The sequence below is a fragment of the Sorangium sp. So ce367 genome (assembly GCF_051520455.1).
Classification (GTDB): Bacteria; Myxococcota_A; Polyangia; order Polyangiales; family Polyangiaceae; genus Sorangium; species Sorangium cellulosum_B.
On sequence record NZ_CP150334.1, the window covers coordinates 11,342,744 to 11,400,414 of the forward strand.

The following is a 57,671-nucleotide window of genomic DNA, read 5'->3' on the forward strand; positions in this document are numbered from 1 at the left end:
CCCGCGCGGCGAGCGCGGGCGGTGCAACACCGGCAAACCCCACCTCCTGCGGGAGGTCTTCGGCGAGCACCCGCCGGGCGGGTGGAGCTACGAACGACACTTCAACAGCCCCGACCTCGACCAGAAACCAGGCTTCCTCGCGAGGAGCGGCGAACACACCGGCTGCGCCAGCGAGCTCGGCGTCCACGACATGGTCGGGAACCTGCACGAGTGGGTCGGCGACATGGTCGATGGCGAGCTCGTCATGCGGATGAGCACCGAAGGCGTCGAGCGCCGCGATCAGCCGTGGCACGAGGGAAACGGCGTGTTCATGGGCGGCTTCTTCAGCACGACAAGCGAGCTCGGCCCCGGCTGCTACTTCACCACCATCGCCCACGAGCCGACCTATCACGACTACTCCACGGGATTCCGCTGCTGCGACAGCGTCGAGCCGCCCGCCGCTCCGGGGGCGATCAACGCGAGCCAGCGAGACGGCGGCGGCTGACAGCGCGGCCGGCCGCGACGCGCGGCTCGGCGCCGAGATCCCCGGCGCCCGCAGGCCCCGGCGAGCTCGCCCGCGGCGCGATCCCAGCGACGCTGCGCCCAGGGACGGCCGCGGCGTGCTCATCGCGGTCGGCCGTCTCGGAGGATCGCCCGTCGATTCCTGCCCGCGCCAGGAACAGAGCACCTCCGCCAGATGTCCTGCCCTCTCGATGACCACGAGCGCAGCGACGACCCTGGAAGACGCTCGCGCGATCACAAGGCTTCGCCCCCGCTACGGCCGGTGGGCCACGGCCGCCGCGGCGCTGCTCCTCTCCGGCCTCGCGGCCATCGGAGCCTGCGTCAGCCAGCCCCTCGTGGCGGCGCTCCCGCCGCCAGCTCCGGCGCTCTTCGCGGACTCCGCTCGCGTGGAGCGCGACGTTCGGATGCTCGTGGAGGAGTTCCGCCCGCGGGGCTACCGGCAGATCGCTCAGCTGGATCGCGCGGCGGCGTACCTCCGCGACGAGCTCAGGGCCGCCGGAGGACGCGTGACCGAGCAGCTGTACGATGTCGAGGGGCGGACGTACCGCAACGTGCTCGCCCGGTTCGGCCCGGACTCGTCGACGCGCGTCGTGGTCGGAGCCCACTACGACGCGGCGGACGACTTGCCCGGCGCCGACGACAACGCGAGCGGCGTGGCAGGGCTGCTCGAGCTGGGGCGGATGCTCGGCCGGGCGCCCCTCCGCGGCGACGTCGAGCTCGTGGCGTTCACGCTGGAGGAGCCGCCCTATTTCCGGTCTGCGCACATGGGCAGCGCCCAGCACGCGAATGCGATGCAAGCAGCAGGCGTGAAGGTCCGGGCGATGATCAGCCTGGAGATGATCGGGTATTTCACCGACCAGGAAGATAGCCAGGCGTTCCCGCTGGCGCCGCTATCCATGCTCTATCCCACGAAGGGGAACTTCGTGGCCGTGATCGGCAACCTGGAAGGGCTCTCGCTCGTTCGCACCGTCAAGGGAGCGATGCGCGGCGCGACCGATCTGCCCGCCTATTCCCTGAGCGCTCCGGCGCTCGTTCAGGGCGTGGACTGGTCCGACCACCGGAGCTACTGGGAAGCGGGTTATCCAGCGGTCATGATCACGGACACAGCGTTTCTGCGCAACCGGCGTTACCACACCGACAAGGACACGCCGGATACGCTCGACTACACGCGCGCTGCCAAGGTCGTCACCGGCGTGGCCCAGGCCGTCCTCGCGCTCGCGAACGAGTGAGCGCGCTGCCGTCGCCATGCCTCACGCCGCGAACATCCGATCGAGCACCGCCCTCGGCGCGCCGCCCTTCAGGGTCGCCTCGAGCGCCTCGAACACCCCCGCATCCACCTTCCGAGCCTTCGCGAACGCCACGACGCGCGGGATCAGCGGGATCGCCTCCACCCGCAGCCTGGCCTCCGCGACCGCCTCGTCGAGCGTCCGCCCGCGCGCGAGCGCCTTGCCGAGCACCACCTCGGGGCGGCCCTCGAGCCGGATCGAGGCGAGCAGGTCGCCGTAGCCGCCGAGCCCCAGCATCGTCCGCTCCTCCGCGCCCGCCGCGGCGGCGACGCGGGCCGCGCTGTCGACCGCCCTCGAGATCAGCGCGGCGAGCAACCCCGGCCCCGCGCCCGCCTGCTCGGCGAAGCCGACGCCGACGGCGAGGCAGCCGACCAGCGCCGACGCCCACTCCAGGCCCTGGAGATCCGGCGTCGTGTAGACGTGGAGCGCCTGGGACTGGAACGCCGCGGTCACCGCGGCGTGGACCTCCGGGAAGCGCGAGCCGCACACCATCGCCGAGGGGCGGCCCTCCCGGAGCTCGTCCTCCTGCACGGGGCCGCCCAGCGCGCCCACCCGGCGCGCCGGGGTCTCCTCGCGCACCAGGTCCGAGACGGTCTTCAGCGCCTCACCCTCGAGGCCGCGCACGCCGTGGATCACGAGGTGCGAGCCGTCCATGTGATCGCCGAGCGCGCGCAGCGCCGTCCGCGCCGCGTTCGACGGCACAGCGATCACGAGCAGCCGCGCCCGGGCGACCTCCGCGTGGTCCCGCACGATCCGCGGGCCGCCTTTGATCTGCGGCTGCTCGCGGCGGGAGTACAGGAGGACCTCCGCGCCGGTGCGGCTGGCCGCGAGCGCCAGCGCCACGCCCCAGAAACCGCCGCCGATGACCCCCACCGAAGGCGCCGGAAGCGCGCTCCCCGGGGCGCTCACTGGCCACCCCCGGCGCCGTTCATCGAGCCCACGTGCGCGTCCGCCTCGCCCGCGCGGGACGACGACGACGAAGCGGACGAGGCCGAGCCCCGCGGCTCCTCCAAGGGCGGCGGCGACGAGACGGGCTCGAGCGGCGGGAGCGGCGGCTGGACCTGCAGGCCGGAAGGGACGCCGGGCGGGGCGATGACGTCCCACGCCATCCCGTGGGCGGCGAGGCGGTTCTGGTAGTAGAAGAGCAGGTTGGTGTCGCAGATCGCGATGCCGTCGGGCCGCGAGTCGAGCACCGGCGACGAGTGGTAGCCCGCGAAGGAGCGCAGCGCGCGCTCGACGATGTCCCCGCCCGAGCCGAGCCGGACGTCCTCCCCCAGCACGATGCACCCCCGCTGCTCGAGCGCGCGCAGCCGATCGCAGAGCGCCACCACGTCGGCCGCGAGGTCGTCGCGCGGCACCGTGAGCACGTCGCGCTGCCGGAGCACCGTGAAGAGATCCGCGGCGGGCGCCTGGCTGCGGAGCCGGGCGAAGCTCGCCGCCGCGACGACGTGGGTCGCCATCACGACCGTGTCGCGCGCGTACGCCCGGCAGATCTCCTCGCCGAGCTCGCGCGCGTACTGGGCGTCGCGCGCCGCGTCGATGACCGCCTTGCCGCGCTGATCCTTCACGTAGCTCGCCGGATCGACCTCGCGACCGCGGGCGTCGAACGAGCGGCCCAGCTCGTCGACCCGGTTGCCGAACGGGTCGAGCGGCTCGGAGAAGCGGATGACCACCGCGGCGTTCATCGCGAGGAGCTTGCGCAGGAACGAGGCGATCCGGCCGATGCGGCTCGACTCGTCGTCCTCGATGATGAAGCGGCCCTTGCCGGCCTCGGAGAGGAAATCGGCGATCAGCGTCTCGGCCTCGAGCGTGATGAGGTAATTGATCGTGGCCGGGACGAAGAAGACGCGGCGCTCGCGGCCGCTCTGCAGCGTCCGCGTGTAGGCCTCGAACGCGCTGCCGACCAGGCCCAGCTTGAGCTTCCGCTCCACGCCGCCCGAGCGGGACCGCGTGCCCCCCGGGAAGAACAGCGAGTGGTAGCCGCGCTCCAGGAGCACGCCCGAGTACGTCTTCAGCACGTCCTTGTAGAGGTTGTGCCGGATGCGCCGGTCGACGCGGTAGGCGCCGAGGTTGTGCATGAAGAACGAGAGGACCGGGTTCGTGAACAGGTTCTTGCCGGCGCCGTACGTGGCGGGCGGCAGGCCGGCGCGCTCGAGGGCATAGCCGAACACGATCGAGTCCATGTTCGACATGTGGGTCGGGACGTAGACGGCCGTGCCGCGCTGCACGAGCGAGCGGAGCTTCGCGAGCGGACCCTCCACGAGCACCCGGTCGGCCAGGAGCTCGAGGCTGACGAGCTTGAGCGGGTCGCGGACCACGGTCATGAGCTTCCGCGGCGCGAGCAGCGCGCTCACGACCGGCGGCAGGAGCCGCGACGACAGCTGGTAGACGCGCCGGTCGAAGTTCCCCGCGATGTCCCACGCGTACTCCTCCGACAGCTCCCGCAGGCGGCGGCGGCGCTCGGCGTCGTGCATGCGGCCGAGCGAGCGGGCGAGCCGCTGCCACTCGGCGAGCTCGCGGATGTCCTGCGGCTTCCGCGACCCCTCGAGCCGCTTCGACTCCTGATACGCCGCCTCGTTCATGGCGAGCAGCGGATCCCTCGTGGAGCCGACGACCCGGTCGACCACGGTGCGCACGATCTCGTCGCGCGCGTCGTTGAACCCGAAGATGGGAGCGCGGGAGTCCATGGGCCTAGTCGTATAGAAATCGGACGGCGGGCGCGAGCGGAATACGGCCGCGCGCGACGCCGAAAGTCAGCGGTAATCGTCCTTCGCGCGACGCACGGCGGCGAACACGTCGGACGGCGCGGCCCCCGGGAAGCGCGCCCTCAAACTCGGCTCGCCACAGCGCAGGAAGGGGTTCGTCGCGAGCTCGTCGGCCATCGTGCTCCCGACCGTGGGCTCGCCGCGCTCCCGGGCCGCGCGGGCGGCCGCGAGCTTCTTGCGGACAGCCTCGTTCTCGGGCTCGACCGCCTCGGCGAAACGCAGGTTGTTCACGGTGTACTCGTGACCGCAGAAGACGCGCGTGTGCGCCGGGAGCGCGGCGAGCTTGGAGAGCGAGGCGTGCATCACCTCCGGCGTCCCCTCGAACATGCGGCCACATCCGGCGATGAAGAGCGTGTCTCCGGTGAACACAACGTCCTCGACGCAATACGAGACGGCGCCGAGCGTGTGGCCGGGGACGTGCAACGGCTGGAGCGTGAGGCCGGCGACCTGGACCGGCGTGCCCTCCTCGACCCGCTCCGTCTGCGCCGGAACGCGCCCGACGTCGCTCGAGTGCGCATAGACCGGGAGGTCGCCGTAACGCTCGCGGAGCGCCTCGTTGCCACCGACGTGATCGTGGTGGTGGTGGGTGTTGACGATGGCGACCAGACTGAGCTTCTCGCGCTCGAGCGCCGCGATGATCGGCTGGGCCTCCGAGGGATCGATGACGATCGCCTCGCGCCGCCCGTCCGCGGCCACGAGGTACGCGTAGTTGTCGCTGAGGCAGGGCACGGGGAGGATGCGCATGAGGCGTCGACTATAGCGGCGCCCCCGGTGAGAGCCGGGGAAAAGGTGCGCGCGGCGCGCGTGGATCGCGCATGAGCTCGCGAAAGTTTGAGAATTTTGCGACCGAACCGGCAAGTGATCCCGAGCGGGACGGCGGGCGGCCTGTCGGAGATCCTCGCGATGACGCGGGCGCCATGGTGTGGCAGAGGGGCCGGCATGACGTCCGCCGAGCCCTCCGTCCGCTACCGCATCGGCGTCGATGAGAACGGGCTGGGCCCGCGGCTCGGCCCGATGGTGGTGACGGCGGTCCTCGCGCGCGTCACGGAGGCGGGCTGGCAGGTCGCCGGCCGCGCCCCTCGCGGCGCCCTCGCCCAGCGGCTCGGCGACTCGAAGCAGCTCGTGGCGCACGGGGATGTCTCGCTCGGCGAGGCCTGGGCTCGCGCGCTGGTCGCGCGCGGCTGCGGCCGCGCGGGGACGGCCAGCGGCGCGTCGTCGGTGGACGAGCTGCTCCACGCCGTCGCGCTCGAGGATCGCCCCGCGCTCCGCGCGCTCTGCCCGGGCCACGTCGAGGAGCAGTGCTGGTCGGCGGAGGGCGAGGCGTTCACCGCGTCCGACGAGCTGCTCGGCGCGATCGGCAAGGACCTCGACAAGCTCTCGGAGAAGGGGGTCGAGGTCGTCGCCGTGCGCTCGGTGCTGCTCTGCGCGAAGCGGATGAACGACGGAGCGCGCGCCGGGAAGAACAGGTTCGTGCTCGATCTCCACGCGATGGAGCGCCTCGTCCTGGAGCTCCGCGGCCTCGCTGGCGCCGAGGTCTTCGCGGTGTGCGGAAAGGTCGGCGGCTTCGGCAAGTACGGCTCCGTGTTCGGCCCGCTCGCGGGGAGGATGCACGCCGTGCTCGAGGAGGGCCGCGCCCGCAGCGCCTACCGCTTCCCTGGCCTCGGCGAGATCGCGTTCGTCCGCGATAGCGACGCCTCGGATCTGTGCGTCGCGATGGCGTCGATGGTGGGCAAGTACGTCCGCGAGGCGCTCATGGAGCGGGTCGCGCGCCATTACCAGCGCGCGGTCCCGGGCCTGCACGGGGCGAGCGGCTACTACGATCCGGTCACGTCGGCGTTCATCGGGGCGACCCGCCTCGTCCGCCGCGCGCGCGAGATCCCCGCCGAGTGCTTCGAGCGGGGCGCCGGCGAGAGCGCCGGCGAGAGCGACGCCTCGCTCGAGAGCGGCGGCCCGTAGCGCCGAGGCCGGCGCCGAGCGGGCCGCGCTCGCCGGGCGAAACCAGCGGCGCCGCGGGGCGTAGGAGGGTTAGGTGCGCTACCCTCGACAGGCCAGGTGGATGATGAAACGGCTCCGCGCTGCTGGTCTTCTCTTCGCGCTCGTCCTCATTGCGTGCGCCGCCGTGTTCGCGTGCTTTCGCGCCGGCGATGCAGGGAGGGCGAGCAAGGTGATTCCGGGGTCCAAGGAGGCTGTGACGATGTCGGACAGAAGCTATCGCAAACCGTCGGATGAGGAGCTGCGCAAGCAGCTCACGCCGCTCGCATACGAGGTCACCCAGCGCGACGCGACCGAGCCGCCGTTCCGCAACGCCTTCTGGGACAACCACGAGGCGGGCCTCTACGTGGATGTCGCGAGCGGCGAGCCGCTCTTCACGTCGCTCGACAAGTTCGACTCGGGCACCGGCTGGCCGAGCTTCACGCGCCCCGTCGAGCCGGAGCGGGTCGTGGAGCGCTCGGACAGGGGCCACGGGATGGTCCGAACGGAGGTGCGCTCCAAGGCCGGCAACTCGCACCTCGGGCACGTCTTCGAGGACGGGCCCGGGCCCGACGGGCTGCGCTATTGCATCAACTCGGCGTCCCTCCGGTTCATCCCGCTGGCTCGCCTCGAGGCGGAGGGTTACGGCGCCTATCGGGCGCTGTTCGAGGGCCGCGGCGGCGCGCCTCGGCAGCAAGCGAGCGCGAACGCCTGCGCCGTCCCGGCGCCGGGAGAGGCGCCTGGGTGCCAGACGACGCTGGAGACGGCCGTCCTGGCGGGCGGCTGCTTCTGGGGGATGGAAGAGCTCCTCCGGCAGATCCCCGGTGTCCTCGAGACGGAGGTCGGTTATGCCGGCGGCCGGACGAAGGCGCCGACCTATCAGGACGTGAAGACCGGATCGACGGGCCACGCCGAGTCGGTGCGCATCGTCTTCGATCCCGCGAAGCTGTCCTATGCCGAGCTGCTCGAGAGGTGGTTCTTCCGCATGCACGATCCGACGACGCCGAACCGCCAGGGCAACGACGTCGGGACGCAGTACCGCTCAGCGATCTTCGTCACGACGCCCGAGCAGCGCCGCATCGCCGAGGAGGTGAAGGCGCGCGTCGACAAGAGCGGCAAGTGGCGCGCCCCGCTCGTCACCGAGATCGTGGAGGCCGGGCCGTTCACGCGGGCCGAGGAGTACCACCAGAAGTACCTGGAAAAATACCCGGCCGGGTACACGTGCCATTTCATGCGCGATTGATGAGGGCGGTGGCCCGCGCCGTCGACTCGATGGTTTCGTCGACGGCGCAGGCTGGTGATGATCGAGAGCGGGCGGGTCAGCGATTGGCGATGTGGATCGCCGCGCCCATGGCGTGGGCGGCGGCTTCCATCAGCGACTCGCCGAGGGTCGGGTGGGGGTGGATCGTGAGCGAGAGATCCTCGAGGAAGGCCGCCATCTCGAGCGAGAGGGACGCCTCGCTGATCATGGTGCTGGCCTCCGGCCCGACGATGTGGACGCCGAGCACCTGCTTCGTCTTCTTGTCGGCGACGATCTTCACGAAGCCCTCGGTCTCGTTCATGGCCATGGCCTTGCCGAGCACCGAGAACGGGAACTTGCCGATGCTGACCTCGAGGCCCTTCGCCTTCGCCTCCGCCTCGGTGAGCCCCACCGTGGCGATCTCCGGATCGGTGAAGATCGCGCCCGGAATCGCGACCCAGTCCTTCTCGGCCTTGTGCCCCGCGATGACCTCGGCGGCGATCTCGCCCTCCTTCGTCGCCTTGTGCGCGAGCAGGGGCGGCCCGCTGACGTCGCCGATGGCGTAGATCGACGGCACGTTGGTCCGGCAGAACTTGTCCGTGGGGACGAACCCGCGCTGATCGACCGTCACGCCGACCTTCTCGAGGCCGAGCCCCTTGCTGCTCGGCCGCATGCCGACGGCGACGAGCACGGTGTCGACGACGATCGTCTGCTCCTTGCCGTCGGTCTGGATCTTCACCCCGACCGAGCCGTCCTTCTGCTTCTCGTACCCGAGCGCCTTGGCGTTCTTGTGGATCGTTCCTCCGCGCTTCAGGATCTTGCGCTCGACGATCTTGGTGCAGTCGGGGTCGACGCCCGTGAGCAGCTCCGGCAGCGCCTCGACGACGATGAGCTCGGCGCCGAACGCCTGGTAGACCATGCCGAGCTCGAGGCCGATGACGCCGCCGCCGATCACCATCAGCCGCTTCGGGACGCGGCGCAGGCTGACCGCCTCCTTCGCGCCGATGATCGTGTCGCCGTCGAACTTGAACGTCGGGATCTCGATGGTCGTCGAGCCGGTCGCGATCACGATCGCCTTGGTCGCCTCGAACTGCTCCACCGAGCCGTCCGCCCGCGTCACGTCCACGCGCTTCGGCCCCACGACCGTGGCGGTGCCGTTCACGACGTCGGCGCCGTTGCCCTTGAGCAGCGATCCGACGCCGCCGGTGAGCTTCTTGACGATGCCTTCCTTCCAGTCCTGCATCTTGTTGGCGTCGAGCTCGACGCCGCTGACCTTGATGCCCATCGCGGCGCCGGCCTGCGACTTCTCGTAGAGGTGGGCGGCGGAGATCAACGCCTTGGAGGGGATACACCCCCAGTTGAGGCAGACGCCGCCGACGTTCTCCTTCTCGATGCAGAGCACCTTCAGCTTGAGCTGAGCGAGCCGGATGGCGCAGGGGTAACCGCCGGGGCCGGCTCCGATCACGATTGCGTCGTAGGTCTTCATCCTTGTCCTTTTGTGCGCTTCGGAGACTGGAACTAGGGGCGCCGGGGTTCGTCAGGCAAGCCCCTCGCCGACAGCCCTGAGGCCGCGCCCGCAAACGCGAGCCGTCCCTGGGTGCCCGGGGCTTACACGACCTCGCAGCGAGGGGAAATCCCTCCCCGAGGTCAGCGCCCGCCGCCGTGCGGCGGCGCTTTCGGGGAGCGCAGGAGCTCTGCGCGCTGGTCGCGCAGGTGCCAGGGCAGCTCCGCGTAGACGTCGTCGAACAGCGTCTCTCGGGCAGGCGGGCCCATCGCCTCGACCTCGGCGACGGCGGCGGCGATCTCGGCGTTGAGCTCCGCCTCGAGGGAGGACTCCGCCGCGTCGTCGAGGAGCCCGCGGCCGGCGAGGTGGCGCCCGAGGCGCAGCAGCGGGTCGCGCTGCGTCCAGCGATCGACCTCCTCCTGCGACCGGTAGCGGCTCGGGTCGTCGCTCGAGGAGTGCGCGCCGACGCGGTAGGTGAGCGCCTCGATGAAGCTGGGGCCGCCGCCGCCACGAGCCCGCGCGACCGCCTCGGAGACGGCGCGGTAGACGGCGATGACGTCGTTGCCGTCGACCCGCACCGACGGCACGCCGTAGGCGCGCCCCTTGACGGCGATCGTCCTCGAGGCCGTCTGCCGGTCCGTGGGCACGCTGATGGCCCAGTGGTTGTTCTGGCAGATCATGACGCACGGCGCCTTGAAGACGGCCGCGAAGTTCATCGCGCTGTGGAAATCGGGCTCGCTCGTCGCGCCGTCGCCCATGAACCCCACGACCACGGTGCTGTCGCGCCGCAGCTTGGCGGCCCACGCGGCGCCGACCGCCTGCGGGAGCTGCGGGCCGATGCAGCTCGACCAGGACACCTGGTTCACCTGCCGCCCGCTCATGTGCGACGGCATCTGGCGCCCTTGGAGGAGGTCGCCCGAGTTGCCGAACACCTGCGCCACATAGGTGCGGAGCGGGAAGCCGCGCACCAGCATCATCACGCTCTCGCGCAGCGCGGGGAAGATCCAGTCCGTGGGCTCGACCGCGAGCGCCGTGGCGATCGGCGTCGCCTCCTGGCCGGTGCACGCGCCGTAGAAGCCGACCCGCCCCTGCCGCTGGAGCAGGAGCATGCGCGCGTCGAGCAGCCTGAGGCGCTTGATTTCGCGGTACGCGCGCAGCAGCAGCGCGTCGCTCAGGCAGGGGTCGGTCGCGGGATCCAGGGATCCATCGTCCCGGAGGACGCTGAGCAAGCCCTCGTCGGCCCCCTCCCCTGGTCGGGACGTGGGCGCGTGAGGTGGAGGGGCGTCGGCGGCGGACCTCGCGGAGGCGCCGGGCGGCGTGGCTTCCAGCTCGCTCATGACCGGACCATACCGCGAAATGACGGCGCTCGCGGCCCCTTCGGCCCGCGGAGACGCCCCTCCCGCCCCCGCGGCGCGCCGGAGCGAAGCGGCTCACGTCGCTCGCGCACGAGCTCAGCCGAGCAGGACGCGGAACATCCGCTTGCTGTCCGAGAGGTAGTAGTAAGCGGCGCGGTCCGCGTCGCCCATCAGATCGAGGATGGCGCGCTCCATCTGATCGGGGCTCAGCGTGTTGGACACTTCCCACGTGTCGGGCGTGACCTCGTCGCCCTGCCACGGTCCGGCGCAGAGCGCGACGAGGCGCGACCGGTTCGCCTCGTCGGCGATCGAGAAGGTGAGGATGTAATCGTGGTTGACGAAGCCGCTATAGAGCTTGTTGTCACGCGGCATCGGATCCCTCCGTGTCGTGGGCGCGATGCGCGGCGTCCTCACCGCGGGCCGGGCGGCAGCGGGGCGGCCGCTTCCTCGTCGTCGTCCTGCTCGGGGCGGCGCGCGCCGAGCGTGAAGACGTGCAAGAGGACCAGGCTCGCCCCGAGGAACACCTCCGACTTGCTCACGAGCTCGGCGCGGCGGTGGACGCGCTCGAGCTCCATGCCGAGATCCCCCTCGCCGCGCCGGACGCCCTCGCGGTGGAGCGCCGCGATGCGGGGGGTGAGCGCCAGACCGACGTACGCGGCGCACCCGGCCAGCACCATGGCGACGACCCGGCGCACGCGCGCCGCGCGGCCGGCGCCCAGGCGGTACGCGGCCCAGGTGCGCGCCACCTCGGCGCCGAGGAGGATCACCGCGGCGCCGAGCGCGAATTGATCGAAGCGCGCGAACGCCGCGCTCATCGCGTCACCGGAGAAGGGGGCCGGGGCGAGTCGGAAGACGAACGGGGCAGCGCAGGCGCCCAGCGCCACGATGCCGCCGACCCAGGCCCCCGCCGCGAGCGCGGCCACGCTCGCCGCCACGCGATCGATGAGGGAGCGGCGCGACGCGGCGCGCTCTTCGGGGCTCGGGGCGAGGTCCGCCTCGCTGAACTGGGCTTCATCGTTCATGCATCCACCTCGGCAGCGAGGACGGCGAGCGCCTCCTCGACGGCCCCCTGATCGGCCTTCCTCTCGTCTCCCCGCATCGCCGCGATCGCGGGGCGGGCGGCCGAGAGGCGGGCGCGACCGGCGGCCGCGACGGCGAGCGTGCGCTTGTGGCGGTCCCACGCGCCGAGCTCGCTGAGGATGTCGCGGATGGCCCGCTCGTGGCCCATCCGCGCGAGCGCGACGCGCGCGTGCCAGCGCAGCGGATCGCGGCCGAAGCCGAGCCTGAGCCCGAACGCGCGCCGCTCCAGGGCGCTCCGCGAAGCAGCGAGGCCGAGCTCGCCGCAGAGCTCGATGGCCGCGGCCTCGTCCTCGTGATCGACGCCGTGGAGCTTTCCTCCCACGATCTCGGCGAGCACGGGGTGGCCCACCGGATCGCCGAAGCGCGCGGTGACGACCGCCGCCGCTGCCCGGACGAGCGGGGACGCGTGGCCGAGCAGCGCGCGGGCCCGCTCCATGCCCAGCGGAGGCAGCTCGCCGCTGGACTCCCCCAGCTCCTCGAACATCCGCAGCGCGATGTGGCAGACGAGCGGATCGTCGTCGTGGGTGGCCTGCATGATGGCCTCGATCGCGTCGGCCTGCTGGGCGCAGACGCGCGGGAACGCGATCACCGCCTGGAACCGCACCTCGGGCCGCTCGTCCGAGAGGGCGCGCCGGAGCCGGCCCGTGGCCCGCATGTCGCCGATTTCACCGAGCGCCGTGATCGCCATCTGCCGGACGTAGGGATCCACGTCCTCGACGGCGAGGAGCAGGGCCGGGAGCGCCTCGACGGCCTTCGTGTCGGCGAGGGCGATGGCCGCCGCCGCGCGGACCGCCGCGTGCTCATCGACGCGGAGCGCGCCCTCGATGGCGCGCACGACCTGCTCCCGTGCCGTCGCGGCATACGGGACGAGGTCGCTCACGGCCTCCGCGCGCACGGCGGGCTTCTGCGAAGCGACGTCGCGCAGCGCAGCCTCGAGCGTTCTCTTCGCGGGGGCCGGTCCGAACACGCGGCCAACGCTAGCACGGTCGATGCGCAAAGCCGGGCCGCACCGAGCGGCGCTCAGCCGCCGCCCGAGCCGCCAGCGCCACCCGAACCGCCACCTTCGCCGCCAGCGCCGCCCGAGCCGCCTTCGCCGCCCGAGCCGCCTTCGCCTCCCGAGCCGCCGGCGCCTCCCGCACCACCCGACCCTCCAGCGCCGCCAGCGCCTCCTGCGCCCGAGGCATCCGGAGTGTAGGGGGGCCATTCCTCCGTCTGTTCAGGAGCAGCCCTGCACACCCCGGGCTCGCTCTCGATGCCGCCCGGCGGCTCGCTGGCGACGCTCGACGCAGACGGCGGGTTCGGCAGGCACGCCCTCGAGCCGTCCGGCCTGGCGTCGACGATCGCGGCGTTGCGCTCGCCCGGCGCTATCGCTGCAGCACCCTGGATGTTGCCCAGCGCGACGCACGAGTAGCCGCTGCGGCAGTCGTCGTCCTCATCGCAGGTGGCCATGCAGAACGTGCGCTCGAAGCGCGGCCAGCGGACGTTCTCGAGCTCGCTGCACGCCGGATCGATCACCGGGTTGAACGCGACACAGACGCTGCTCCCGGAGCAGCTGTCCGGCTCGCAGTTGAAGACCGTGCAGTAGCCGCCAGGCTGCGTCCCATCGCAGAGGAGCTGCTGCTCTGCCTGCACGCAATCGAGCGACGAGGTGCACGGATCGCCGATCTGGGGGCCACATCCGGCGAGCAGCGAGGATGCGCCAAGGAAGGCGAGCAGGAGGGCGGGCTCGGTGAGGCGGAGCATCGAGGAGGCCGCTTAGTACCGGCAGGGGCGCCCGCGCGCAAGCGCAGGCCCACGACGCCCACGACGCCGTCCCGGAACCGGCGCTGGCTTCCGCCCGAATTGACACCTTGCGGTCAGGCCTCTACAAACGAGCGGACCGGGGTGACCCCGGAGAACGAAGCGAAGGCCATGGCGACTTACATCACCGAAGACTGCATCAACTGCGGCGCCTGCGAGCCGGAATGCCCGAACGAAGCCATCAGCGAGGGCGACGAGATCTATGTGATCGATCCGGAGCTCTGCACCGAGTGCGTCGGCTTCTATGATCACGAAGCGTGCCAGGCCGTGTGCCCGGTCGAGTGCTGCCTGCCCAACCCGCAGATCGTGGAGACCGAGGAAGTCCTCATCGCGCGCGCCGTCCGGCTGCACCCCGACGACGGGGAGCTGAAGAAGCGGGCCGCTGCCAACGATTACCCCTCGCGCTTCCGCAAGTAGCGCGCCTCTTCGCGCACCATCGCGTCGCCTCTCCGGCCGCGCTTCCCATGCCTCCGCCGGCATCGTCGGTTCAATGCGGCGCCCGGGTCACACCGTGATCCGGCGCTGGGCCGCAGTGGTCCTCGCGGGTGCCTGCGCGGGCTGCCATGGCAGCGGTCCGCTGCTCCACCCGGCCCACGTCCTCCGTCCCGGCGCCGTGCGCCTCGGCGGCGGCCTGTCGGGTGACATGGTCGTCGCCGGAGCGGCGGACGAAGGGGCGAGCGCCACAGGCCCGGCGGCGGCGGCGGAGGGCGCCGCGCGGCGAAAGCTCTCCGAGATCACCGTGTCGCCGGGCGTCGCGCCCTGGGCCAGCGCCCGCGTCGGGATCGAGGGCGAGAACGAAGCGGGGCTGACGTACACGGGGCGAGCCATCCGGCTCGACGGGCGCCACGCATTCCCGCTCGGCGACGCGGCCCTGTCGATCGGCCTCGGCGCCTCGGCCCTGCTCGCGGGCGGGCCGGGCCCCAGCGCAGAGGGGATCGACGTCCACGGCGCAGGGCTCGACGTCCCTCTCCTGCTCGGCTTCCGGTCGGACGCGGATCTCTACGCGCTCTGGTTCGGTCCCCGGCTCGGCTTCGAGCTCCTCGGCGGCGCGGTGCGGCTGCCCGCCGCCGGAGCGGCGCTCCGAGGACCGCTCGTCGATGCGTCGGGCCAGCATCTCCAGCTCGGGTTCGTGCTGGGCGTCCGCGCGGGGTTCCGCCATGTGCACGTCGCGATCGAGGCCACCGCGACCTACCACCACGCCGAGGGCGAGATCGCCGGCGATCCGGTCGCGATCGATCAGGGCACCATCGCCCCGGGCGGCGGCCTCACGGTCACTTTCTGACACGGTCGAAACAAACGCAACGACGTTGCAACGTCGGCGAACGCCGCGTTCAGAGCGTTCCCAGACGTAACCAAACGTAACGAAGCGCGAGAAGCCGCGGCAAAGCGCAACAAAACGTAGCAAAACGTAATTAGACGGATTCCCTGCCATTTTCGGTGGCAAGCACAGGCGCTTGCCCGGCCGGAGGACCCGTCTTAGACTCGGATCTATGCGTCCCCACGGCGCCCTCGCCACTTCATGCCTGCTCGCAGGTGCGGCTCTCGTCGGCTGTTCGGCGCCTGTTGCGGGCGACGCGACGGAGGCCAACGGCGTGGTCACCCAGGGGGTCGTGCGCGTCGAGCGCGCGATCAACCTGAGCCGGGACGCCGCCGCGACCGCAGCCCCCGGTGAGCTCGACGAGGCCGCGCTTCCGAGCGCGGGCGCCGAGGGTACGGGGGCGGTCACGAACGTGCTGGCGAAGTTCATGCGGCTCTCGTCCGCGATGGATCCCGAGCTCGCCGAGGGGGCCGTCGGGAAGCCGTTCGTCCTCCCCTCCGCCGGCAGCTGCATGGTCCTCTCGCCCGCCGCCGACGACGAGGCGAGCAGCTTCAGCTCGCTCAGCCCCATCGAGCTCCTCGACGCGGGCGACGTGACGATGAAGACCGAGAGCACCGAGATGCCGCTCGCCGCCCGCGCGTTCCCGGACGTGGGCGCCCTGGTCTTCGGCGTGTTCTACACGTCGCGCGACGCCACCAGCGATCTGCCTGCGCCAGCGCGGTACGTGTTCGAGAGCTCCGGCTCGGGGCAGCTCGACCGGTTCGCGTTCGAGGCCGATGCCCCCGCGGGTCCCGAGGAGGTGCGCATCGGCGACGCCGAGCTGGCCGACGGCGTCGATCTCGACGCAGGGGTCGGCGCGGTCGTGCAGTGGCGCGCAGGCGAGAGCGGCGAGGCCGGCCGGGCGCGGGACGTCATCTACGTCGACGTGACCTCGGCGCACGGCGCGACCGTGCGGTGCGCGTTCAAGGACACCGGGCGGGGCGTGATCCCGGGCTCCTTGCTGGATCCCTCGACGCTCGGGCCTCTGCCGGCGAACGCGACGCTCGCCGTGCACCGGACGCGGCAGGTGCCGATCAACACCTCGGGGATCGACCTCGGCGAGGTGCGCTTCGACCTCTCCGTGAACGGCCGAGCGCGCATCGCCGCGCGCTGACGGCGCTCCGACCGACATCGGCGTGGCGTACGAGGATCTGCGACGTCGCGCGGCCGAGCTCGCCGCGATCGGGCAGCGCGATCGCGGCGCCGCGCTCCTGGCGGCGGCCGGCGATCACGCGGGCGCCTCCGAGCTGCTCGAGCGCGTCTGCGACTTCGCCGGCGCGGCCCGGGAGGCGCTGGCAGCCGAGGACCCGGCCCGCGCGGCGCTGATGGCCGCGCTCGGCGGCGACGAGGCGCTCGCGCGCGAGGCGCTCGAGCGGATCGCCGCCACGTCGCCCCGGGACACCGCGCTGCGCGCCGCCGCCGACCTAGCGGCGCGCGGGTTCTCGCGCCACGCGGGCGCGCTGTTCGCGGCGCTCGGCGCTCACGCGGCGGCCGCGGAGGCGTTCACCGCGGCCCACGACGCGTGCCGCGCCGCCGAGAGCTTCGAGCTCGCCGGCCGCCCCGCCGACGGCGCGCGGGTGCTCGAGGCCGCGCTCCGCCGCCGCCCGGGCGACGCGGCGGCGTGGCTCGCGCTGGGCGAGCTGCTCGCGCGCCACGGCCGCACCGAGGCCGCCGTGCGGGCGCTCCAGCAGCTGCCGCCCGCCGCCGCCGAGCGGGCGCGCGCGCTGCCGTTGCTCGGCCGCTGCCTGAGCGAGCTCGGGCTCGAGGACGCCGCGCGGACCGTCCGCGAGGAGCTCGCCCGGCTCGATCCGCCAGGCCAGGAGGCGCTCTCGTCGCGAGGCGCCGCTCCCGGCAGCGCCGCCGCGGGACCTCCCCCCGCGGGCCCCGCGCCCGTCGGGCCGCTCCTCTTCGGGCGCTACGAGACCCTGCGCGAGGTCACGGCCACGCCCCACGCGCGCGTGGTGGAGGCGCGCGACCGGATCACGGCGGAGCGCGTCGCCGTGAAGATCTTCGCGGGCGCGGCGTTCGGAGCGGGCCGCGACGCGCTCCTCCGGTTCGAGCGCGAGGCGCGCGCCCTCGCCCAGCTCCGGCACCCGAACGTCGTCGCGCTCCGCGCGTACCACCCCGAAGGGCCGGCGATGGTGCTCGCCTGGATGACGGGCGGGTCCCTGATCGAGCGGCTGCGGGGGGATCCGGTCACGCCCGCGCGCGCCGTCGAGATCGCGGGCGCGCTCCTGTCCGCGCTCGGCGAGGCGCACCGCCTCGGCATCCTCCACCGCGACGTGAAGCCGAGCAACGTGCTCTTCGACGAGATCGGGACGGCTCACCTCGCGGATTTCGGCGCGGCGCACCTCGGGGATCTCTCGTCCACCGCCACGGCGGGCGCGATCGGGACGTTCGCGTACATGTCGCCTGAGCAGCGGATGGGCCGACCGGCGACGCTGGCGAGCGATCTGTACGGCGTCGGCGCGGTGCTCGCCGAGCTGCTCACCGGAGAGCCGCCCGCCCCCGCCGTGCGCGGGCAGCTCGATCCCGCGCCGAGCGAGGTCCATCCGGACCTCACGGCGGCCCACGACGCGGCCGTGGCGGCGCTGCTCGCGGAGGACCCCGCCGCGCGGCCGGCCGACGCGTTCGAGGCGCGGCGCGCGATCACCGCGATGGCCTGGCCAGAGCGCCCGCGACCGCGGCGGTCACGCGGGAGCGGCCGGCCCCGATCGAGCGACGCGCCGCCCGCGACGGCGGCCCGGCTCGCGGCGACCCTGGAGGTCGGCGACGGCCGGGACACGGAGGGGCGCTGGCACGACGCCTGGCTCGATCGCGACGTCCTCGTGCTGCAGCTCGACGACGCGACCTTCGCCCGGGCCCGAGCCTTCGCGCGCGCCGGCCACGCGGCCTTGACGTCCGTCCTCCGGGTCGATCTCGCGAACGGCGAGGTCTGGGTGGCGCTGCCCCAGGGCCGCGCGCTCGCCGACGAGGCACGCGCGCTGACCAAGGCTCAGCGTGCGCGCCTCGGCGAGGCCATCGCGGCGCTCCACGCGGCCGGAGGCGCGCACGGGTGCATCGACAGCCAGCACCTTTACGTCCACGACGGCGAGCTCACGCTGGCCTACCCGCGCGAGGCTCCCGGCGATGTGGAGGAGCTTGCAGCGCGGGATCTCGCGGCGCTCCAGGAGCTCGACAGGAACGCGCTGGACGAGCTCTAGAGGAGCTCGACAGGAACGCGCTGGACGAGCTCTGGCTCGATGAACCAGGGCGGAGGCGGCGCCCTACGCGAGGCCCGCGATGCGCAGGCGCGGGGTGTCCGGCGCGCCGGCTCAGTTCGGCGGAGACGGGGCGGGCGGCGGCGGCGAGATGCGCCCGCCAGGCGAGGTGCAGGTGCCCCCGTACTCGTCGCGCTTTGTGATGTCGTAGCAGCAGTAATCGCCGTCGTACTCGGCCTCGCTGTCGACCGACTCGACCTCGCCGCCGCACGAGTCGCTTCCGAAATAGGCGAGCGCCTCGTCCTGGGAGGGGCATTGCCCTTCGATCTCGGTCCACTCGAAGCACCCGACCTTGTCGCACCCCGTGGTCGCGAGGGTGAGCGCCAGGGCTGCGAGCTGGAGGGCCCGGACCGGACAACGCGCAAGGGCCGAACGGATCGTCGAGATCATGGATTCTCCCGGACACACGGGCGCTGCGCGCGCCCCGAGCAAGCATACTCCGGTTCGGACGAAGCCGGCTGCCCCGGAGAGGATCGAGCAGGCTCGCGTCGCGCGGCGGCGTGCGCCTCGCCTCGCCGCGCGGCGCGGCGGACGGCGCGCCTTCTGGTCGATCCGGACCGGGTGGAGTACACGACAGCATGACGACCGGAGAGCAGGGGGCCCGGGTGGTGCGCGCGCCGCGGGGAAGCGAGCGGAGCTGCAAGGGGTGGATCCAGGAGGCCGCGCTCCGGATGCTCCACAACAACCTCGATCCGGACGTCGCGGAGCGCCCCGACGATCTCGTCGTTTACGGCGGCACCGGGAAGGCGGCGCGATCGTGGGAGGCGTTCGACGTGATCGTCCGCGAGCTCCGGGAGCTCGCGGACGACGAGACGCTCCTCGTGCAGTCGGGCAAGGCGGTGGGCCGCTTCCGCACGCACCCGGACGCCCCCCGCGTGCTCCTCGCGAACTCGAACCTCGTGGGCCGGTGGGCGACGTGGGACGAGTTCCGCCGGCTCGAGGCGCTCGGCCTGACCATGTACGGGCAGATGACCGCGGGCTCCTGGATCTACATCGGCTCGCAGGGGATCGTTCAGGGCACCTACGAGACGTTCGTCGCCGCGCGCAAGGCGCACGCGGCGCGCGCCCCGGGCGGCGGGCGCTGGGTGCTCACCGCGGGGCTCGGCGGCATGGGCGGCGCGCAGCCGCTCGCCGCGACCATGGCGGGCATGGCCTGCCTCGGCGTCGAGATCGACCCGGCGCGCATCGAGAAGCGGCTCCGCACCCGCTACGTCGACGAGCGCATCGACGATCTCGACCGCGCCCTCGACGCCGTCCTCGAGAGCGTCCAGCGCGGAACGCCGCGCTCGATCGCCCTCTGCGGCAACGCCGCCGACGTCTACCCGGAGCTCGTGCGCCGCGGCGTCACCCCTGACCTCGTCACCGAGCAGACCGCGGCGCACGATCCGCTCGTCGGCTACGTCCCGCCGGGGCTCTCGCTCGAGCAGGCGGCGGAGCTCCGCGCCCGCGATCCCGGGGAGTACGTCGCGCGCGCGAAGGCGGGGATGCGCATGGAGGTCGAGGCGATGCTCGCGATGCAGCGGCGCGGGGCCGAGGTCTTCGACTACGGCAACAACATCCGCACCTGCGCGATGGAGGCAGGCGCCGAGGACGCGTTCGCGATCCCCGGCTTCGTGCCGGCGTACGTGCGCGAGCTGTTCTGCCAGGGCAAGGGCCCGTTCCGGTGGGTCGCGCTCTCGGGCGATCCCGAGGACATCCTCGCCACCGACCGCGCGGTGCTCGAGGCGGTCCCGGGCGACGCCGATCTCCGCCGCTGGATCGAGCTCGCGGAGCAGAAGATCGCGTTCCAGGGGCTCCCGTCGCGGATCTGCTGGCTCGGCTACGGCGATCGCGCGAAGGTCGGGCTCGCCTTCAACGAGCTCGTCCGCGCCGGCCGGGTGAAGGCGCCGATCGTGATCGGGCGCGACCACCTCGACTGCGGGTCGGTCGCGTCGCCGTTCCGGGAGACGGAGGCGATGAAGGACGGCTCCGACGCGATCGCCGACTGGGCGATCCTCAACGCGCTCGCGAACACCGCGGGCGGCGCGTCGTGGGTGAGCTTCCACCACGGCGGCGGCGTCGGGATCGGCAACTCGCTGCACGCCGGGATGGTGATCGTCGCCGACGGCACCGAGGCCGCTCGGCAGAGGCTCGAGCGGGTGCTCACCATCGATCCGGGGATGGGGATCATCCGGCACGCCGACGCGGGCTACGAGACGGCGTGCCGCGTGGCGGAGGAGAAGGGCGTCCGGGTGCCGCACCGGGCGGGGTGACCGGCTCCGCCGCGCCCTCGAGGGCGCGCAGCCGCGCGATCTCCTCCAGGTAGCCGCGCCGGTCCTTCGCGAGCGGCGGCAGCTCGATCACCGCCGGCACGCGCGCGAGGCGCGCGTCGTTCGCGAGGCGCCAGAACGGCGCGAGCCCCATCTCCCCGTCGCCGACGCGCTCGTGCCGATCGACCCGCTGGCCGAGCCCCGCCTTCGAGTCGTTCACGTGCATGCACCGCAGCCGATCCAGCCCGAGTAGCCGGCCGAAGTCGCTCCAGAACCGCTCGTAGCCGGCCTCGCTCCGGAGGTCGTGCCCCGCCGCGAAGGCGTGCTGCGTGTCGATGCAGACCCCGAGCCGCGACCCCTCCGGCCCGGCGCGCTCGATCATCGCGGCGATCTGATCGACACGGTCGCCGAGGGTCGACCCCTGCCCGGCCGTGTTCTCGATGCACAGCTGCGCGCGGAGCCCCTTCCCGCGAGAGAGCACGATCGACAGGCTCTCGCCGATGCGGTCGAGGCCGGCCTCCTCGCCGAGGCTGCGGTGCGCGCCCGGATGGAACACCACGAAGTCGATCCCGAGCGCGTCGCACCGCGCGAGCTCCTGGAACAGCGCTTCCCGCGAGCGCTCGAGGATCGCGGCGTCGTCAGCGCACAGGTTGATGAGGTAGCTCGCGTGGGCGAGCGTCCGGCCCGCGCCGGCCCAGGCCGCGCGCGCGGCGCGAAACGCGGCGATCTGCTCCGCGCTCAGCGCCGGCTCCCGCCACTGGCCCGAGACCTTGGTGAAGATCTGCACCGCCTCACAGCGGTCCTCCCCCGCCAGCGCGATCGCGCGGTGAAGGCCGCCAGCAACGGGCTCGTGCGCGCCGAAGATCATGGGCCGCACTGCTTGGGGCGCTTCCCCGCCGCCGGCAAGGCATTGCTCCGAGCCCACCGGATCTGCCACGGCCCCCGCACGTCCGCGCGCACCCGCGCGCCCCCACGCGCTCTCACGCAGGAGAGCAACGCCCGGGCCACCTCGTCCGTCCTCGGCGATGACCCCGATTTCACGAGCAAATCGAGCAAACCGCATGCCGGGAGGGCGCGAACCCCGGTTCGCGGCACCTCACCCTTGACGCGTTCCTGCCCAGGCGCGAATTGAGCGGCCTTCCTGGAGTCTCGATGAGCCATATGGGTGTTACGAACGGGGCCGGCGCCGGAGAGGCAGTGCCGGGGTCGCCGGGTGGGGCCAAGGGCGACGAAACCGCGGCGGCCCCGCCGCTGGTGCCGTCGCACGTGCTCTCGGGCAAGCGGCTCGTGGTGGTCGGAGGGACCGGCTTCCTCGGCAAGGTCTGGCTGGCCATGCTGCTCGCGAGGTTCCCGGAGATCGCCCACATCTACCTGCTCGTCCGGGCCAAGGAGAACCAGTCGCCGGAGGAGCGCTTCTGGTCGCAGATCGTGACCTCGCCGGTCTTCGACCCGATCCGCGAGCAGTACCCCGGGCCCGCCTTCGAGGAGTACCTGCGGCAGAAGATCACGCCCATGAACGGCAACGTCGGCCTGCCGCTGCTCGGGCTGGGCGACCGCGTCGGGGAGCTCACGGGCAACATCGCCGCGGTCGTGAACGTGGCCGGCGTCGTCGACTTCAACCCGCCGCTCGACGAGGCGCTCGAGGTCAACGCGTTCGGCATCAGCAACCTCGTCGAGCTCGCGCGGACCCTCGGGGCCAAGGTGATGCACACGAGCACCTGCTTCGTCGCGGGCTACCGCTCCGGGCTCATCGAGGAGAACCACCCGGCCGAGATCCCCTTCCCCCGCGCCGCGGGCGAGACGTGGTTCGGCGCCGCCTGCCCGAAGCGGACCCTCGATCGATCGCACTGGGATCCGCAGCGCGAGATCAGCGAGTGCCTCGACCTCGTGCAGCAGGCGCGCCAGCGGTGCGAGGACGCCTTCCGGCAGAGCGCCTTCCTCGACGAGGCCAAGGCCAACCTGGCCTCGCGCAGCGAGCCGTGCCGGGGCAGCGCGCTCGAGAACGAGCTCGCCAGGGTGAAGCGCAAGTTCATCAAGGACCGGCTCATCGAGGCCGGCAAGGAGCGCGCGCTCTTCTGGGGGTGGACCAACATCTACACCTACACGAAGAGCATCGGCGAGCAGGTCCTCGCGAGCTCCGGGCTGCCCTTCACCATCGTCCGCCCCGCCGTCGTGGAGACCGCGGTCGAGTTCCCGTTCACCGGCTGGAACGAGGGGATCAACACCTCGGCGCCGTACCTCTACCTCGCCTCGAAGGGGCAGGTGCAGTTCCCGGGCGACCACGACGTGCGGCTCGACCTCATCCCGGTCGACATGACCGCGAGCGGCATGATCGCCTCGCTCTGCGAGCTCATCGAGGGCCGCGCGCCCGCGGTGTACCAGTACGGATCGACCGACACGAACGGCTGCCGCGTGACGCGCTACCTGGAGCTCGCCGGGCTCTACAAGCGGCGGCAGGTGTTCGAGGGGAAGAAGACCTCGCTCTTCGACGTCGTGTCGTCCCGCTTCGAGCCGCGCGGGCTGACCCGGCAGCAGTACGGCGCGCACGGCGCGCGCGCCATCGAGGGCGCCCTCCGCGGCCTGGGCGGCCTGCTCAAGACGGCGAGCGTCGGCCCCGCCGCGGCCCTCCTCAAGCCGGCGGCGGCCGCGCTCGAGAACGCCGCCAGGACCGAGCAGAAGACGGCCACGCTCCTCGAGGTCTTCATGCCGTTCGTCGCGGAGGGCGACTGGGTCTACTCCTGCGCCAACACGCGCGCGGCGATGGCCCGCATGCCCCCCGAGGAGCGGGCGCGCTTCGTCTGGGCGCCCGAGAAGATCGACTGGCGCGACTACATCTGGAACGTGCACCTCCCCGGCCTGGAGAAGTGGGCCTTCCCGCTCATGGAGGAGATGCTCCGCCGGGAGATCAAGCCGCTCCGGCCCTACGACAGCCTGGTCGACCTGCTCGACGAGGTCGCCGAGCGCTTCGATCACGCGCTCTCGGTGCAGCGGTTCGAGCAGGACGGGCTCTCGCGCACGAGCTACCGCGAGCTGCGCGACGCGGCCTGCATGACCGCCGCGCGCCTCGCCGCGCTCGGCGTCCGCCGCGGCGATCGCGTGGCGCTCTCCGGCGCGAACCAGCCGGCGTGGCCCGTCGCCTACTTCGGCATCCTCCGCGCGGGCGCCGTCGCCGTCCCGATCGATCCCGGGCTCGACGCGAAGGCGTTCGCGGACGTCCTCCGCTCGTCGACGGCGAAGGTCGTCCTCTGGGACGGCGGCGTGGCGGAGAAGCTCGGCGCCGACGTGCGCGCGGCGCTGCCGAACCTTGTCGCCTTCGACATGGTCGGGTTCGCCGAGGGCCAGGTGCCCGACCTGGGCCCGGCGTCCGGCGACGGGCTCGCGCCCCCGGACGTGCGCGTGGGCAGCCAGGACGTCGCGAGCGTCGTCTACACGAGCGGCACGACCGGGGAGCCGAAGGGCGTGCTGCTCACGCACGGCAACTTCACGGCGCTGCTGGCCTCGCTGGCGCCGCTGTTCCCGCTCAAGGCGAGCGACCGCGTGCTCAGCGTGCTGCCGCTCCACCAGACCTTCGAGGTCACCTGCGGCCTGCTCCTGCCGCTGTCGCAGGGCGCGCGGATCATCTACCTCGACGAGGTCTCGGCCGATCGGGTGAGCGACGGGCTGAAGAAGGCGCGCGTCACGGCGATGGTCGGCGTGCCCGCGCTCTGGCAGATGCTGGAGCGCCAGATCGTCGCCAGGGTGAAGGAGCAGGGGCCCGCCGCGGCCACCGCGTTCAGCTGGGCCATGGAGCTGAACCGCATGCTCGGTAAGAGCCTGGGCCTGAACGCGGGGCGCCTCTTCTTCGGCAGCGTCCACGACGCGCTCGGCGGCAACGTCCGCTTCCTCATCTCGGGCGGCGCGGCGCTCCCCAGGGACACGGCCGCCGTGTTCAAGGGGCTCGGCCTGCCGCTCGCCGAGGGCTACGGCCTGACCGAGGCGGCGCCGCTCCTGACCGTCACCAAGCCCTCGCCGGCGGCGAGCCCGGGGAACGTCGGCAAGCCGATCCCCGGGGTGAAGATCAAGATCGCGAACCCGGACGCGAACGGCGTCGGCGAGGTGCTCGCGCGCGGCCCCAACGTGATGAAGGGCTATGCCGACGACCCGGACGCGACCCAGGCGGCCCTCGACGCGGACGGGTGGCTCCGGACGGGCGATCTCGGCAAGCTCGACAAGCAAGGGCGGCTCGTCCTCGTCGGCCGGCAGAGCGAGGTCATCAGCGCGGCGAAGGGCGAGAACCTGTACCCGGCCGACATCGAGCGAATGCTCGGCAAGGTCGAGCACGTCAAGGAGCTCGCCATCGTCGGGATCGACAACGGCCGCGGCGGCGAGCAGGTCGCCTGCCTCGCCGTCCCCACGGCGCCGGGCGCGAAGGACGGCGAGGACGACGAGGCGCTCGCGCGGGCCAAGCAGCACGAGCGCGCGCTCGACGCGCTCCGGACGGCGATCCAGGCGCTGCCCAAGCCGTGCCACCCCATGGCCATCCACCTCGACGACGCCGACCTGCCCCGCACCGCGTCCGGTCAGGTGAAGCGCTCCGAGGTGAAGGCGATCGTCACGCGCCTCGCCGCCGAGGCCGCCGCGGCCGGCGCGGGCGCGGCGGCCGTCGCGCAGGACGCCGGCGCGGCGACCACGGAGCCGAACGCGCACGGCGTGGGCGAGGAGCCGATCCACATCCCCCGCCCGGTGGCCGACTTCGCCAAGCACTGGATGAACAAGGTCCAGTCCGGCTTCTACGGGAACGTCATGCGCCCGAAGGTCTACGGGCGCGCGTTCATCCCGCACAACCGCAACACGATCGTCGTCTCGAACCACGCGAGCCACCTCGACATGGGCCTCGTGAAGTTCGCGCTCGGCAGCTACGGGGACGGCCTCGTCTCGCTGGCCGCGCAGGACTACTTCTTCGAGGGCAACCGCTGGCGGCGCGCCTACTTCGAGAACCTCACGAACCTCGCGCCCTTCGACCGCAAGGGCGGCCTCCGCACGGCGCTGCGCCAGACCGGCGAGATCCTGGACCGCGGGCGGACCGTGCTCCTCTTCCCGGAGGGCACGCGCAGCCCGGACGGCGGCATCCTCGAGTTCAAGCCGGCGATCGGGCACCTCGCGCTCACCCACAACGTCGACATCCTGCCCCTCTACCTGGGCGGCACCTTCGAGGCGCTCCCCAAGGGGCGCACCGTCCCGATCCGCCGCGACCTCGTCGCGCGCATCGGGCCGCCGCTCGCGATCGGCGACCTCCGGCGGCTCACCGCCGGGATGAAGTACGCGGTGGCCTGCCGCAAGGTCGCGGAGCTCACGCAGCTCGCCGTCATCAAGCTCAAGGACGGCGGCGCCCTCGATCTGAGCCGGGTCGAGAGCATCGATCAGGCCGCCACCACCACCAAGGAGCACCCGCTCACGCTCCTGTTCCGCGAGCTCGAGTCGAAATACGTGGCGGGGCGGGTCACCCAGCCGATCACCTACTACGTGACGCTCGGCACGGAGGACGAGGCGAAGTGGACGCTGCGGATCGACGCGGCCAGCTGCGAGGCGCGGATCGGTAAGCCAAGCCAGCAAGCGGACTGTGTCCTCAAGACCACGCCCGAGATATTCACCAAGATCGTCCGCGAGGCCTACACACCGAGCCCGATGGAGTTCATGACGGGCCTCGTGAAATCGAACGACATCTCCCTCCTGCAGACCTTCCAGAAGGTGTTCGACCTCGCATGAGCCGCTATCTCGTCACCGGCGCGACCGGTTTCCTGGGATCGCACCTCGTCACGGCGCTCCGTGGGGGTGGCCATGACGTGGTGGCGCTCTGCCGGGCAGAGGCGCCCGCGCTCGCCGCGCAGGGCGTGGAGCTCCGCCGCGGAGACATCCTCGACGCGGCGTCGGTGCGCGGCGCCGCCGAGGGCTGCGACGGGGTGTTCCACTGCGCCGGGCGCGTCTCGCGGCGGCGCGAGGACGCCGAGGCGCTCTACCGGACGCACGTCGAGGGGACCAAGATCACCCTCGACGCCTGCCGCGACGCGGGGGTGAAGCGCGCGGTGATCGCGAGCACGAGCGGCGTCGTCGCGGTCAGCAAGGACCCGAACGACGTCCGCGACGAGACGGCGGCGACGCCGATCGACCTCATCGCCGGCTGGCCCTACTACCGCTCGAAGCTGTACGCCGAGCGCGCGGCGTTCGATCGCAGCGGGCCCGGCTTCGAGGTCCTCGCCGTCAACCCGAGCATCCTGCTCGGCCCGGGCGACGTCCACGGCGCCTCGACCGGGGACATCGTGAGCTTCCTCGAGCGCCGGCTCCCCTTCACCCCCGCGGGCGGCCTCTCCTTCGTCGACGCCCGCGACGCGGCCCAGGGCATGGCGCTGGCGATGGACAAGGGCCGCCCGGGCGAGCGCTACCTGCTCGGCGCCGCCAACATGAGCCTGGAGGTCTTCTTCCGCCGCCTCGCGCGCATCTCGGGCGTCCCGGCCCCCGCCCTGCGGCTGCCGCGGAGCATCGCGCTCGCGAAGGCGGGCGCGCACCTCATCGAGCAGGCGCGGAAGCGGCTGCCGTTCGATCTGCCGGTCGATCCGGTGTCGGCCGAGATGGGCCAGCACTTCTGGTACCTCGACGCGACCAAGGCCCGGCGCGAGCTCGGCTGGACGCCGCGCGACCCGCTCGAGACCCTCGCGGACACGGTCGCCGATCTGCGCGCCCGCGGCGTGGTCTGGCCGCAAGCGTAGGTGGAGCGCGGCGCGCGGCCTCGTCGCGCCGAGCCGATCCCCGCTCAGACGGCCCGGCGGAGCGGGGTCGGCGGGAACAGGTCCTTCATGTCGAGCGGGAGCTGACCGCGGAACCCCTCGATCTCCCCCGCGGACACGCTGTCCGCGACGGCCTCGCAGATCGCCTGCAGCACGAAGCCGGCGGCCTCGCGGTCCATGCGCAGCTCGCGCGCGACGTCGGCCTCGATGGTCGCCGTCGTGATGCGCTTGTCCGGCCCGTCGAGGAACGGCTCGAGCGACGGGTGGAGCTTCGAGGGCAGCTGCGCGACGAGGTGGCGCGCCTCCTGGGGCGTCACCCTGCGGCAGAGGCAGCCGAGGACGATCTGGAGCGCGAGCTCGGCGCGGTCGCGCTGCTGGAGGCCGCTGTGGCGCTCGACGGCGTGGATCAGCCGGCCATAGGCGCTGTCGGCGCGCGCCTTGCGCCGGGTGAGGGCGCGCACGCGGCCGTGCGAGCGCTCCGGGCGCGCGGTCCCCTCGGGGTGCAGCGCGCCTTCCGGCTTGAAGCGGGCGGCCACCTCGAGCTGCGCCTTCACGACGGAGCCGGCGGCCTCCGCGTCGATGATCCCATCGGCGAGCAGATCGTCGAGGGTCACGAGGCCGACGGGCCGGCCTTGCTCGGTCACCGGCACGCGCCGACACGCATGATCGCGCATGGTGCGCACGGCGTCGTCGATCGACGCGTCGAGCTCGAGCGTCGCGATCTCGTCCGACATGATGTCGCGCAGCATCGTGCTGCGCGCGTCGAGGTCGCCTGCCACGATCTCCAGCGCGATATCGCGGTCGGTCACGATGCCGGCGAGGCGCTGGCCGTCGTGGACCAGGACCGCGCCGACGTGGTTGTCCATCATCGCCCTCACGGCGTCATAAGCGGTCGAGCGCGGGCTAAGAACGATCATTCGCGGGCGTCGGTACTCTTCGAGCGACATGGCGAGTCCCTCCCCTGGGCAGCGCGTTCGGGGTTGTGCGTGCGTACGCCAGGGCACGGCTAGCCAGAACGGTACCAACCGCGATGGCGCGCGTGGCCGGCGGGTGGACGCGGCGCCCCGGATCGCCGCCGCGAGCGGACGAGCAAGAGCCTTACGCGCCGTCGGCGCGAGGAGCGAAGCCGCTCGTCAGCGGATCGCGCCGCGCGCCTGCGGCGCCGCGTTGGCGCCGCCGCCCGCCTCGGTGCCCAGCGCGCTGCGCGCCTGCTTGGTCGCGGGCGCGACAGGCGCGAGCCGCACCATCCGGTGCAGGAGCCCGTCGACCCGCTGCAGCCAGCCGCGCCAGGCGGCGTACTGCGCCACCGGGATGGTCGACTGATCGAGGATCACGCGCTCCTTCACCACGACCGCGTTCTTGCCGGGCACCTTCGCGAAGGAGATCGTCGCCCGCCCGAACGCGCCGCCGTTCTCGTCGCCGCCCGGCGGGAGCTCGGCGAACGCGTAGCCGGGCGGGGCGGTGATCGTGATCGTCCGGCTGTGGTGCCGCGGCGCGAAGCTCGGCGGCAGGACCACCGGCAGCGTGCGCTTCACGAGCGGCGCGAGCTGCGACGTCATCGTGGACGCCCCCGAGAGCGGCACCGAGAGCTCCGCGCCTTCGCGGCGGGCGAGCCCCTCGGAGCGCGCCTCGTACTCGAGCGTCGCCGCCCCGTGCGGGAGATCGGCCTGGAAAGCCACCTTGGGCTTCACGTCGACCGTCGGGAACCAGCCGTACGCGAGGTACTGCTCGACCCACTGCGCGCGCGCGTCGGCCTCCGCCAGGTTCGACCGGAGCTCGAACGCCGCGTCGCCGATGTGCCGCTCCTTCGCCGCGAGCTCGCCCGCGCCGGAGGGGAGCAGCGCGATCGTCCACTCGGCGTCGACGCCGTGATCGGCGGGCGAGCTCGCCGGCGTCTCCACGATCTTCGGCGGCCCCTCGTCGACGAACAGCGCCAGCGTGCGCGCGTCCATCGCGGGCAGCGGCCCAAGGCGGCTCTGCGGGCTCGTCGCGTCGAGCCACAGGCCCGGCGCGCCGCCCGCGCCCGGGAGGTAGGCGATGCCGTGATCGAACACCGGGATCGCCGCCACCTCGCTCCGGAGCAGCGAGGGCTGGCCCGTGTAGCGCGTCTGCACCAGCACCTCCGTCGCCTCGATGCCGATCGACTTGAGCAGCGTGATGAGCAGCATCGCCTTGTCGTCGCAGTCGCCCTGGCGCCGCGCCAGGAGCTCCTGCGGGCGGTTCGGCAGCCACCACTCGCCCGACACGAAGTTCACGTACCGGATGTCGTCCGCCACGAAGTCGAAGAGCGCCCGCAGCTTTGCCTCGCGCGTGGCCTTGCCCTTGGTGAGCTCCGCGGCGAGCCGGCGGACCTGATCGTCGGGCTCCATGAAGCCGGCGACCGCGCCCCGGTACCACTCCCGGAAGTCGTGCCAGCCGTGGAACGTCGAGCCCACGACGACCGGCAGCACCTCCGCGAGGTGCGGGGCGAGCGGCTCCTCGGGCACCTCGGGCGGGTCGTCCCAGATGTACCGCGTCACCTGGCGGCCGTCATTCTCGGACCTGAGCACCCGCTCGGCCTTGCCGTTCAGCACGTCGATCGCCAGGGGATCGCTCGCCGGCGAGTCGACGACGACCTCGTTGTAGAGGATCGGCCGCGTGTCGGTCGAGCCGACGTAGTCGATGAAGTAGAACGGCGCGTCGCCCCGGCGGCCGACGGGGCCCCGGGTCCACGAGCGCACCGCGACCTCCACCACGTCCCCCGCCTTGAGCTCGGGCCAGCGCACGAACGGCTTCTGCCCGCCTGCGCCCTGCTCGTCCGGCTGCGCCACCGTGCCGTCCTTGCGGTGGACCCGCGCGAGCAGGAGCTCCGTGTCCTCCCCCTCGGCGGGGATGTCGCGCTCGTAGAGATCCTGATCGGTGCGCGGCTCGATGACGATCTCGCGCGCGTAGTGCATGAGCTGCGAGACGCGCTTGTCCGGGTGGTACGTCACGACGCGCACCCAGTGGAGCTGCCGGTCGGCCACCTCCCCCTTCTTCGCCGGGGTCTGCCGCCCGCGCGCGAGGAAGACGCCGGGCGCGACGAGGTGCTGCTCGTCGCGCATGCGCTGCCGGCCCGGCGCGCCGGCCGAGCCCTCGCCGAGGCGGAGCGCGAGCTCGGCCTTGAGGTATGGATCGCCGGGCGTGAGGTCGCGCGCCCGCGCGAGCGCGGCCGTGGCCACGCGCGACGCGGCGGCGTTGGCCTGGGGCCGCGCGCCCGCGCCGCCCGCGCCATCCTCTCGCACCGCGGCGAGCGCCTGGAACGCGGCGGGCTGGTTCGGCGCGACCTGCGTCGCGTACGACAGCACCTCGCGCGCCCACGCGACGCGGCCCGCGTCGTGGAGCGCGCGGCCGATCCGGATGACGTCCTCGGCCGACGTCTGCTGCGCGAGCGCCCCGGCGGCCGCCACCTCCAGCGCGGCGCCGCCGTCGGGCTCGAACGCGAGCACGTAGGGCGCGCCCCGCGACTCGGGCGCGATCTCGGCGAGCCTGCGCGCGGCCCGCAGCTCGAGCGCCGGGTCCAGCCGGGCCGCGGCCGCGATCTCCTGCCAGACGACGACCGGCGTCCGGTCCTTCTGCTCGCGCTCGACCGCGAGCAGCTCCTCGAGCCCGGCCCGCGTGAGCCCCGCCGTCGCGAGCTTCTTCTTGACGAGCGCCCTGAGGACGCGCGCCTCGGGATCGCGCGCCGAGCGCAGCGGCTCCTCGCGCAGCGCGGCCGCGGCCCAGTCGACCCGCTCCGAGGCGAGGTGGGCGGCGACCAGCCGGCGCTGCGCGAACGCCGCGGTGGCCCGGTCCTTCTCGGCGAGGCCCCGGGCGCGCGCGGCCTCGAGCCAGCCGCTGCGGTTCGCGCCGAACGGCGACACCCACCCCGCCAGCGCGAGCGCGTCAGCGGAGATCCCGGGCGACCGCGTCACGCGGTCGAGCAGCCCGGGCGCGCGGGGCGACCGCTGGTCGTCGGCGCCCCCGAGCGTGCGCGCCACGACGGCCGTGAGGGTCTGATCGAGCGACTGCGACGCGCCCGCGTCGAGCGCCCTGTCGAGCGCCGTCGCGACGGCGGTCGCGGCCCGCGCGCCCGGGGGCGGGGCCGGCGGCGGCTTGAGCGGCGTGAGGTCCGACGAGGTCGCGAGCGCCACGGGCCGGCGGTCCTCGTCGGTGAAGCGCACGCGGACGCGCCCCTCGTCGGCGATGGCCCCGGTGCACACCTTGAGGGCGAGCAGGTGATCGCCGGCGGGCGCCTCGATGCGCGCGGCGATGCGGTCGAGCACGAGGCGCTCGTGCGCCGCCTCGCTCGCGGCGACGTCGGCGCCGTCCCACAGGAGCCGCACGGCGCCGGTCGCGGCGACGTGGGCGAGGATCGGCTTGCGATCGAGCGCGGCCGGGACGGTCACGCGCGAGGCGAGGTACGTGCAGGCCTCCGTGCGCGGATGGATGTAAAGATCGAGCGGCACGCCGCGCGCCGTCGACGCGGCGGGCAGCACCCTGCGCCACGCGACGTCGTACACCCCCCAGGCGTAGCGGGCGCTCATGTCCGAGAAGCGCTGGCCTTCGGCCTCGGGCCCCTCGCGGAGCGCGAGCCCGCCGCCCGAGTTGTCCTGGAACGGGCCGAGGACGGCGAACGCCTTGACGAGCCCGGACGGGTCCGGGGGCGCATCGTACGAGACGGCGCGCGCGCCCGGCCAGGTCGCCGCCGGCGGCTCCGGGGCGAGCGAGGCGGCGAGCCAGCGCGCCTCATCGGCGAGCGGCGAGGAGGACGCCCCGATCTGCGCGAGGCCCTCCCGTGCGCGGCCCTGCGCGGCGCGGTCCGCGAGCGCCGCCGCGATCACGAGCCCGGCGAACGCGTCGTCTCCGCCCCGCCGCGCCCGGACCAGCGCCGCGCCGAGCATCTCGTCGGGCGTCGCGGCGGTCCACCGCCGCGGCAGCACGATGGGCGACCGCTTTTCGGACGCCGGCGCGCTGCCCGCCGCGGGAGCACCCGCGCCTGCCTTCGCGCCCCCCGGAGGCGGCGCCGGCGCGCTGCCCGCCGCGGGCGCGCTCGCGCCTCCCGGACGCGGCGACTGTGCGTTGCCCGCCGCGGGCGCGGCGGCGATCGCGAGCAGCGCAACGAGCCACCCGCCCCCGCGGAGCGCGCGGGCGCGCGCGCGTCGATCTCGTCCTCGTCGATCCCGTCGATCTCCCCCCGGCGAGCTGCGCTCCATCGAACCTCGCTTCCCGGCCACGGCATAGCGCGGGCCCGATCGCGGCGCGAGCGCGGCGATCACGCGCGGGTGCGGCCGCGGATCACGCGCAGGTGCGGCCGCGCCGCACCCGCGCGCCGTGCGCCGTGCGCGAACTTGGCCGGCGAGCCCGCGGCCCCCTACCCTGCTCGCATGCGCCGCGCGTCACGATGGCTGCTCTCGGCGGTGATGGCCCTGACCACGCTCACGGTCTCGCCAGCATCGACCTTCGCCCGCGACACCAAGGTCGAATGGAAGAGCGTCGACGTCCCCGCGGGCGAGGGCCAGGCCCAGCGGGCCCGCGCGCTGCGCGGCATGCTCTCCAGCGCCGCGAAGAAAGCGGACTTCGGCAAGGCGAAATCGGTCGTGCTGAGCGCGCGCGTCGTCGAGTTCACCTCGTCCACGCGGGGCGACGTCCACCGCGTGAGCTGCACCGTCGTCGGCCGCGTCGTCGGCGGCCCCACCGCCCGCTCGCGCATCTCGTTCGGCGGCAGGCCGAGCGAGCGGCAGGCGCTGGAGAAGCAGGTGCTCGCCATGGTCGCGAACGGCGTCGTCGGCCGGCTCGCCGCGATCGTCCGCGCCCGCGCGCACGACTGACGCGCACGACGGAGTCGACCTGCTCCGCCGCGGGATCGCGCCGCGCCCCGCTCGACCCTCCACGGGATCTGGACTACGACGGCCCGCACCTCATGGAACTGGACCGGATGGTGAGCGAGCTCTTCCAGGAGGAAGAGCTCGCTCGCGACACGGCGAAGAAGCTGATCGAGCTGGCGCAGCGCTCCGCGGACGAGGCGCGCGCCGAGCGCGCGAGCCTGCTCGCGTTCCTGCGTGGGCCGATGGAGCGACACATGCGCTACGAAGAGACCGCCATCTTCCCGCATTTCCAGGTGCGCGGGCTCGCCGAGGAGGTCCAGGTGGCGCTGAAGCAGCACGCCGCCGTGCGTGAAGCGACCGACGCCCTGGCGGCCGTTGCGCAGGGCGGCGACGTCGCGGAGGCCATCGTCGATGTCGCCCGGTTGCTCCTGCACCATACAAATTTCGAGGGCGACTACATTTATCCAGAGCTCACCCACGACGAATGGCGCGAGCTGATGAAGGAAACCGTTCCGCAGGGCATCTGAGGTGGTACGCATGAACTCGACACGGATGTTGTCCTCGACGTAGGCTTTTGCCGCCGTGTCTATTGCAGCTGGTCAGGTGCTGAGCGAGCGCTACCGCCTCATCCGACCCGTGGGGCAGGGCGCGCAAGCCGCGGTGTGGGTCGCCGAGCACCTGGCGCTCGGCACCCATGTCGCGGTCAAGCTCATCGATTTGGAGCTCGCGAAGCAGGAGGACGCGCGCGAGCGGTTCCGCCGCGAGGCGACGGCCGCAGCGCAGCTGCGCAGCGCGCACGTCGTGCAGATCATCGATCACGGCATCGACGGGGAGCAGCCGTTCATCGTGATGGAGCTGCTCGAGGGCGAGGACCTCTTCGATCGGCTCGCGCGCCGACGCCGCCTCTCGCTCCAGGAGACGTCGAAGATCGTGACGCAGGTCGCGCGCGCGCTCACCCGCGCGCACGGGGCCGGCATCGTGCACCGCGACCTCAAGCCGGAGAATTTTTTCCTCTGCGCGAACGAGGACGACGAGATCGTCAAGATCCTCGACTTCGGCATCGCCAAGGTGAAGGGGCAGGGGAAGGGGAAGCGGGTCGCCCAGCGCACCAGCGTCGGCACGCTCATGGGCACGCCGCACTACATGAGCCCGGAGCAGGTGAAGGGGCTCCGGGAGGTCGACTACCGCGCGGATCTCTGGGCGCTCGGCGTGATCGCTTACCAGTGCGTGACGGGCGAGCTCCCGTTCGACAGCGAGGGGGTAGGCGACCTGCTGATCAAGATCTCGCTCGGCGAGATCCCGGTCCCGTCGAGGGTGAACCCGGAGCTGCCGGCGAGCTTCGACGGGTGGTTCGCGCGCGCCTGCGACCGCGATCCGTCGCGGCGCTTCAGCAGCGCGCGCGATCTCGCGGAGTCGCTCGCCCGCGTCGCCGACCTGTCGACCGAGGCCCCGATCAGCATGAGATCGCCGCAGTCGCCGCCGCCGCTGCCGCCCCGGGCCTCGCCCACGCGCCCGCCGGCGGCCCCGCCGCGGCCGGCGACAGGCTCGGTGATCCCGAAGGCGCCGCCGCTCCCCCGGGTGGCCGACCCCACGGGCGCCGCCTCGACGCGATCGCCCGAGCGAGGATCGGGCGAGCCGCCGGCGGACATGCCGGCCGCTCCGCCGTCGGCCAGATCGAGCGCGAGAATCCCCGCGGTGCCAAGCGAGCGGCCGCAGACGCCGCCGCGGCTCACCGAGCGGCCTCCGCTCAGCGAGCGCCCGCCGCTGTCTTCTCGGATCGGCGAGCGGCCTCTCGCACCGCCGCGGGCCACCGAGCGACCTCCGGCGCCGCCTCGGCCCACGGCGCGGCCTCAGACGCCGTCGCTGGCGCAGATCAGCGAGCAATCACCGGGCTCGTCCGAGCTCGGCGAACGGCCGCCGCTCTCGGCTCGGCCCGGCGATCGACCTCCGGCGCTGCCGCAGCACAGCGACAGCGCATCGCAGAAGCCGCCGGTCGCTGCCGGGACACCGGTCGCCACCGGGACGCCGGTCGCTGCCGGGACACCGGTCGCCACTGGGACGCCGGTCGCTGCCGGGACACCGGTCGCCACTGGGACGCCGGTCGCTGCTGAGACACCGGTCGCCACCGGGACGCCGGTCTCCGCGCAGCCGAGCGGTGCATCGTCCGCGACGACAGACGGCGTGGACGCCCCACCAGACGCGCCTGCACCGGCGCCGGCGCCCAGCGACACGTTCCGGAAGGCCGCCGACAGCGCGTCCTCGCTCGTCGACGTCGACATCGACGAGTTCGAAGAGGACGTGATCGACACCGACGTGGACGAGCCCTGGACGGCGACGGCCGCATCCGCGGCGCTCGCTCCACGCGCAGACGCAACGCCGGCCGAGCCCGCGGCCGCAGCCCAGGCGCCGGCCGAGCCCGCAGCCCAAGCGCCGGCCGAGCCCGCAGCCCAGGCGCCGGCCGAGCCCGCAGCCCAAGCGCCGGCCGAGCCCGCGGCCCAGGCGCCGGCCGAGCCCGCGATGGCTGCGCCCCAGAGCGGCGTACCCGTCGCGCCAGACGCCACGGCCGAGCCGCCGCTCTCCTCGCAAACGCCACACGTGCTCTCGCCGCAACAGGCCGATCCGCACGCGATCGCCCCCGAGCGCGAGGCGCCGCCGAGCCAGGACCCGTCGTCGGAGAGGCTCCGCGACAACGTCAGGCGAGCGGTCGTCGGGGCGGTCGCGGCTGCCGCGCCCCCCGCCTCGCTGCGCGAGCCGCCCCCGCTCGATCCGCCGCTCGCCCCTCGGGCTCGCGCGTTGCGCTCCGGCCAGTCGCCGGACCAATGGATGAAGGGGTCCAGCGTGAGCGGGGTGGCGCACGAGGCGCGCGAGAGCGTGCTTCCGGAGTTCGACCCCGGCTCACGTCGGCGCCGACGCGCCGGCTTGGCAGCCCTCGCGCTGGTGGCCCTGGCCGGCGTCGCCGCGTGGCAGATGGTCGTCCGCTCGCAGCGCCTGCCGCAGAGCACGCCGGCGGCCGAGAGCGAGGCCCCGCCGCCGCCCGCCGTCACGGCAGAGCCCGCACCGCCGCAGGAGCCCGCGCCCCAGCCGACCGTCACGGCGAAGGCCGTGGAAACGGCCACGGCCACGTCCGCGCAGCCGTCAGCCTCAGCCAGGGCCGCCACGACGACGCCGCCGCGGAAGCGGCGCCCGCCGCCGCCACCGCCGAAGAAGTCGCGGAAAGAGCCGGGCAAGGTGGACGACCTGACGATCGAGATCCCGATCCCCCCGGAGCCGGCCGAGGCGGAACCGACCTCACCAGCAGAGTCGCCGCCCCCGACCGGATCGCCCCAGGGCGATCCGGCCCCGCATGCAGAGTGAAGCGTGGAAACGACTGCCTATCAGCAATACTCCGAAGAATCCGGCGACTGGTTGAGGAAGGGGAGGGCCCGGCTGCTGGCCCATCTGGTGCGCGAGTTCGGCCCGGAACGGCGGCCGCTCGAGCTGCTGGAGGTCGGCGCCGGGGTCGGCCAGAACCTGAGTGTCCTCGCGGAGTTCGGGGCCGTCGACGCCAACGAGGTGAGCCCTCTCGGACAGGAGGCCATCGCGAAGGCCGGCGCGGCGAGGACGCTCTACGGCACATCCATCCCGTTCCAGCTCGACCGACGCTATGACGTGATCTGCGCGCTCGATGTCATCGAGCACATCGAGGACGACCGCGCCGCTCTCCGGTGGATCCATGACCACCTGAGCCCCGGCGGAATCTTCGTCGCCACGGTGCCCGCGTATCCGTGGCTGTTCAGCGACCACGACCGCGCATTGCAGCATTTTCGCCGGTACACGGCTGGCAGCTTCCGCGCCGCGCTGCCGGCCGAGCTCCACGTGGAAGCTTGTGCCTACTTCAACCAGCTCCTCTTCCCTGCCGCGGTCGGCTCGCGCGCCGTCTGGAGCGCCGCGCGCAAGCTGCGCCCTCGCAAGACCAGCATGAAGCAGCCCTCGCCGAAGTCGGGCCTCGCTTCCTCCGCGCTCGAAGCCGTCCTCGGTGCCGAGGTCGACCTCATCGCGCGCGGCTACCGGCCGAGCTTCGGCCTGTCGGTCTTCTGCGTGGCGAAGCGCTGGGCCGCATGAAGGACAGATCCGCGTCGCTCGCCGATCTCCCCAGCACCCCGCCCACCGGCGCCCCGCCCGCCCCCCCGAGGATCTCGGCGGATCCGCCCGAGCCCGCGCCCGGCCCGCCGCAGCGGATCGGGGGCCCGCTCGCCAGGGTGCGCACGGCGCTGCGCCCGATCATGGTCGTCGTCGCTGCCCTGTTCATCGGGCTCGCCGCGCGGGACCTCGCCCGCAGGTGGGAGAGCGGCGCGCCGCTCGACATCCGTCCCGCGTTCGTGGCGCTCTCGGTGCTGCCCCTCGCGCTCGGCCTCGTCGTGCTGGGGCTCGCCTGGGCCTTCATCCTGGAGGAGCTGACCGGCCGGCCCATCCCTCGCTGGCCGGCGATCGCGCTGCACATCGAGTCGCAGGCGGCGCGGTACATCCCCGGCAAGGTCGGCGTGCCGCTGTTCCGCATGCTGGGCGCGTCGCGCATCGGGACGACCAGCGCCGAGGTGGGGTCGTCCTTCGCGATCGAGTTCACCAGCTTCATCGCGGTCGGCGCCATGGTGGGGTTCGGCCTGCTCGCGGCGGGCGGCGAGCAGTTCGCGGGCGCGAACGCGCTCATCGGTCCATGGAGGCTGCCGGTGCTCCTCGCGCTGGGCGCGGTCCTCGTCGCGCTCATGACCGTGGATCGTACCCGCGCGCCCGAGCGCGTGCGCAAGCTCCTCGCGCCCGAGGGGCGCGGGCCGCTCATGCCGGCGCGATTGCCGCTCGTGCACGCTGTGTACTCGCTGACCTGGGCCGCGCACGGCGCGTGCGCCGCGCTCGCCGTCGGCGCGACGCCGGGCGCGGCGCTCGGCGGCTCGGGCCTGTTCGTGCTGGCGCCCATCGCCGGTTTCCTCGCGATGGCCACGCCGGGCGGCATCGGCGTGCGTGAGGCGCTGCTCTCCGTCGGCCTCGCCCCCGCCGTCGGACCGGCCGCGGCGCTGGGCGCCGCGCTCATCTCGCGCGCCACCTCGCTCGCCGTGGACGTGGGCGGCTTGCTCATCGCGCGGCTGCTTTGCCGACGCGCCGCGCCTCGCTAGGATGCGCCCCCTCTCATGCTGGCCCGTCTGCGTGCTGCCCTGAACTCCGACTCCCCCCTGGCCCGCTTCTGTGCCGCCCTGACCTCCGGCTCGCCCCGGGAAAGGCTGCTGCGCAACGTCTTCGCGGCCGTCGCGTGCCTCATGGGCCTCGTCGGCTACGCGTTCGTGGTCCACGCGCACATTCCAGTCCAGCACTGGCTCCTGTGGCGGCTCGCGCCGCTCTGGGGCTATTCGCTGCTGTTCCTGCTCTCCAGCCTCGGCATCGGCCTCGTGCTGTTGCGCCGGGTGCTCCGCCTCGCGCACTTGCCGCCGGTCGAAGAGGGCCTGTTCGGCGTGACGCTCGGCTCCATCGCCTTCGTGTTCGGCATGTACCTCGCGGGCGTGGTCGGCTGGATCCGCCCCTGGTACGGGCTCGTGATGCCGGCGGCCCTCTTCGCGGGCGGCCTCCTGGAGCTGCCACGCTGGCTATCGCGGCTGAAGCACGATCTCGACGCCTCGACGACGCCGAAGGGGACGATGCGCTGGCTGTGGCTCACGGCCACGGGCGTCGGCGCCATGTGCATCGTGCTCCTTTATCTGCTGTCGCTGACCCCGGATTCCATCAGCTTCGACGCGACCTGGTATCACCTGCCGATCGGGCAGGACTATGCGCGCGCCGGCCGTATCGTGCCGTTCTACGGCGACGTGAACCGCTCGTTCCCCCACTTCGCGAGCATGCTCTACGCGTGGGGTTTCAGCGTCCCCGGGATGCTCGTGGAGCAACGGTGGATGATGGCGCTCCACCTGGAGTTCGTGTTCGTCCTCGGGAAGGTGGTCGGCGTCGCGGCGCTGGCGCGGTACCTGCTCCAGGGCGAGCGCGTCCCTGGCCTCTGGGCGGCTTTCTTCCTGTTCCCGTCGCTGTTCGTCCAGGACCAGAACCCCGGCGGTTCGGCCGACCATTTCCTGGGCTTCTTCGCGGCGCCGGTCCTGCTCGCGTCGATGCGCTTCGCGGAGCGCTTCGACAGGCGGTATGCCGTCCTGCTCGGCGCGTCGCTCGGGGGCGCGATGCTGGTGAAGTACCAGGCGGTCTATCACCTGGGCATGGCGGCGGCGGTCGTCGTTCCGCGCGCCGCGTACCTGCTCGCGCGCGCGGCCTCCCGCGCCCTGAAGAAGCGCAGGCGGCCGCTGCTCTCGGCGCGCCGCGTCCTCGTGGCCGGGCTCATCACGTCGGGCGTGGCGCTCGGCACAGCCGCGCCGCACCTGATCAAGAACACCATCTACCATAACAACCCGGTTTATCCGTTGGCCCAGCGCGTGTTCACGCGGTCGTACCCGCAGCACGCGCGCTCCGCGGAGTTCATGGAGAAGGCGTATCCCAACGCGCCTTACCTGCCCAAGGGGAAGGGGCTCGAGCGGCAGCTCATCGCGGCCGGCAACTTCTTCACGTTCTCGTTCTCCCCGCACTACTCGTTCACTCGCTACGTCCCCTCGATGGGCTCGCTCTTCACGCTGCTCCTGCCGATGCTGCTGGTCATCCGCGGGCGTCGCAGGCCGGCGCTCGCGGCCTGGGCGACGTTCGCCGGCATCTGGATGTGGAGCAACACGTACACCGCGGACCGGTACCTGCAGGGCATGCTCGCGGTGCCGATCGCCGCCGCCGCCGCGCTGCTCGTCCGCACATGGCAGCTCGGGACCGTCGCGCGGCTCGGCCTCGTGCCGCTGGTGGTGTTCCAGATCGTGTGGAGCGGCGATGTGCCCTTCTACTCCGGCCCCCGCCGGCTGGAGAGCGCGCTCTCGCTGATCCGCTCCACCTACGAGAAGCGATGGACCGACGCGCAGCGGTTCAAGTTCCGCCAGGATCACCGAGCGATCAACGGGGCGACCCCGCCCGACGCGCGCATCCTCGCCCGCAACTACCGCACGACGCTCGGTATCGAGCGCGAGATCATCTTCGATATCCAGGCCTGGCAATCGCTCATTTTCTACGAGCCCGTGCGAGGACCGGCCGAGCTCTACGCGCATTACCGGAGCGTCGGCATCACCCACATCCTGTATCCGCCGAACCAGCGCCCGCCGGACACGCTCCAGGCCGCCGTGCTGTTCAACGAGCTCGTGCACCGCTACGCGACCGAGAAGCGCCGCTTCGGCAGCCTTCAGCTCGTGACCATGCCGAAGGAGCCGCCGCCGGCCGACGAGCTGCCCTATCAGGTGCTCGCGCTCGGCGCGCCGGGCTACTACACGGACGGGCTCTACCCGGTCGAGGCGCTCCACATCCTCCCCAAGCTCCAGCCGCCCAAGGGCCAGGAGCCCAAGCCCGCACGGGCGTGGCCCAAGGATACGAACGCGCAGGCCGCGCTCCTCGACGCCGCGGAGGCGGTGGTGCTCGGCAAGAACGCGCGGAGCGGCCGGAACGTGAAGCTGGACGGCGTGTTCTTCGCGGCGGAGCGCTTCAAGAACTACACGGTCTACCTGCGGCAGCAGCGCGACACCTCCCGGGCGGAGCCGCCGCCCGCGCCCGCGGCCGCCGGCGCGCCGCCCGAGCCCCCGGCCGCGGGCACGCCACCCGAGCCGGAGCCGACCGACCCTGTGGCTCCCCCGGAGGACGACGATCTGGAGGACCCGGACGGCTGAGCTCCCGGCCCGGGGCTACGAGCGCTGTTCGACCAGCAGCCCGGTCCGGGGGACCGGGCTCTTCTTCACCTCGCGCTCACTCGCGCCGGTTGCACCTGCTGGTTGTGCCACGGCTTCGCGCCGGTGGACTGGATCCCCTCCAGCCTGAGGGCCGGCTCCCGCTCCGCGAGCTCGGTCTCGATCCGGCGCACGCGCATCAGCACCTCCTCGACGAGGCGGCGGTTCGTCGCGATGAGCTCCGCGAGCAGCGCCACGGCCACCAGGATGCACGCCATCACGACGGCGCCCGTGCCGACGATGAGCGACTGGATATAACCGCTGTAGTCCGGATTCCGCAGGTAGAAGTAAAGGAACCGGACGCCGATCGCGACGCCGAACACGAGCAGGACCGTCGCGACCCAGCCCACGAGCTGCACAGGGCGGTACATCGCATAAGCCCGGAACATGACGGGACCGGCGCGGCGCAGGTAGTCGGGGATCGAACGGAAGAGCCGCGACTCGCGCGTCTTCGGGTTGGTCGTGATCTTCACGTTCGCGACGGCGAGGCCGCGGCGGCCTGCCTGGATCACCGTCTCCAGCGTGTAGGTAAAGCGGTTGTGTACGAAGAGCTGCAGCGCCGCCTTCCGGCTCACCGCGCGGAAGCCGCTCGGTGAGTCGGCCACCTCCGTGGCGGACAGGCGCCGGATGAGCCGCGAGCCCCACCGCTGCAAGACCTTCTTGAGCGGCGAGAAGTGCTCGATCCTATCGGTCTGCCGATCGCCGATCACCAGGTCGGCCCGGCCTTCGAGGATGGGAGCGACGAGCTGCGGGATCTCCGCGCCGCGATACTGGTTGTCCGCGTCGGTGTTCACGATGATGTCGGCGCCGAGCCGCAGGCACGCGTCGATGCCGGCCATGAACCCGGCGGCGAGGCCTCGATTCTTGGCGAAGCGGACGATGTGGTGGATCCCGAGCTGCTCGGCGAGCGAGCTCGTCCCGTCCGTGCTGCCGTCGTCGATGATGAGGACCTCGATCTCGTCCACACCGTCGATCGACCGCGGCAGGTCCGCGAATGTCTGGGCGAGCGTGTCGCGCTCGTTCAAGCAAGGGATTTGGATGATGAGCTTCACGGGCGATTTCGCGGCGCAGCGTAGCACGACGTGCGTCGAGAAATTCACCTCGGCGCGCGGCGGGCTCCCCCGCGACGCGAGGCTCCAGCGCGGGCCGGAAGGCCGCCCCGCTCGCGCTGAGCGCCGGGCGGCCAGCAGAAACCTGTCCACGTCGCTCCGCCGGTGCCCCGGGGCACCGACATCGCGGAACTTCACGGAACATCGCGGAGACGCTGGCCTGCAGCGCTGCGCCGGGCCAGCGGGACCATCGCTCCGCTCTAGTTGAGCAACTTCTTCGAGAGGTGCTTGACCGCCTCCTGCGCCGCGTTTCGCAGCGCGACCTCGACCGCCTTCGAGGACGTGTCGCCTCGCACGAGGATGGCGCAATTGTCCCCTTCAGCCTCGAAGGATGCGAGCGGCAGCTCTGTCGCCGCCGCTGCGGCGCGGATCGGCACCTGCACAGCAAGCGAACCGACCTCGAGCTCCACGAACCCCACCAGCTCCGTCTTGGATAGGTTCTGCATGCCTTCGAACGTGGGTCGCCCGCTGGGCCTTAGCAAGGTCAGGTTTTTCCTGCTTGTCGCTGGGATTGAGCTCCACGTGAAGAGGAAGAGCGCGGGAGCGTCGAGCGCATCGCCTGGTCGACGGTCGACTATCGGCATCGGCGCGCAGCGCCGGCGCGCGACGCGGCGGCCGCCGGTCCGAACGTCGCGCCCATCCCGCGCGTCACACGCGTCACGCCGACCCCGCGCTTCCGCACGGATGACCGCTCTCGCGTCAGTTCTTCAGGGATGTCAGCTGGTCGGCCATGATGCTCCGGTGATTGCGGTAGACCTGAAGCACGATGGCCAGCGCGATCGCCGCCTCGCTCGCCGCGAGGACGATGATGAAGACCGTGAACACCTGGCCAGCCACGCCGCCGGCGACGAAGTGGTCGAACGCGATGAAGTTGAGCGCGGCGGCGTTGAGGATGAGCTCGACGCCGAGGAGGATGCCCACCGCGTTCTTCCGCGTCATGACGGTGAACAGCCCGAGCCCGAAGAGCACCGCGGCGACGGTGAGGTAATGGATGAGACCGACCTCCATCGCCTACTCCCTCTCCCAGGCGCGCCTGACGGCTCGACGCGCGAGCACGACCGCGCCGATCATCGCGGCGAGCAGCACGACCGAGCCGAGCTCGAACGGGAGCAGGTACTCTCCGAGGAACGCGTGTCCGAGCTTGGCGGTGGACGGCATCGCCGGCCTGGCCTCGGCGGGCCAAGGGGTCTGGGTCGCCACCCTGCCGAGCAGGAGCAGCACCGCCGTGACCAGACCGAACGCCACGGCCGGCCCGCCGCGCGGGTTCGAGATCTTCATCTCCGCGATGCGGCTCGTGAGCATCACGGCGAAGAGGATGAGCACGAGCGTGCCGCCGACATAGACGAGCACCTGCGTCGCCGCGATGAAATCGGCCGAGAGCGAGACGTACAGCCCGGCGATGCCGAGGAACGTGCCGAGCAAGGCCAGCGCGGAGTGGATGATGTTCCTGGAGAACGCCACGAGCCCGGCCGAGCCGAGCGTCAGCGCGGCAAGCCCGAGGAAGACGAGTGCGCTCAGGGAAAGCATGGGGTGAGGGCCGCGACGTTAGACCGCTGCCCACCGCCCATCAAGGGCGGCCCCCGCTCCTACCCCCCTCCGGCCCCCCCGCCCGCGGGCTCCGCGCCCTCGGCGCCTTGCTGCTTCTCGCGCTCCTTGCGCCAGATGGCGCGCAGCTCCTCCAGCGCGGCCGGGTTGTCGCGCATGGCGCGCTCGCGGGCCTCCCGGGCGTGCGGCCCGTACTCGCCGACGGGCACCTCGCCGAGGTCCTTCGGCGCCTTGTAGAGCGGGACGAGGCCCTCCGGGATGAAGCGGAACGTGAGGTGGTCGAGCGTCGGCGCCGCCCCCTCGAACTCGCGGGTATGGCGGATCGCGCCTGTCGACTCCGTCTTGCACGCCTCGACGCACAGGCCGCAGTACATGCACTTGCCCATGTCGATGTCGAAGCGGCTCATCGCCTGCTTCTTCGTCGCCGGGTCCTTCTCCAGATCGATGGCGATGCACTCGATGGGGCACGCGCGCTCGCAGCGCTTGCAGCCGGTGCAGATGTCCATCTGCACCTCCAGGAAGCCTCGGTACCGCGGGGGGAGCATCTCGCTGACGGGGCGGTCCGTCTTGTCGGGGTACTGGACGGTGATGGGCTCCCGGAACAGATGGGAGAACGTGACCGCCATCCCCTCCAGGATGGTATTGGCCGCGCTGGAGATGCTCTTGATGTACTGGGCGAGATCCATGGCCGGTGCCTCTCAGGGACCTGACGCGCTCGGGCAAATCCCCCGAAGGAGCGAGGCGCTACACCGCGGACGATAGCAGACGCGGACCTGACCTGGAGCGTCCGGCCCGCTCCCCGCAGGCCCCGCGGGTCCCGCCAGCCCGCGCCGTACAAGCTCCGCGGGCTCCCGCCAGCCCGCCCGAAGGCCGCGTCCGTTCGGCTTCGTCCCGCGCGGGAACCAGCGGAGAGCGGGGAGTCCGCGGCGAACCCGTCCTCTCCTGTTGACGCGCACCCGGGGTGGCGATCATGGTCGTCTGATGTCGCAGCTCCCCTTGTCGGGAACGTTCACCGCCCTCGTCACGCCATTCACGCCCGATGGCGAAGCCGTCGACTTCGACGCGCTCGACGCGCTCGTCGAGGCGCAGATCGCGGGCGGCGTCAGCGGGCTCGTGCCGTGCGGGACCACGGGCGAGTCGCCGACCCTCAGCGAAGCCGAGACGACCGCGGTCATCCGGCGCGTCGTCGAGGCGGCGCGCGGCCGCGTGCCGGTGATCGCGGGGACGGGCTCGTTCTCCACGAAGAAGACGATCGAGGCCTCGCGCGCCGCGCTCGCCGCCGGCGCGGCGGGCGTGATGATCGTGATGCCGTACTACAGCAAGCCCTCGCAGGACGGGCTCCGCGAGCACACGCTGGCCGTGGCCAGGGCCGTCCCGGCGCCGATCGTGCTCTACAACATCCCGGGGCGGACGGTTGTCGACCTCTCCGCCGAGACGACCGAGCGCATCTGCGCCGCCGCGCCGAACGTCGTCGCCATCAAGGACGCCTCGGGCAACGTGTTCCGCTGCCAGGAGCTCATGCGGCGCCTCGGCGACCGGCTCGCGATCCTGAGCGGCGACGACGCGCTGACGCTCGCGATGATGGCGCTCGGCGCGCAGGGCGTCATCAGCGTCACGTCGAACGTGCTGCCGCGCGAGACCAGCGCGGTGACACGGCGGTTCCTGGCCGGCGACCTCGCGGGCGCGCGCGCAGCCCACCTCGCGCTCCTCGAGCTGCACGGGCTCCTGTTCGTCGAGCCGAACCCCGCCCCCGCGAAGGCCGCGCTCGCCGCCCTGGGCCGCATGAGCGCCGCCGTCCGGCTGCCCCTCGTGCCGGCCGGAGAGGCGACCCGGCAGCAGATCGCCGAGGCGATGAGGCGGCTCGAGGCGAGGCGCGAGGCGTCGTGAAATCGAACGGAGATCATCGAGGCGTGCCGATGAGCGCGCTCCTGGGGGCCGCCCAGGGGGACGACGCCCGGCTGCTGAAGGTCGCGATCCACGGCGCGAGCGGCAAGATGGGGCAGGCCATCGTCCGGCTCGCGGCGAACGAGCGAGCCCAGGTCGTGGGCGCGATCGTGTCGCGCGGCTCCTCCCGCATCGGCCGTGACGTCGGCGAGCTCGCGGGGACAGGCACCATCGGCGTCGCGATGAGCGACGACACCAGCGCCGGGCTGCTCGGCGCGGACGTGGTCATCGACTTCTCGCGGCCCGAGGCGCTCCCCCGCCTCCTGCACCTCGCGATGCGCGCCAAGGTCGCCGTGGTCAGCGGCACGACGCGCCTCGACGGCACGTGCGAGCGGCTGCTCGACGAGACGGCGCAGCACGTCCCGGTCCTCTGGTCGCCGAACACGAGCATCGGCATCCACGTGCTCGCGGAGATCGCGGCGAGCGCGGCGCGGCGGCTCGGGCCCGGCTACGACGTCGAGATCGTCGAGGTGCACCACCGCGCCAAGGTGGACGCGCCGAGCGGCACGGCCGTGCGGCTCGCCGACGCCGTGCGCGCGGCCCGCGAGCCGGCCGCGACGCTCGACGACGTGCACGGCCGCGAAGGCAACGTCGGCCCGCGCAAGGCGAACGAGCTCGGGATCTTCGCCGTGCGCGGCGGCGACGTCATCGGCGACCACACCGTCCACCTGCTCGGCCCCGGCGAGCGCCTCGAGCTCACGCACCGCGCGACCAGCCGCGATCTCTTCGCGCGCGGGGCGCTGCGCGCAGCGTGGCACCTGCATGGGAAGCCGCCCGGCCGATACACGATGGCCGACGTGATCGGCGGCTGACCGCGGCGCTCCAGGGCCAGACGCGGGCGATCCGCGCTCCGGCGTGCCGCGAGGGAGCCACAATGTGGTCAGCGGCGGTTCGCCGCACTACGCTGCGGCGCTCGTATGGAGACGCTCGCTGCGAGGATCGCACGCGCCGGTCCGTTGCCGGACAGGGACGCGGTCGGCTGGGTCGTCCGCCTGGCGAAGCGCGTCGAGAGCCTGCACGCGCGCGGGACGGTGCACGGCCGCCTGTCGGCCGCGTGCGTGGTCATGGAGGGCGAGCCGTGCACGTCGACGGGGTGGCTCTCGGACCCGCTCGCCACGCCCGCCTTCGTGGGTTACCGCTCGCCGGAGCGGGCCGCGGGCGAGGGGCCGTCGCGCCGGGACGACACGTGGGCGCTCGCGGTCACCCTGTACACGGCGCTCTCGGGAGCGCTCCCGTTCCCTGCCGAGAGCGACCAGGAGCTCCGCCGCAAGCAAGGCGCCGGCCCCGCGCCGCGGGTAACGCCGCCCGGCGCGGCGGGCGACGCGCTGTGGCGCGTGCTGGACCAGGCGCTCGCGCGCGGCGCCGAGCAGCGGATCACCGAGGTCGCGGCGCTCCGTCGCGCGCTGGAGGCCGCGCGGCCGGGCGAAGGCCTGGAGGATCTGCCGCCGCTCGATGAGCACGCGCTCGCAGCGCCGGCGAGGACGATTCCAGCGCCGCGCCCGTCGAGCAGCGGGGTGCGGGGGACGTCGAGCTCGCAGCCGCCCCGCAAGAGCGCGCCGCCGCGCGAGAGCACCGGCTCGCAGCCGCCCCGCAAGAGCGCGCCGCCGCGCGAGGGCACCGGCTCGCAGCCGCCCCGCAAGAGCGCGCCGCCGCATGGCCACTCGAGCTCGCAGCCGCCGCCCCTCGCGAGCGCCTCGGCCCGCCGGACGCCGTTGCCTCTCCACGGGCTCGCGAGCCTGGGGCTCCGGTCGACGATCGGCGTGCCGACCACCCCGCCTCCGGAGGCGCCGGACCGTGCCTCGAAGGCGCATACCGCGTTGCCTGCCGCATCGCCGCGGCTCGCCGGCGCAGCGACGGAGGACCGCTCGCGCGCGGGCGCAGTGGCTGCCCCGACCGCGCACGTGCAGCCACCGCCGCGACCGCCCGTCGTGCCCGCAGCGATAGCGCAGCCGCCCGTCGCGCCCGCGGCGACGGCGCTGCCGCCCGTCGTGCCCGCAGCGACGGCGCAACCGCCCGTCGCGCCCGCAGCGATAGCGCAGCCGCCCGTCGCGCCCGTAGCGATAGCGCAGCCGCCCGTCGCGCCCGCAGCGATAGCGCAGCTGCCCGTCGCGCCCGCAGCAACGGCGCAACCGCCCTTCTCGCCCACCGCGGTGCCCCTCTTCGACGCGGATGCCCCAGCGAGCCCGCGAACGATCGACGATCTCCCCTGGCTGGGCGAAGACGACACGCACGAGCCGTCGCACCCCTTCCCGATGGCGCCCGGCAGCGTCGCCGCGCGCCTCGGCGCGCCCGGGCTCGGCGCGCCGACTCCCCACGTCCCGGCCGTCGATCTCCCCTGGCTGGGCGAACACGACGCGCACGAGCCGTCGCACCCCTTCCCGATGGCGCCCGGCAGCGTCGCCGCGCGCCTCGGCGCGCCCGGGCTCGGCGCGCCGACTCCCCACGTTCCGGCCGTCGATCTCCCCTGGCTGGGCGAAGACGACCCGCATCGGCCATCGCACCCGTTCCCGATGGCGCCCGGCGGCGTCGCCGTGCGCGGCGGCGCGTCCGGGCTCGGCGCGCCGCCGCGCACGGCGACGCCGCTTCGCGCGCCGGCGCCGGCGCCCGGAGCGAGCCGCGCAACGCCGTCCGCGGCGCGCCGGTGGCTCACGCTCGCGCTGGGGGTCGTGGCCATCGCGGGCGCCGCGGGGGCAGCCTGGTTCGGGCTTCGCCACCGCAACGCCGCGCCGCCATCCCTCCCGGCGCCGCTGTCCGCGGACGCTGCGCCCGCCGCATGCGCCGCGCCCGTAGAGCCGAGCGCGCCGGCGCTCGGTGACGCGGGCGCGGAACAGGCAAGCACGGCGGCGCCGGCGGACGCAGGCACCGCAAGCGCAGCGCCGGCCCCTGCGGCCACGGCGGACTTCGCCGCGTGCGCGATGCCTCTCTTTCCCGGCAAGAGCGTCGACGCCGCCATCGCGGGCCAGCTGTCGTTCGCCTGCGCCGAGACCGACCCGATGAAGGGCGTCTCGGCGCTCAAGAGCCAGCTTGCGCAGGCAGCTGGGCCCAAGGGCGTCTCGGACGCCACGAAGGAATGGGCTGTGCTCGGCTGGCACGACATGGCGACCCTCGCGACCCTGCGCGCCCGCTGCTGCCACGCCCCGCCCCCCCTCCAGCTGCCCCCCACGCCCGAGGGCTGCACGCCGCTCGACGAGGCCCTGAACGAGCTCGGCGCGGCCGTCGCGTCGGCGTCTGCTCCGGGCGATCGGGCTGTCGCGAAGGCGGCGCGGCGGTACATGCGCGCAGCCCAGTGCGTCGCCCGGGTCGGCGCGGCGACCCGTTACGGGCGCAAGAACAAGCCGAACGGAGGCGAGGCCAGCGCCTTCAAGAAGGTGCTCTCGCGCGCGCTCCGAAACACGGCACACGCGCGCTGAGCCGCGCGAACGTCACGCCGCCCGTGGCCCGTGCCCGTGGTGCGCGCCGTGCCACGGCGTGGCGAGCGACGCGGACGGCGCGGCCGGCGTGAACGGGGGTGAACGGGCGTGAACCGGCGTGAACAGCGCGGATCGATCGCTCGACCACCTCGCCGAACGAGCGGTTCTGGGGTAGCGTCCGCGGTCCCATGTCCAACGAAGCGAGCGATCTCCTGCTCGAAATCGGCGTCGAGGAGCTCCCCTCGTCGTTTGTCGAGGCCGCGCTCCGCGCGCTCCCGGATCTCGCAACGAAGCGCCTCGCGGAGCTCAGGCTCCGCCACGGCGCGGTGCGCGCGCTCGGCACCCCGCGTCGGCTCGCGCTGCTCGTCTCCGGGGTCGCGGCGCGCCAGCCGGACCTCGAGGAGGAGGTCACCGGCCCGCCGGTCAAGGCGGCCTTCAAGGACGGCGCGCCGACGAAGGCGGCCGAGGCGTTCGCGCAGAAGCTCGGCTGTACCGTCGCGGACCTGCGCCGCGTCGAGGGGCCGAAGGGCGAGTACCTCGCTGGCACCCGCCGCGAGGCCGGCAAGCCCGCGGCCGAGCTCCTCCCGGAGGTCCTGGCGTCGCTCGTCGCGGCCATCCCCTTCCGCAAGTCGATGCGCTGGGGGCAGGGAGATTTCGCGTTCGGCCGCCCCATCCAGTGGCTGGTCGCGCTCTCCGGCGGCGAGGTCATCCCCGTCGAGATCGCCGGCATCCGCAGCGGGCGCACGAGCCGCGGCCACCGCTTCCTCGGGGCGGGCGAGATCGCGATCGGCGCCGCGAAGGACTACGTCGAGGCGATGCGCGCGGCGCACGTGCTCGTCGACCCCGAGGCGCGCGCGCAGCTCATGCGCGAGCGCCTGCTCGCCGCGGCGCGGGACGCGGGCGGCGTGCTGATCGAGGACGACTTCCTGATCGGCGAGAACCTCTCCCTCGTGGAGGAGCCGCACGTCATCGTCGGCAGCTTCGAGGAGCGGTTCCTCGAGCTGCCGGAGCGGGTGATCCTCGAGGTCGCACGCGGCCACCAGCGCTACTTCGGCGTCCGCGACGCGAGGACGGGGGCGCTGCTCCCGAGGTACCTGGCGGTCGTGAACACCGCGGAGGCGCCCGAGAAGATCAAGCGCGGCAACGACAACACGATGCGCTCGCGCCTGTCGGACGCGCAGTTCTTCTACCGGGAGGACGTCAAGATCCCGCTCGCGAACCGCCGCGAGAAGCTCGGCGGGATCGTGTTCCAGAAGCGGCTCGGCAGCGTGCTGGCGAAGGCCGAGCGCGTCGAGCGGCTCGCCCGCGAGCTCGGCCTGCTCCTGATGCTGCCCGAGCAGACGCTGGTGGCGGCGGCCTCGGGGGCGCACCTCGCGAAGTGCGATCTCGTCGCGCTGATGGTGGGCGAGTTCCCCGAGCTCCAGGGCGAGATGGGGCGGGCGTACGCGCTCGCCCAGGGCGTCAGCCCGGAGGTGGCCGACGTCGTCCGCGATCACTACCTGCCCAAGGGCGCCGCGGACGCGACGGCGCCGACGAACGCCGGCGCGCTGGTCGCGATGGCCGATCGGCTCGACACGCTGGTCGGCTGCTTCGCGATCGGGCTCGTCCCCACGAGCACCGCCGACCCGTACGGGCTGCGCCGCGCGTGCCTCGGCGTGCTGCGCACGCTCCTGGATCGCGATCTCGATCTGCGCCTCGGCGCCGCGTTCGGCGCCGCCTACGACGGCTACGCCGGGGTGGAGCTCAACGTCGCGCGCGACGAGCTCGCGACGCGCCTCGGCGAGTTCTTCTCCGAGCGGCTGCGGGGCCTGCTCTCCGACCGGCTCCCGCAGGACGCGGTCCTCGCGTGCCTGCGCGTCGCCGCGGATCGCCCGCTCGATCTCAGGGCCCGCGTGCGCGCGATCGACGCGCTGAGCCCGGAGGTGCGCGCGCGGGTGGGCGAGGTCTTCAAGCGGGCCACGAACATCGCCGACAAGGCGCCTGCCGGCGAGCCGGTGGCGCCGTTCGGACAGGACGTGCACCCGAGCGAGACGGCGCTCTTCGCGGGGTACCTCAAGCTGCGCGACCAGATCGCGTCGGACGTCCGGAGCGGCTCGTACGACACCGCGTTCAGGGCGGTGGCGGACTTCGCCCCGCTCTTGCACCAGTACTTCATCGACGTGTTCGTGATGACCGACGACGCGGCCGTGCGGGACAACCGGCTGCGGCTGATGCGCGCCCTGGCGGAGACCTGCGGGAGCCTGGCCAGGCTGGAGCTCCTCGGTGAGGCGCCGCGCGCGGCGTCGTAGCGAGGAAGCGGCGACCCCGAAAGCGCCGTGAAACCACGTCCATGCACCTCGCTTCGCGGAACCAGTAAGCAACCCGTAAGCCCACTGTGGACGATGAGCAGCGCCTCTGGCGCCTCGCCGAGCCGCCGGGCGTCTGGACATGCACGCTGGCGAGGCGCCGGAAGGTGGTGGGAGAGCCTCGCACAATCGATTTGACACGTCGCGGCGCGCTCTGGTGAGCTTGCCGGTCGCGTCATGCATCTGGTCAACGCAACCGCCGTCCCCGCCAAGCTGATGACGTCGCGCCTCTTCGGCGCGACCCACCGCATCGGCATGGTGGTGGCCAAAGCGACGTTCCGCATCGGACCGAGGGGGACGGAGCTCGACACCCAGGACCCCTGGCCGCTCCTCGACGAGGATCGCGCGACGGAGCTCGGCCTCGTGCCGCGCGACGATCTGCCGCGGCGCGACGACGCCTTCGAGGTCGTCCTGCTCGGCGCCGCGCACGCGCCCAACGGCATGCCGGCCGAGCAGATGAGCGTGTCCCTCGCGGTCGGCGGCGAGCGGCGCGAGCTCCTGGTGTCCGGAGAGCGCATCTGGGAGAGCAGCGGGAACCAGCGGATCGGCCCGCCAGTGCCGTTCACGCGGATGCCCCTGACCCATGAGCGCGCCTTCGGTGGAACCGTCGAGGTCGAGGTCGACCGGGAGGCGTTCGTCGAGGCGATGGACGCCCGCAACCGCGGCGGGCGCGGCTTCGATCCTGCACCCGCCGTGAAGTCGCTGGTGGAGATGCTGAAGCCGCCCGAGGGCTACCCGCGTTACGACGAGATCCGCCGGCTGCCCAACATCGAAGATCCCAGGACGCCTATCAGCCGCCCGGAGCACGCGCCGGATCCGGCGTACTGGGGCGCGGTGCCGGTGGACTCCACCATCCAGGCGGCCCGGACGGTGGCGCAGCCGCCCACGGTAGCAGCGCCGGGACTGCCCGAGTTCGGCGAAGGCGCGTATCACCGGGCGCACCCGCAATGGGTCATCGCGCTCCCGCCGGCGAGGAGCACGGTGACCATGACGGGGCTGACGCCGGGGCCGGAGCCGCTCTCGTTCGCGCTTCCGGCGGTGCGGATCTTCGTCGACTACGTGTCCGGGCTCCGCACCGGCACGCGCGAGCTGCGGCCCCACGCGCTCGTCCTGCTCCCGGAGGAGCGACGCTTCTACCTCGTGTTCCGCCACGCCTTCACCTACGAATACCCCAGCGCGGAGCGCTCGATGCGGCTGCGCGTCGAGCGGGGCGGCTGGTACGAGCCGTCCGGCCGAGGAGGATGAGACATGGCCATTCCCGTCCCCATCACCCGGTCGAACGATCTGAGCGCGGGCCTCTCGATCCACCTGTTCCTGCCGATCCCGCCCGCGCCGCCGCCGGCGTTCGTGCCGGCGATCGAGATCCCGATCCCGCACGGGTGGCCGCCAGGCGAGAGCGCGGGGAAGGTCCAGAAGACGACGACCGTCTTCGTCAACGGCAAGAACGTGATGCTCGATCAGCACGACTGCGGGCCTGTGATCCCGCAGATCACGATTCCGCCCGTGAACTCGCTTTTCCCGACCCAGCTCTGCAAGTCGAAGCGCGGGGTGGCCATGACCAGCTTCTCGGTCCGGATGAACGGGAAGACAACGGCTTGCACGGGCCTCTGGCCGCCGCTACCGCTGCTCGCTTGCGGCGAGCCGGTCTCCTTGCCGGCGACGTTCACATTCACCAACATGTGCGTGAACGTTCATGTCGGCGCCTCGTGGGCGGACCTGATCGGCGCGATCGGAACGATCGTTGGAACGATGGCGGGCGATTATCTGACGTTCAAAATGCCCGACGAGAAGCTGAATCCGTGGATCGAGCTTGGAATAGGCGTCCTCGGAGCCGAAATAACCTTCCTGGCAATCCTTGTCGCGAGCAGCTTTCAACACCGCATGGATCCGCGTTACCCACTCCGGGCCGACACCAAGATCAAGATCCCCGGCAACGTCGAGATCAAGATTAGCTATTCTTCCGATTCCACCGACACCGTCAACAATCCTCAAAAGATCGCTATAAGCATCGAGAAGAAGTGGGAAGACAAGCACAAAAGTCGTGCCGCCAGCGTCGGCGCCTCCGGTGAGTACACATGGGACGCCGGCGGTGACAAGGCCAAGGAGGGATTTAAAGGCCAGGTCGGCGGAGCGGGCGCGGTGCCTGGGTTCAGCGCCAAGGTGACAGCAGGCGGCGAGTACCATCCCGACGCGGCGGACGAGCAACGTGCCAAGCTGACGTTCAAGAAAGACGAAGCCACTCCCTTCGGATCGGCGTCGCATCAGACCGATTACAATCCCGGGGCTCCCGAGGATCGAGGCTGGTCGAGCAAAGCCGAACAGGTAGCCAAGGGTTCGAGCGGAGAGAGACGGACGACGACGGTGAGCCATCCGGACGGCAGCAGGACCGTCACGGTCGTCGAGAACAAAGACGGCAAGGTGCGGATCACATCCCGCAGAGAGCCAGGTGCATCTACGCTGCCGCCCGATCAGCCTGGCCATGGTCACGCCACCTCTCGCACCGTCGACACTGCTGGCTCCGGCATCTGGGGTCCGCCGCTATGAGCCGCCAACGCACTCCCGTCCGGGAATCGTATGACGCCCTCCTCGAGCTCGGCCCCTGGGAGGGAATGCGCCCCACCGCGTACGTACTGGTGAAGAAGACGTTCACGATCGCCGGGCGAAAATGCGTGCTCGCACCGCCGCTGCCCCTGCTCAACGATCCTCGTGACGAGACGCTCGTGCCGCGCCTCCCTGCGGGAGTCGATTTCTGGCCGAGCAAGGCGGCGACCGACTTCGTCATCCGTGGCGCCGCGTACGCGCCCGGCGGCCAGCCGACGCAGCAGATGCTCGTGGAAGCCTCCGTCGGCGCAGCGTCGAGGCGCATCGCCGTCTTTGGCCGCCGTGAGATCCGCTGGACCGCGGGCGGCAGGCCCATCATCGATGATCCGGAGCCGTTCACCGTCATGCCCATCACGTGGGAGCTCGCCTACGGCGGAACCGACCCACGCGTCGAGCTCCGAGGCGAGGTGCCCTTGCCACGGTTGGCGATGGCGTCGCTAGGCATCGACCATCCGGGGACCTACCCGCGAAATCCGCTGGGCAAAGGCTATCTTGTCGACCGCGCGCCGCTCCACGGCGCCGAGCTGCCGAACCTCGAAGATCCGCTCGATCGGCTGACGCCCGAGCGGCTCCTGACGGGCGACCCTGCGCTATGGTACCGCCAGCCGCTCCCCGCGTGCTTCGACTTCGTGCCTCCGCGCTCGTTCCCGCGTCACCTCGGCTTCGGCCCCACGGTCGAGCCGTGGTTCGCCGCGCCAGATGACGAGCGGCTGCCCGAAGTGCGCCTCGGCATGCTCGCACCAGGGTATCGTGGAGCGCGGACTCCGGGGGTCTCGCCCCGGTTCTATCAAGAGGCGCCGCCAGGCTTCGTGCTCGACGCGGTGCGCGGCGAGGAGGTGGTTCGCGTCGAGGGCATGCACGCAGAACGGCGCGGGATCGAGTTCATGGTGCCAGGTCTGCCGTCCATAGAGTTCATGCTGGAGGGGCACCGCGTGCCGGCTGTCCCACGCACCCATACGATCGTCGTCGAACCCGCTGTCGAGCGCGTCTCCCTCGTCTACGGGGCCACGGTGGATCTACCGCGCACCTTCATCCCGGGTATCCACAAGTACATTCCGGTCGCGGTGACGATCGACGGCGATCGGCCCATCGAGTACCAGCCGCCGCCCACGCACCGCCCGAGAAGGCGCGCCGTGGAGAGCCGCGGAGGACAGCCGTGAGCCAAGCAGCGACGCCCGCCTCGCTGGCTCATGATCTCGCATGGAACCAGCGGGGTTGCATCTCGCCAGCGCAGCGGGTCGCGCTCGATCACGCGGCCTCGGTCCGGATTACCTCAGGCCCAGTGCGGCAGGCCATCGTCGGCTGCCTCGTGGGCGTGGTCATAACGGCTGAGGCCATGCTGTGGGATCTCGGGTCCGGCGAAATGTTCACGAAGGAACGTCTGCTGGGGATGGCCATCCTCCTGGCATGCGCTCTCGCGTGGGCATTGGTGCTGTTGCGCGCGGTGGCGCGCCACACAGCGCTTCGCTCCGACATCGTCGCTGACCAGGCGGTAGCATTCGCCGGTAGGGTCGTCTGGCGAGCGGGCATCTCTCGTAATGACTACGCTCTCGAGCCAACCGATGGTGCGTCGCCTGTCCTCGCCGGGTGGGCGCCGCTCCCGCCCGGGCCCTACCGCGCCTACTGCCTGCCTCGCTCCCGGGTCGTCATCGCCGCCGAGTCGACCGTCGTCCCCGGAGGCGTCTGGTCCATCTCGCTCGCTGACCTTAACCAGATGGGGCTCAGCTTCCACTTCACGCGGGACGCCGGTAGGGTGCTCGTTGAGCCGTTCCCCGCAGCGCCGCACATCGGAGATCGCGCCGAGCTGCTCCGCGCTGTGGCGGCGGGGCTCGATTTCGATGCCGAGGATCTCGGACACAACCGGCGGGGCACCGTGTCGCCAAGGCAGGTGCGTCGACGCCTCGCCTCCGCGGCCATTCCCTTCGTTCTCATCACCAGCTTCATGATGCTCCCGGCAATGTACGCGACGCTCGCCCTCCGCCTTTACGCGTCGATTCTCGCTATACCTTTCCTCCTCGCCGCGCTCATCTGCCTCTGGCTGCGTCGTGATGTATTCACGAGACGCGTTCGTTGCGTGGAGGGCATCGTGGAGCGCGATGTTCTCAGCAACAGGTTGGACTGGAGGGTGACTGGGAATCTAGACACCCCGTATAACCTTCTAGTCCAGGGACGCAGAATTTCTGTCGGCAAACCAATCTTTCGTGGCATCGTGCCCAAGCTGGGATATCGGCTCTATCTGGCCGAGAGCACGGGAAGGGTGCTCAGCGCGGAGCCCCTGGATACCTCATCGGCCCCTCACCTCGGCGCCCCGCGCCCACAAGCAGCCTGGAAGGCAGTGTGACCCATGCAGCGCAGCTCTGACCGCGAAACCGCCGTCCTCTACGAAGCGCCCTCCCCGGTCGACGAGCTCGTCGCCGCCTCCCCGCCGCGCCCCGACGGAGCGCCGCCCGAGCCGATCACGGGCCTGCGCCCGGGCGAGGTGCTCGTCGGCGAGTGCCTCGACGCGCGGCACCCCACGCTGACCGGCCGGCTCCTCGTCCGCTGGACAACGTCCCGCGGCGCGCACGAGCGCTGGTTGCCGTCGCTCCACGGCCTCGCCGTACGCGCGCAGGATCGCGTGCTCGTCTCCCAGCCGTCGAACTGGCCCGAGCCCCTCGTGACCGGCGTCGTCGACGGCTTCGCCTTGCGGCCAGAGCCCCCGCTCGCCGAGGCCGCGCGCCTCACCCTCCACGGCGACGAGGCGCTGCGGGTCGCCACCGCCGACGGCAAGCCGCTCGTCGAGGTGTTCGCCTCCGAGACAGGCCCCGTGATCCGGCTCATGACCGAGGACGCCGACATCGAGCTGAAAGGCGCGCTCCGCATCAGCGCCAGGAGCATCGATCTCGTCGCGCGGCAAGGCGAGGTGCGGGTGAACGCGGCCGACGACGTGATCGTGCAAGGCGAGAACATCCACCTGAACTGACACCGGAGACGGAGGGAGAACAACCAGCATGGCCAGCGACTTCACCTTCGCCTGGGAAGGGGCGAACCTCTCGGACGACGGCCCGTGGCACCACCTCCGCGTGCTGGAGATCCGCGGGCGCGAGGCGATCAGCGCGCTCTATTCGTTCGAGATCGATCTCGTGCGCCCGCACCACACGCCGGACGTCGACGTGACCGATCTCGTGGGAAAACCCGCCTCGCTGCGGATCGCGACGAAAGACAACCCGCCTTTCCGGCTCGTCCACGGGCAGATCGCTGCGGCCGAGGAGCTCGGCGAGGTCCAGCTGGGCACGCGGTACCGCGTCAGCCTCGCGCCGCCGCTCTGGCGCGCGACGATGCTGAAGAAGAGCATCATCTATCTGGACAAGACGATTCAACAGATCGTCGAGCAAGCGCTCACCCGCACCTCGTGGGGCGCCGGGCTCGTCCCCTCGTCGTGCCAGCCGGACGAGGACGACGGCGACGAGAGCGCGTTCCGCCCGGCCAAGGCGACCTTCGCCTGGCGCGTCATCGACATGGGCCGGATCGCCGACGTGGCGGCGCGGCCGTACTGCGTGCAATACCAGGAGAGCGACCTCGACTTCGTCTCTCGCCTCCTGGAGGAAGAGGGCATTTCGTACCACTTCGAGCACACGAAGGCCGAGTGCATCCTGGTGCTCATCGACAACGACGGGGGCCGCCCGCGGCTCGATCCTGCGCGGCCGCTCGGCCCAGGCCTGCTCGGGCGGGAGGTGAGCGACGTCCGGATGGGGAGCCGGGTGCGTCCGACGTCGGTCGTCCTGAGCGACTACAACTGGCGCAAACCGAAGCTCGATCTCCTCGCGTCCGCGCCGGCCGGCGCCACCGATGCCGCCGTGTACGAGCACCCGGGCCGCTACGAGGAGTCGAAGGAGACGGGCGAGCGCCTCGCCGAGCAGCGGGCCCAGCGCCTCGCCGCCGAGCGGGCGTGGGCGACGGCGAGCGGGGC

At 72.5% G+C, this 57,671-nt stretch carries 45 protein-coding genes (2 of these 45 running past the window's edge); 27 read left to right on the plus strand and 18 right to left on the minus strand.

The window, feature by feature from the left end:
• Positions 1-484, plus strand: partial view of a formylglycine-generating enzyme family protein gene (locus WME97_RS43040; protein WP_437546599.1) — the 3' end only. Its footprint begins 500 nt before the window's first position; the window shows 484 of its 984 coding nt (coding positions 501-984); the start codon falls outside the window, past its left edge; it ends in the stop codon at positions 482-484.
• Between the two features lie 208 nt (positions 485-692).
• Positions 693-1,730 (plus strand): M28 family peptidase, encoded by a 1,038-nt coding sequence (locus WME97_RS43045; protein ID WP_437546601.1) that lies wholly within the window; start codon positions 693-695, stop codon positions 1,728-1,730.
• Between the two features lie 21 nt (positions 1,731-1,751).
• Here the strand turns inward: WME97_RS43045 and WME97_RS43050 are convergent, their stop codons facing one another.
• The 3 genes from WME97_RS43050 to gloB all read right to left on the minus strand — a co-directional run bounded on the left by WME97_RS43050 (position 1,752) and on the right by gloB (position 5,296).
• The gene (locus WME97_RS43050; RefSeq protein ID WP_437546603.1) at positions 1,752-2,696 is read right to left on the minus strand and encodes an NAD(P)-binding domain-containing protein; all 945 of its coding nucleotides are present in this window, start codon (positions 2,694-2,696) and stop codon (positions 1,752-1,754) included.
• Positions 2,693-4,474, minus strand: coding sequence for a 1-acyl-sn-glycerol-3-phosphate acyltransferase (locus tag WME97_RS43055; protein WP_437546605.1), 1,782 nt, complete (start codon positions 4,472-4,474; stop codon positions 2,693-2,695). The genes WME97_RS43050 and WME97_RS43055 overlap by 4 nt, the downstream gene beginning before the upstream one ends.
• Before the next feature lie 66 nt (positions 4,475-4,540).
• Complete coding sequence (gene gloB, locus WME97_RS43060; RefSeq protein WP_437546607.1) at positions 4,541-5,296, minus strand: hydroxyacylglutathione hydrolase; 756 nt, start codon at positions 5,294-5,296, stop codon at positions 4,541-4,543.
• Positions 5,297-5,491: 195 nt separating this feature from the next.
• Between gloB and WME97_RS43065 the strand changes: the two genes are divergently transcribed.
• A complete protein-coding gene (locus WME97_RS43065) occupies positions 5,492-6,508 on the plus strand; it encodes a hypothetical protein (protein ID WP_437546609.1) in 1,017 nt (338 codons plus the stop codon).
• Between the two features lie 103 nt (positions 6,509-6,611).
• Positions 6,612-7,766 (plus strand): bifunctional methionine sulfoxide reductase B/A protein, encoded by a 1,155-nt coding sequence (locus tag WME97_RS43070; protein WP_437555606.1) that lies wholly within the window; start codon positions 6,612-6,614, stop codon positions 7,764-7,766.
• A gap of 76 nt (positions 7,767-7,842) precedes the next feature.
• Here the strand turns inward: WME97_RS43070 and lpdA are convergent, their stop codons facing one another.
• From lpdA to WME97_RS43100, 6 genes are all read right to left on the minus strand, one after another.
• Entirely contained in the window at positions 7,843-9,249 is a 1,407-nt protein-coding gene (lpdA, locus tag WME97_RS43075; protein ID WP_437546611.1) for a dihydrolipoyl dehydrogenase, read from the minus strand.
• A 161-nt stretch (positions 9,250-9,410) separates the two neighbouring features.
• Entirely contained in the window at positions 9,411-10,604 is a 1,194-nt protein-coding gene (locus WME97_RS43080) for a thiamine pyrophosphate-dependent dehydrogenase E1 component subunit alpha (RefSeq protein WP_437546613.1), read from the minus strand.
• A 114-nt stretch (positions 10,605-10,718) separates the two neighbouring features.
• The gene (locus tag WME97_RS43085) at positions 10,719-10,994 is read right to left on the minus strand and encodes a hypothetical protein (protein ID WP_012240611.1); all 276 of its coding nucleotides are present in this window, start codon (positions 10,992-10,994) and stop codon (positions 10,719-10,721) included.
• Positions 10,995-11,032: 38 nt separating this feature from the next.
• Positions 11,033-11,644, minus strand: coding sequence for a DUF4149 domain-containing protein (locus tag WME97_RS43090; RefSeq protein WP_437546615.1), 612 nt, complete (start codon positions 11,642-11,644; stop codon positions 11,033-11,035).
• A complete protein-coding gene (locus WME97_RS43095; RefSeq protein ID WP_437546617.1) occupies positions 11,641-12,669 on the minus strand; it encodes a HEAT repeat domain-containing protein in 1,029 nt (342 codons plus the stop codon). The genes WME97_RS43090 and WME97_RS43095 overlap by 4 nt, the downstream gene beginning before the upstream one ends.
• A gap of 53 nt (positions 12,670-12,722) precedes the next feature.
• On the minus strand, positions 12,723-13,445 hold the full coding sequence (locus WME97_RS43100) for a hypothetical protein (protein ID WP_437546619.1): 723 nt from the start codon (positions 13,443-13,445) through the stop codon (positions 12,723-12,725).
• Positions 13,446-13,613: 168 nt separating this feature from the next.
• Here WME97_RS43100 and WME97_RS43105 point away from each other — a divergent pair, with 168 nt between their 5' ends.
• The 4 genes from WME97_RS43105 (at position 13,614) to WME97_RS43120 (ending at position 18,062) form a co-directional block, all read left to right on the plus strand.
• A complete protein-coding gene (locus tag WME97_RS43105) occupies positions 13,614-13,919 on the plus strand; it encodes a YfhL family 4Fe-4S dicluster ferredoxin (RefSeq protein ID WP_012240614.1) in 306 nt (101 codons plus the stop codon).
• A 94-nt stretch (positions 13,920-14,013) separates the two neighbouring features.
• Positions 14,014-14,784, plus strand: coding sequence for a hypothetical protein (locus WME97_RS43110; protein WP_437546621.1), 771 nt, complete (start codon positions 14,014-14,016; stop codon positions 14,782-14,784).
• Between the two features lie 208 nt (positions 14,785-14,992).
• Positions 14,993-15,973: a hypothetical protein gene (locus WME97_RS43115; protein WP_437546623.1), complete on the plus strand. Its 981-nt coding sequence runs from the start codon at positions 14,993-14,995 to the stop codon at positions 15,971-15,973.
• A 22-nt stretch (positions 15,974-15,995) separates the two neighbouring features.
• Positions 15,996-18,062, plus strand: a complete 2,067-nt coding sequence (locus WME97_RS43120; RefSeq protein WP_437546625.1) for a protein kinase domain-containing protein — start codon at positions 15,996-15,998, stop codon at positions 18,060-18,062.
• A 111-nt stretch (positions 18,063-18,173) separates the two neighbouring features.
• Here WME97_RS43120 and WME97_RS43125 read toward each other — a convergent pair whose 3' ends face one another.
• The gene (locus WME97_RS43125) at positions 18,174-18,509 is read right to left on the minus strand and encodes a hypothetical protein (protein ID WP_437546627.1); all 336 of its coding nucleotides are present in this window, start codon (positions 18,507-18,509) and stop codon (positions 18,174-18,176) included.
• 188 nt (positions 18,510-18,697) lie between these two features.
• On the opposite strand from WME97_RS43125, the gene hutU reads away from it, so the two are divergent.
• The gene (hutU, locus tag WME97_RS43130) at positions 18,698-20,371 is read left to right on the plus strand and encodes a urocanate hydratase (RefSeq protein ID WP_437546628.1); all 1,674 of its coding nucleotides are present in this window, start codon (positions 18,698-18,700) and stop codon (positions 20,369-20,371) included.
• Here the strand turns inward: hutU and WME97_RS43135 are convergent.
• Positions 20,286-21,236, minus strand: a complete 951-nt coding sequence (locus WME97_RS43135) for a deoxyribonuclease IV (protein WP_437546630.1) — start codon at positions 21,234-21,236, stop codon at positions 20,286-20,288. The two genes, hutU and WME97_RS43135, sit on opposite strands and share 86 nt — an antisense overlap.
• A 284-nt stretch (positions 21,237-21,520) precedes the next feature.
• On the opposite strand from WME97_RS43135, the gene WME97_RS43140 reads away from it, so the two are divergent.
• Positions 21,521-26,113, plus strand: coding sequence for an AMP-binding protein (locus WME97_RS43140; RefSeq protein WP_437546632.1), 4,593 nt, complete (start codon positions 21,521-21,523; stop codon positions 26,111-26,113).
• On the plus strand, positions 26,110-27,111 hold the full coding sequence (locus WME97_RS43145) for an NAD-dependent epimerase/dehydratase family protein (protein WP_437546634.1): 1,002 nt from the start codon (positions 26,110-26,112) through the stop codon (positions 27,109-27,111). Before WME97_RS43140 ends, WME97_RS43145 begins: the two co-directional genes overlap by 4 nt.
• 44 nt (positions 27,112-27,155) lie before the next feature.
• On the opposite strand, the gene WME97_RS43150 is transcribed toward WME97_RS43145, so the two are convergent.
• Both WME97_RS43150 and WME97_RS43155 read right to left on the minus strand, forming a co-directional pair.
• Positions 27,156-28,076, minus strand: coding sequence for a DUF2267 domain-containing protein (locus WME97_RS43150; protein ID WP_437546636.1), 921 nt, complete (start codon positions 28,074-28,076; stop codon positions 27,156-27,158).
• A 186-nt stretch (positions 28,077-28,262) separates the two neighbouring features.
• Entirely contained in the window at positions 28,263-32,342 is a 4,080-nt protein-coding gene (locus tag WME97_RS43155; RefSeq protein ID WP_437546638.1) for a transglutaminase-like domain-containing protein, read from the minus strand.
• Between the two features lie 171 nt (positions 32,343-32,513).
• Here WME97_RS43155 and WME97_RS43160 point away from each other — a divergent pair, with 171 nt between their 5' ends.
• The 6 genes from WME97_RS43160 (at position 32,514) to WME97_RS43185 (ending at position 40,711) form a co-directional block, all read left to right on the plus strand.
• Positions 32,514-32,957: a hypothetical protein gene (locus WME97_RS43160; RefSeq protein WP_437546640.1), complete on the plus strand. Its 444-nt coding sequence runs from the start codon at positions 32,514-32,516 to the stop codon at positions 32,955-32,957.
• Between the two features lie 92 nt (positions 32,958-33,049).
• On the plus strand, positions 33,050-33,481 hold the full coding sequence (locus tag WME97_RS43165; RefSeq protein WP_437546641.1) for a hemerythrin domain-containing protein: 432 nt from the start codon (positions 33,050-33,052) through the stop codon (positions 33,479-33,481).
• Between the two features lie 55 nt (positions 33,482-33,536).
• Complete coding sequence (locus WME97_RS43170; RefSeq protein WP_437546643.1) at positions 33,537-36,308, plus strand: protein kinase domain-containing protein; 2,772 nt, start codon at positions 33,537-33,539, stop codon at positions 36,306-36,308.
• Between the two features lie 3 nt (positions 36,309-36,311).
• Positions 36,312-37,055 (plus strand): class I SAM-dependent methyltransferase, encoded by a 744-nt coding sequence (locus tag WME97_RS43175; protein WP_437546645.1) that lies wholly within the window; start codon positions 36,312-36,314, stop codon positions 37,053-37,055.
• Entirely contained in the window at positions 37,052-38,101 is a 1,050-nt protein-coding gene (locus WME97_RS43180) for a lysylphosphatidylglycerol synthase domain-containing protein (RefSeq protein WP_437546647.1), read from the plus strand. The genes WME97_RS43175 and WME97_RS43180 overlap by 4 nt, the downstream gene beginning before the upstream one ends.
• A 15-nt stretch (positions 38,102-38,116) precedes the next feature.
• Entirely contained in the window at positions 38,117-40,711 is a 2,595-nt protein-coding gene (locus tag WME97_RS43185) for a hypothetical protein (protein ID WP_437546649.1), read from the plus strand.
• Positions 40,712-40,776: 65 nt separating this feature from the next.
• On the opposite strand, the gene WME97_RS43190 is transcribed toward WME97_RS43185, so the two are convergent.
• The 5 genes from WME97_RS43190 to WME97_RS43210 form a co-directional block, all read right to left on the minus strand.
• On the minus strand, positions 40,777-41,820 hold the full coding sequence (locus WME97_RS43190) for a glycosyltransferase family 2 protein (RefSeq protein ID WP_437546651.1): 1,044 nt from the start codon (positions 41,818-41,820) through the stop codon (positions 40,777-40,779).
• 257 nt (positions 41,821-42,077) lie between these two features.
• Positions 42,078-42,323, minus strand: a complete 246-nt coding sequence (locus tag WME97_RS43195; protein WP_044967022.1) for a hypothetical protein — start codon at positions 42,321-42,323, stop codon at positions 42,078-42,080.
• A gap of 253 nt (positions 42,324-42,576) precedes the next feature.
• Positions 42,577-42,885: an NADH-quinone oxidoreductase subunit NuoK gene (gene nuoK / locus WME97_RS43200; protein WP_012240633.1), complete on the minus strand. Its 309-nt coding sequence runs from the start codon at positions 42,883-42,885 to the stop codon at positions 42,577-42,579.
• A 3-nt stretch (positions 42,886-42,888) separates the two neighbouring features.
• A complete protein-coding gene (locus tag WME97_RS43205) occupies positions 42,889-43,404 on the minus strand; it encodes an NADH-quinone oxidoreductase subunit J family protein (RefSeq protein ID WP_437546653.1) in 516 nt (171 codons plus the stop codon).
• A 59-nt stretch (positions 43,405-43,463) separates the two neighbouring features.
• Positions 43,464-44,108 carry a NuoI/complex I 23 kDa subunit family protein gene (locus tag WME97_RS43210; protein WP_437546655.1) on the minus strand — a complete coding sequence of 215 codons (645 nt, stop codon included), beginning with the start codon at positions 44,106-44,108 and terminating at the stop codon, positions 43,464-43,466.
• Positions 44,109-44,403: 295 nt separating this feature from the next.
• On the opposite strand from WME97_RS43210, the gene dapA reads away from it, so the two are divergent.
• The 10 genes from dapA to WME97_RS43260 form a co-directional block, all read left to right on the plus strand.
• Positions 44,404-45,309 (plus strand): 4-hydroxy-tetrahydrodipicolinate synthase, encoded by a 906-nt coding sequence (gene dapA, locus WME97_RS43215; protein WP_437546657.1) that lies wholly within the window; start codon positions 44,404-44,406, stop codon positions 45,307-45,309.
• Between the two features lie 71 nt (positions 45,310-45,380).
• Positions 45,381-46,178 carry a 4-hydroxy-tetrahydrodipicolinate reductase gene (gene dapB, locus WME97_RS43220; RefSeq protein WP_437555608.1) on the plus strand — a complete coding sequence of 266 codons (798 nt, stop codon included), beginning with the start codon at positions 45,381-45,383 and terminating at the stop codon, positions 46,176-46,178.
• A gap of 105 nt (positions 46,179-46,283) precedes the next feature.
• Entirely contained in the window at positions 46,284-48,776 is a 2,493-nt protein-coding gene (locus WME97_RS43225; RefSeq protein WP_437546659.1) for a hypothetical protein, read from the plus strand.
• Between the two features lie 188 nt (positions 48,777-48,964).
• A complete protein-coding gene (gene glyS / locus WME97_RS43230; RefSeq protein ID WP_437546661.1) occupies positions 48,965-51,064 on the plus strand; it encodes a glycine--tRNA ligase subunit beta in 2,100 nt (699 codons plus the stop codon).
• A 234-nt stretch (positions 51,065-51,298) separates the two neighbouring features.
• Positions 51,299-52,366, plus strand: coding sequence for a DUF2169 family type VI secretion system accessory protein (locus WME97_RS43235; protein ID WP_437546663.1), 1,068 nt, complete (start codon positions 51,299-51,301; stop codon positions 52,364-52,366).
• A gap of 3 nt (positions 52,367-52,369) precedes the next feature.
• The gene (locus WME97_RS43240; RefSeq protein WP_437546665.1) at positions 52,370-53,665 is read left to right on the plus strand and encodes a hypothetical protein; all 1,296 of its coding nucleotides are present in this window, start codon (positions 52,370-52,372) and stop codon (positions 53,663-53,665) included.
• Positions 53,662-54,882 carry a DUF2169 family type VI secretion system accessory protein gene (locus tag WME97_RS43245; protein WP_437546667.1) on the plus strand — a complete coding sequence of 407 codons (1,221 nt, stop codon included), beginning with the start codon at positions 53,662-53,664 and terminating at the stop codon, positions 54,880-54,882. Before WME97_RS43240 ends, WME97_RS43245 begins: the two co-directional genes overlap by 4 nt.
• 122 nt (positions 54,883-55,004) lie before the next feature.
• Positions 55,005-56,063: a hypothetical protein gene (locus tag WME97_RS43250; RefSeq protein WP_437546669.1), complete on the plus strand. Its 1,059-nt coding sequence runs from the start codon at positions 55,005-55,007 to the stop codon at positions 56,061-56,063.
• 3 nt (positions 56,064-56,066) lie between these two features.
• Positions 56,067-56,684, plus strand: coding sequence for a hypothetical protein (locus WME97_RS43255; RefSeq protein WP_437546671.1), 618 nt, complete (start codon positions 56,067-56,069; stop codon positions 56,682-56,684).
• Between the two features lie 28 nt (positions 56,685-56,712).
• Positions 56,713-57,671: the 5' end (the start) of a type VI secretion system Vgr family protein gene (locus WME97_RS43260; protein ID WP_437546673.1), read on the plus strand. 1,201 nt of this gene lie beyond the right edge of the window; only the first 959 of its 2,160 coding nucleotides appear in the window; its start codon is at positions 56,713-56,715; the stop codon falls past the right edge of the window.

Excerpts from the sequence above, each read along its gene's own strand:
- WME97_RS43045 (WP_437546601.1), top strand. The coding sequence starts at position 693 with ATGACCACGAGCGCAGCGACGACCCTGGAAGACGCTCGCGCGATCACA.
- WME97_RS43055 (WP_437546605.1), bottom strand. The coding sequence starts at position 4,474 with ATGGACTCCCGCGCTCCCATCTTCGGGTTCAACGACGCGCGCGACGAG.
- gloB (WP_437546607.1), bottom strand. The coding sequence starts at position 5,296 with ATGCGCATCCTCCCCGTGCCCTGCCTCAGCGACAACTACGCGTACCTC.
- WME97_RS43065 (WP_437546609.1), top strand. The coding sequence starts at position 5,492 with ATGACGTCCGCCGAGCCCTCCGTCCGCTACCGCATCGGCGTCGATGAG.
- WME97_RS43070 (WP_437555606.1), top strand. The coding sequence starts at position 6,612 with ATGAAACGGCTCCGCGCTGCTGGTCTTCTCTTCGCGCTCGTCCTCATT.
- lpdA (WP_437546611.1), bottom strand. The coding sequence starts at position 9,249 with ATGAAGACCTACGACGCAATCGTGATCGGAGCCGGCCCCGGCGGTTAC.
- WME97_RS43080 (WP_437546613.1), bottom strand. The coding sequence starts at position 10,604 with ATGAGCGAGCTGGAAGCCACGCCGCCCGGCGCCTCCGCGAGGTCCGCC.
- WME97_RS43085 (WP_012240611.1), bottom strand. The coding sequence starts at position 10,994 with ATGCCGCGTGACAACAAGCTCTATAGCGGCTTCGTCAACCACGATTAC.
- WME97_RS43090 (WP_437546615.1), bottom strand. The coding sequence starts at position 11,644 with ATGAACGATGAAGCCCAGTTCAGCGAGGCGGACCTCGCCCCGAGCCCC.
- WME97_RS43100 (WP_437546619.1), bottom strand. The coding sequence starts at position 13,445 with ATGCTCCGCCTCACCGAGCCCGCCCTCCTGCTCGCCTTCCTTGGCGCA.
- WME97_RS43105 (WP_012240614.1), top strand. The coding sequence starts at position 13,614 with ATGGCGACTTACATCACCGAAGACTGCATCAACTGCGGCGCCTGCGAG.
- WME97_RS43115 (WP_437546623.1), top strand. The coding sequence starts at position 14,993 with ATGCGTCCCCACGGCGCCCTCGCCACTTCATGCCTGCTCGCAGGTGCG.
- WME97_RS43125 (WP_437546627.1), bottom strand. The coding sequence starts at position 18,509 with ATGATCTCGACGATCCGTTCGGCCCTTGCGCGTTGTCCGGTCCGGGCC.
- hutU (WP_437546628.1), top strand. The coding sequence starts at position 18,698 with ATGACGACCGGAGAGCAGGGGGCCCGGGTGGTGCGCGCGCCGCGGGGA.
- WME97_RS43135 (WP_437546630.1), bottom strand. The coding sequence starts at position 21,236 with ATGATCTTCGGCGCGCACGAGCCCGTTGCTGGCGGCCTTCACCGCGCG.
- WME97_RS43140 (WP_437546632.1), top strand. The coding sequence starts at position 21,521 with ATGAGCCATATGGGTGTTACGAACGGGGCCGGCGCCGGAGAGGCAGTG.
- WME97_RS43145 (WP_437546634.1), top strand. The coding sequence starts at position 26,110 with ATGAGCCGCTATCTCGTCACCGGCGCGACCGGTTTCCTGGGATCGCAC.
- WME97_RS43150 (WP_437546636.1), bottom strand. The coding sequence starts at position 28,076 with ATGTCGCTCGAAGAGTACCGACGCCCGCGAATGATCGTTCTTAGCCCG.
- WME97_RS43155 (WP_437546638.1), bottom strand. The coding sequence starts at position 32,342 with ATGGAGCGCAGCTCGCCGGGGGGAGATCGACGGGATCGACGAGGACGA.
- WME97_RS43160 (WP_437546640.1), top strand. The coding sequence starts at position 32,514 with ATGCGCCGCGCGTCACGATGGCTGCTCTCGGCGGTGATGGCCCTGACC.
- WME97_RS43165 (WP_437546641.1), top strand. The coding sequence starts at position 33,050 with ATGGAACTGGACCGGATGGTGAGCGAGCTCTTCCAGGAGGAAGAGCTC.
- WME97_RS43180 (WP_437546647.1), top strand. The coding sequence starts at position 37,052 with ATGAAGGACAGATCCGCGTCGCTCGCCGATCTCCCCAGCACCCCGCCC.
- WME97_RS43185 (WP_437546649.1), top strand. The coding sequence starts at position 38,117 with ATGCTGGCCCGTCTGCGTGCTGCCCTGAACTCCGACTCCCCCCTGGCC.
- WME97_RS43195 (WP_044967022.1), bottom strand. The coding sequence starts at position 42,323 with ATGCAGAACCTATCCAAGACGGAGCTGGTGGGGTTCGTGGAGCTCGAG.
- nuoK (WP_012240633.1), bottom strand. The coding sequence starts at position 42,885 with ATGGAGGTCGGTCTCATCCATTACCTCACCGTCGCCGCGGTGCTCTTC.
- WME97_RS43205 (WP_437546653.1), bottom strand. The coding sequence starts at position 43,404 with ATGCTTTCCCTGAGCGCACTCGTCTTCCTCGGGCTTGCCGCGCTGACG.
- WME97_RS43210 (WP_437546655.1), bottom strand. The coding sequence starts at position 44,108 with ATGGATCTCGCCCAGTACATCAAGAGCATCTCCAGCGCGGCCAATACC.
- dapA (WP_437546657.1), top strand. The coding sequence starts at position 44,404 with ATGTCGCAGCTCCCCTTGTCGGGAACGTTCACCGCCCTCGTCACGCCA.
- WME97_RS43225 (WP_437546659.1), top strand. The coding sequence starts at position 46,284 with ATGGAGACGCTCGCTGCGAGGATCGCACGCGCCGGTCCGTTGCCGGAC.
- glyS (WP_437546661.1), top strand. The coding sequence starts at position 48,965 with ATGTCCAACGAAGCGAGCGATCTCCTGCTCGAAATCGGCGTCGAGGAG.
- WME97_RS43235 (WP_437546663.1), top strand. The coding sequence starts at position 51,299 with ATGCATCTGGTCAACGCAACCGCCGTCCCCGCCAAGCTGATGACGTCG.
- WME97_RS43240 (WP_437546665.1), top strand. The coding sequence starts at position 52,370 with ATGGCCATTCCCGTCCCCATCACCCGGTCGAACGATCTGAGCGCGGGC.
- WME97_RS43245 (WP_437546667.1), top strand. The coding sequence starts at position 53,662 with ATGAGCCGCCAACGCACTCCCGTCCGGGAATCGTATGACGCCCTCCTC.
- WME97_RS43255 (WP_437546671.1), top strand. The coding sequence starts at position 56,067 with ATGCAGCGCAGCTCTGACCGCGAAACCGCCGTCCTCTACGAAGCGCCC.